General features: G+C 58.3%; 53 protein-coding genes, 4 tRNA genes and 4 pseudogenes (1 of these 61 running past the window's edge). 30 read left to right on the forward strand and 31 right to left on the reverse strand.

Annotated elements, in window-relative coordinates:
• Window positions 1–313: 313 nt before the first annotated feature.
• The 3 genes from ACN2TU_RS00005 to ACN2TU_RS00015 all read right to left on the reverse strand — a co-directional run bounded on the left by ACN2TU_RS00005 (window position 314) and on the right by ACN2TU_RS00015 (window position 1149).
• Window positions 314–502, reverse strand: a complete 189-nt coding sequence (locus ACN2TU_RS00005) for a hypothetical protein (protein ID WP_435151423.1) — start codon at window positions 500–502, stop codon at window positions 314–316.
• 393 nt (window positions 503–895) lie between these two features.
• A tRNA-Ile gene (locus tag ACN2TU_RS00010) sits at window positions 896–970 on the reverse strand.
• A gap of 106 nt (window positions 971–1076) precedes the next feature.
• A tRNA-Asn gene (locus ACN2TU_RS00015) sits at window positions 1077–1149 on the reverse strand.
• 102 nt (window positions 1150–1251) lie between these two features.
• Between ACN2TU_RS00015 and cca the strand changes: the two genes are divergently transcribed.
• On the forward strand, window positions 1252–2601 hold the full coding sequence (cca, locus tag ACN2TU_RS00020) for a CCA tRNA nucleotidyltransferase (protein WP_435152410.1): 1350 nt from the start codon (window positions 1252–1254) through the stop codon (window positions 2599–2601).
• Window positions 2602–2709: 108 nt separating this feature from the next.
• Window positions 2710–2889 carry an HVO_0416 family zinc finger protein gene (locus ACN2TU_RS00025; protein ID WP_435151426.1) on the forward strand — a complete coding sequence of 60 codons (180 nt, stop codon included), beginning with the start codon at window positions 2710–2712 and terminating at the stop codon, window positions 2887–2889.
• Window positions 2890–2916: 27 nt separating this feature from the next.
• On the opposite strand, the gene ACN2TU_RS00030 is transcribed toward ACN2TU_RS00025, so the two are convergent.
• On the reverse strand, window positions 2917–3813 hold the full coding sequence (locus ACN2TU_RS00030; protein ID WP_435151429.1) for a GRP family sugar transporter: 897 nt from the start codon (window positions 3811–3813) through the stop codon (window positions 2917–2919).
• A 125-nt stretch (window positions 3814–3938) separates the two neighbouring features.
• Between ACN2TU_RS00030 and ACN2TU_RS00035 the strand changes: the two genes are divergently transcribed.
• The 3 genes from ACN2TU_RS00035 (at window position 3939) to ACN2TU_RS00045 (ending at window position 7566) form a co-directional block, all read left to right on the forward strand.
• A complete protein-coding gene (locus tag ACN2TU_RS00035) occupies window positions 3939–4067 on the forward strand; it encodes a DUF7563 family protein (RefSeq protein WP_435151432.1) in 129 nt (42 codons plus the stop codon).
• Window positions 4068–4131: 64 nt separating this feature from the next.
• Window positions 4132–5973 carry a UvrD-helicase domain-containing protein gene (locus tag ACN2TU_RS00040; protein WP_435151435.1) on the forward strand — a complete coding sequence of 614 codons (1842 nt, stop codon included), beginning with the start codon at window positions 4132–4134 and terminating at the stop codon, window positions 5971–5973.
• Between the two features lie 81 nt (window positions 5974–6054).
• The gene (locus ACN2TU_RS00045; RefSeq protein ID WP_435151438.1) at window positions 6055–7566 is read left to right on the forward strand and encodes a carboxypeptidase M32; all 1512 of its coding nucleotides are present in this window, start codon (window positions 6055–6057) and stop codon (window positions 7564–7566) included.
• A gap of 178 nt (window positions 7567–7744) precedes the next feature.
• Here the strand turns inward: ACN2TU_RS00045 and ACN2TU_RS00050 are convergent, their stop codons facing one another.
• A complete protein-coding gene (locus ACN2TU_RS00050; RefSeq protein WP_435151440.1) occupies window positions 7745–7990 on the reverse strand; it encodes a DUF7533 family protein in 246 nt (81 codons plus the stop codon).
• Window positions 7991–8101: 111 nt separating this feature from the next.
• On the opposite strand from ACN2TU_RS00050, the gene ACN2TU_RS00055 reads away from it, so the two are divergent.
• Complete coding sequence (locus ACN2TU_RS00055; protein WP_435151443.1) at window positions 8102–8689, forward strand: riboflavin synthase; 588 nt, start codon at window positions 8102–8104, stop codon at window positions 8687–8689.
• On the opposite strand, the gene ACN2TU_RS00060 is transcribed toward ACN2TU_RS00055, so the two are convergent.
• Window positions 8690–9901, reverse strand: a complete 1212-nt coding sequence (locus tag ACN2TU_RS00060) for a PrsW family intramembrane metalloprotease (protein ID WP_435151447.1) — start codon at window positions 9899–9901, stop codon at window positions 8690–8692.
• Between the two features lie 162 nt (window positions 9902–10063).
• Between ACN2TU_RS00060 and ACN2TU_RS00065 the strand changes: the two genes are divergently transcribed.
• Together ACN2TU_RS00065 and ACN2TU_RS00070 are read left to right on the forward strand one after the other, a co-directional pair.
• Window positions 10064–10222 carry a hypothetical protein gene (locus tag ACN2TU_RS00065; RefSeq protein ID WP_435151450.1) on the forward strand — a complete coding sequence of 53 codons (159 nt, stop codon included), beginning with the start codon at window positions 10064–10066 and terminating at the stop codon, window positions 10220–10222.
• A gap of 164 nt (window positions 10223–10386) precedes the next feature.
• Window positions 10387–11814: a ribonuclease FAU-1 family protein gene (locus tag ACN2TU_RS00070; protein WP_435152412.1), complete on the forward strand. Its 1428-nt coding sequence runs from the start codon at window positions 10387–10389 to the stop codon at window positions 11812–11814.
• On the opposite strand, the gene ACN2TU_RS00075 is transcribed toward ACN2TU_RS00070, so the two are convergent.
• The 4 genes from ACN2TU_RS00075 to ACN2TU_RS00090 all read right to left on the reverse strand — a co-directional run bounded on the left by ACN2TU_RS00075 (window position 11815) and on the right by ACN2TU_RS00090 (window position 15709).
• Window positions 11815–12024: a hypothetical protein gene (locus ACN2TU_RS00075; RefSeq protein WP_435151453.1), complete on the reverse strand. Its 210-nt coding sequence runs from the start codon at window positions 12022–12024 to the stop codon at window positions 11815–11817. It abuts the gene before it with no gap.
• Window positions 12025–12416: 392 nt separating this feature from the next.
• Window positions 12417–12797 carry a NifU family protein gene (locus ACN2TU_RS00080; protein WP_435151456.1) on the reverse strand — a complete coding sequence of 127 codons (381 nt, stop codon included), beginning with the start codon at window positions 12795–12797 and terminating at the stop codon, window positions 12417–12419.
• A gap of 370 nt (window positions 12798–13167) precedes the next feature.
• A complete protein-coding gene (locus tag ACN2TU_RS00085) occupies window positions 13168–14649 on the reverse strand; it encodes an LVIVD repeat-containing protein (RefSeq protein ID WP_435151459.1) in 1482 nt (493 codons plus the stop codon).
• Between the two features lie 82 nt (window positions 14650–14731).
• Window positions 14732–15709 (reverse strand): ROK family protein, encoded by a 978-nt coding sequence (locus ACN2TU_RS00090; protein ID WP_435151463.1) that lies wholly within the window; start codon window positions 15707–15709, stop codon window positions 14732–14734.
• A gap of 107 nt (window positions 15710–15816) precedes the next feature.
• On the opposite strand from ACN2TU_RS00090, the gene ACN2TU_RS00095 reads away from it, so the two are divergent.
• Window positions 15817–16209: a hypothetical protein gene (locus ACN2TU_RS00095; RefSeq protein ID WP_435151466.1), complete on the forward strand. Its 393-nt coding sequence runs from the start codon at window positions 15817–15819 to the stop codon at window positions 16207–16209.
• A gap of 2 nt (window positions 16210–16211) precedes the next feature.
• Here ACN2TU_RS00095 and ACN2TU_RS00100 read toward each other — a convergent pair whose 3' ends face one another.
• The gene (locus tag ACN2TU_RS00100; protein WP_435151469.1) at window positions 16212–16661 is read right to left on the reverse strand and encodes a universal stress protein; all 450 of its coding nucleotides are present in this window, start codon (window positions 16659–16661) and stop codon (window positions 16212–16214) included.
• Window positions 16662–16763: 102 nt separating this feature from the next.
• Here ACN2TU_RS00100 and ACN2TU_RS00105 point away from each other — a divergent pair, with 102 nt between their 5' ends.
• Entirely contained in the window at window positions 16764–17501 is a 738-nt protein-coding gene (locus ACN2TU_RS00105) for an SDR family NAD(P)-dependent oxidoreductase (protein ID WP_435151471.1), read from the forward strand.
• Window positions 17502–17513: 12 nt separating this feature from the next.
• Here the strand turns inward: ACN2TU_RS00105 and ACN2TU_RS00110 are convergent, their stop codons facing one another.
• The 3 genes from ACN2TU_RS00110 to ACN2TU_RS00120 all read right to left on the reverse strand — a co-directional run bounded on the left by ACN2TU_RS00110 (window position 17514) and on the right by ACN2TU_RS00120 (window position 20709).
• Entirely contained in the window at window positions 17514–18095 is a 582-nt protein-coding gene (locus ACN2TU_RS00110; RefSeq protein WP_435151474.1) for an LURP-one-related/scramblase family protein, read from the reverse strand.
• A 63-nt stretch (window positions 18096–18158) separates the two neighbouring features.
• Window positions 18159–20057 carry an ABC transporter ATP-binding protein gene (locus ACN2TU_RS00115; protein WP_435152415.1) on the reverse strand — a complete coding sequence of 633 codons (1899 nt, stop codon included), beginning with the start codon at window positions 20055–20057 and terminating at the stop codon, window positions 18159–18161.
• 265 nt (window positions 20058–20322) lie between these two features.
• Window positions 20323–20709, reverse strand: coding sequence for a nuclear transport factor 2 family protein (locus ACN2TU_RS00120; RefSeq protein WP_435151476.1), 387 nt, complete (start codon window positions 20707–20709; stop codon window positions 20323–20325).
• Between the two features lie 192 nt (window positions 20710–20901).
• Between ACN2TU_RS00120 and uvrA the strand changes: the two genes are divergently transcribed.
• The 4 genes and pseudogenes from uvrA to ACN2TU_RS00140 form a co-directional block, all read left to right on the forward strand.
• Window positions 20902–23844 (forward strand): excinuclease ABC subunit UvrA, encoded by a 2943-nt coding sequence (gene uvrA, locus ACN2TU_RS00125; protein ID WP_435151478.1) that lies wholly within the window; start codon window positions 20902–20904, stop codon window positions 23842–23844.
• 205 nt (window positions 23845–24049) lie between these two features.
• Window positions 24050–24595 carry a DUF7344 domain-containing protein gene (locus tag ACN2TU_RS00130; RefSeq protein WP_435151480.1) on the forward strand — a complete coding sequence of 182 codons (546 nt, stop codon included), beginning with the start codon at window positions 24050–24052 and terminating at the stop codon, window positions 24593–24595.
• Window positions 24596–24683: 88 nt separating this feature from the next.
• Window positions 24684–25769 (forward strand): geranylgeranyl reductase family protein, encoded by a 1086-nt coding sequence (locus ACN2TU_RS00135; protein ID WP_435151483.1) that lies wholly within the window; start codon window positions 24684–24686, stop codon window positions 25767–25769.
• 159 nt (window positions 25770–25928) lie between these two features.
• Window positions 25929–26125: pseudogene (locus ACN2TU_RS00140) on the forward strand (hypothetical protein); the annotation flags it as partial.
• A 742-nt stretch (window positions 26126–26867) separates the two neighbouring features.
• On the opposite strand, the gene ACN2TU_RS00145 reads toward ACN2TU_RS00140, so the two are convergent.
• The 5 genes from ACN2TU_RS00145 to ACN2TU_RS00165 form a co-directional block, all read right to left on the reverse strand.
• A complete protein-coding gene (locus ACN2TU_RS00145) occupies window positions 26868–28379 on the reverse strand; it encodes a carboxypeptidase M32 (RefSeq protein ID WP_435151485.1) in 1512 nt (503 codons plus the stop codon).
• Between the two features lie 54 nt (window positions 28380–28433).
• The gene (locus ACN2TU_RS00150) at window positions 28434–29501 is read right to left on the reverse strand and encodes a M20 family metallopeptidase (protein ID WP_435151488.1); all 1068 of its coding nucleotides are present in this window, start codon (window positions 29499–29501) and stop codon (window positions 28434–28436) included.
• A 23-nt stretch (window positions 29502–29524) separates the two neighbouring features.
• A complete protein-coding gene (locus tag ACN2TU_RS00155; protein ID WP_435151490.1) occupies window positions 29525–29788 on the reverse strand; it encodes a hypothetical protein in 264 nt (87 codons plus the stop codon).
• Between the two features lie 74 nt (window positions 29789–29862).
• Window positions 29863–30165, reverse strand: coding sequence for a DUF7344 domain-containing protein (locus ACN2TU_RS00160; RefSeq protein WP_435151493.1), 303 nt, complete (start codon window positions 30163–30165; stop codon window positions 29863–29865).
• Window positions 30166–30222: 57 nt separating this feature from the next.
• Window positions 30223–30384: a hypothetical protein gene (locus tag ACN2TU_RS00165; RefSeq protein WP_435151495.1), complete on the reverse strand. Its 162-nt coding sequence runs from the start codon at window positions 30382–30384 to the stop codon at window positions 30223–30225.
• 82 nt (window positions 30385–30466) lie between these two features.
• Between ACN2TU_RS00165 and ACN2TU_RS00170 the strand changes: the two genes are divergently transcribed.
• Window positions 30467–32305 carry a PINc/VapC family ATPase gene (locus ACN2TU_RS00170; protein WP_435151498.1) on the forward strand — a complete coding sequence of 613 codons (1839 nt, stop codon included), beginning with the start codon at window positions 30467–30469 and terminating at the stop codon, window positions 32303–32305.
• 45 nt (window positions 32306–32350) lie between these two features.
• Here ACN2TU_RS00170 and ACN2TU_RS00175 read toward each other — a convergent pair whose 3' ends face one another.
• Complete coding sequence (locus tag ACN2TU_RS00175) at window positions 32351–32629, reverse strand: winged helix-turn-helix transcriptional regulator (RefSeq protein WP_435152418.1); 279 nt, start codon at window positions 32627–32629, stop codon at window positions 32351–32353.
• A gap of 393 nt (window positions 32630–33022) precedes the next feature.
• Between ACN2TU_RS00175 and ACN2TU_RS00180 the strand changes: the two genes are divergently transcribed.
• Window positions 33023–33889, forward strand: coding sequence for an ATP-grasp domain-containing protein (locus ACN2TU_RS00180; RefSeq protein WP_435151501.1), 867 nt, complete (start codon window positions 33023–33025; stop codon window positions 33887–33889).
• A 12-nt stretch (window positions 33890–33901) separates the two neighbouring features.
• Here the strand turns inward: ACN2TU_RS00180 and ACN2TU_RS00185 are convergent, their stop codons facing one another.
• The 5 genes from ACN2TU_RS00185 to ACN2TU_RS00205 form a co-directional block, all read right to left on the reverse strand.
• Window positions 33902–34291, reverse strand: coding sequence for an Hsp20/alpha crystallin family protein (locus tag ACN2TU_RS00185; RefSeq protein WP_435151504.1), 390 nt, complete (start codon window positions 34289–34291; stop codon window positions 33902–33904).
• Between the two features lie 200 nt (window positions 34292–34491).
• Complete coding sequence (locus ACN2TU_RS00190; RefSeq protein WP_435151507.1) at window positions 34492–34851, reverse strand: toxin transporter; 360 nt, start codon at window positions 34849–34851, stop codon at window positions 34492–34494.
• 1157 nt (window positions 34852–36008) lie between these two features.
• Window positions 36009–36383, reverse strand: a complete 375-nt coding sequence (locus ACN2TU_RS00195; RefSeq protein WP_435151510.1) for a toxin transporter — start codon at window positions 36381–36383, stop codon at window positions 36009–36011.
• 527 nt (window positions 36384–36910) lie between these two features.
• On the reverse strand, window positions 36911–37285 hold the full coding sequence (locus tag ACN2TU_RS00200) for a toxin transporter (RefSeq protein ID WP_435151513.1): 375 nt from the start codon (window positions 37283–37285) through the stop codon (window positions 36911–36913).
• 426 nt (window positions 37286–37711) lie between these two features.
• Entirely contained in the window at window positions 37712–38725 is a 1014-nt protein-coding gene (locus ACN2TU_RS00205) for a type II glyceraldehyde-3-phosphate dehydrogenase (protein WP_435151515.1), read from the reverse strand.
• A 124-nt stretch (window positions 38726–38849) separates the two neighbouring features.
• On the opposite strand from ACN2TU_RS00205, the gene ACN2TU_RS00210 reads away from it, so the two are divergent.
• The 5 genes from ACN2TU_RS00210 to ACN2TU_RS00230 all read left to right on the forward strand — a co-directional run bounded on the left by ACN2TU_RS00210 (window position 38850) and on the right by ACN2TU_RS00230 (window position 42655).
• Window positions 38850–39794: an aminopeptidase gene (locus tag ACN2TU_RS00210; protein ID WP_435151518.1), complete on the forward strand. Its 945-nt coding sequence runs from the start codon at window positions 38850–38852 to the stop codon at window positions 39792–39794.
• 14 nt (window positions 39795–39808) lie between these two features.
• Window positions 39809–40141 (forward strand): CHY zinc finger protein, encoded by a 333-nt coding sequence (locus tag ACN2TU_RS00215; protein ID WP_435151521.1) that lies wholly within the window; start codon window positions 39809–39811, stop codon window positions 40139–40141.
• Between the two features lie 44 nt (window positions 40142–40185).
• The gene (locus tag ACN2TU_RS00220; RefSeq protein WP_435151524.1) at window positions 40186–40836 is read left to right on the forward strand and encodes an HVO_0476 family zinc finger protein; all 651 of its coding nucleotides are present in this window, start codon (window positions 40186–40188) and stop codon (window positions 40834–40836) included.
• A gap of 120 nt (window positions 40837–40956) precedes the next feature.
• Window positions 40957–41868, forward strand: coding sequence for a class I SAM-dependent methyltransferase (locus ACN2TU_RS00225; RefSeq protein WP_435151527.1), 912 nt, complete (start codon window positions 40957–40959; stop codon window positions 41866–41868).
• A gap of 25 nt (window positions 41869–41893) precedes the next feature.
• Window positions 41894–42655 (forward strand): protein-L-isoaspartate O-methyltransferase family protein, encoded by a 762-nt coding sequence (locus tag ACN2TU_RS00230; protein ID WP_435151530.1) that lies wholly within the window; start codon window positions 41894–41896, stop codon window positions 42653–42655.
• 28 nt (window positions 42656–42683) lie between these two features.
• Here the strand turns inward: ACN2TU_RS00230 and ACN2TU_RS00235 are convergent.
• Window positions 42684–43137 (reverse strand): annotated as a pseudogene (locus tag ACN2TU_RS00235) (DUF7382 domain-containing protein).
• A 76-nt stretch (window positions 43138–43213) separates the two neighbouring features.
• Between ACN2TU_RS00235 and ACN2TU_RS00240 the strand changes: the two are divergent.
• The 3 genes and pseudogenes from ACN2TU_RS00240 to crcB (ACN2TU_RS00250) all read left to right on the forward strand — a co-directional run bounded on the left by ACN2TU_RS00240 (window position 43214) and on the right by crcB (ACN2TU_RS00250) (window position 45124).
• Window positions 43214–44260: pseudogene (locus ACN2TU_RS00240) on the forward strand (ATP-binding protein).
• 124 nt (window positions 44261–44384) lie between these two features.
• Entirely contained in the window at window positions 44385–44774 is a 390-nt protein-coding gene (gene crcB, locus ACN2TU_RS00245; RefSeq protein ID WP_435151532.1) for a fluoride efflux transporter CrcB, read from the forward strand.
• The gene (crcB, locus tag ACN2TU_RS00250) at window positions 44771–45124 is read left to right on the forward strand and encodes a fluoride efflux transporter CrcB (RefSeq protein WP_435151535.1); all 354 of its coding nucleotides are present in this window, start codon (window positions 44771–44773) and stop codon (window positions 45122–45124) included. The genes crcB (ACN2TU_RS00245) and crcB (ACN2TU_RS00250) overlap by 4 nt, the downstream gene beginning before the upstream one ends.
• Here the strand turns inward: crcB (ACN2TU_RS00250) and ACN2TU_RS00255 are convergent.
• Window positions 45116–47587 carry an efflux RND transporter permease subunit gene (locus ACN2TU_RS00255; protein WP_435151538.1) on the reverse strand — a complete coding sequence of 824 codons (2472 nt, stop codon included), beginning with the start codon at window positions 47585–47587 and terminating at the stop codon, window positions 45116–45118. The two genes, crcB (ACN2TU_RS00250) and ACN2TU_RS00255, sit on opposite strands and share 9 nt — an antisense overlap.
• Window positions 47580–49184 (reverse strand): COG1361 S-layer family protein, encoded by a 1605-nt coding sequence (locus tag ACN2TU_RS00260; protein ID WP_435151541.1) that lies wholly within the window; start codon window positions 49182–49184, stop codon window positions 47580–47582. Before ACN2TU_RS00260 ends, ACN2TU_RS00255 begins: the two co-directional genes overlap by 8 nt.
• 239 nt (window positions 49185–49423) lie before the next feature.
• Here ACN2TU_RS00260 and ACN2TU_RS00265 point away from each other — a divergent pair, with 239 nt between their 5' ends.
• The 3 genes from ACN2TU_RS00265 to ACN2TU_RS00275 are packed head-to-tail and all read left to right on the forward strand — an operon-like array spanning window position 49424 to window position 51123.
• Window positions 49424–50107, forward strand: a complete 684-nt coding sequence (locus tag ACN2TU_RS00265) for a DUF4166 domain-containing protein (RefSeq protein WP_435151544.1) — start codon at window positions 49424–49426, stop codon at window positions 50105–50107.
• On the forward strand, window positions 50104–50493 hold the full coding sequence (locus tag ACN2TU_RS00270) for a hypothetical protein (RefSeq protein WP_435151546.1): 390 nt from the start codon (window positions 50104–50106) through the stop codon (window positions 50491–50493). The genes ACN2TU_RS00265 and ACN2TU_RS00270 overlap by 4 nt, the downstream gene beginning before the upstream one ends.
• 3 nt (window positions 50494–50496) lie before the next feature.
• Window positions 50497–51123 carry a YndJ family transporter gene (locus ACN2TU_RS00275; protein WP_435152421.1) on the forward strand — a complete coding sequence of 209 codons (627 nt, stop codon included), beginning with the start codon at window positions 50497–50499 and terminating at the stop codon, window positions 51121–51123.
• A 250-nt stretch (window positions 51124–51373) separates the two neighbouring features.
• On the opposite strand, the gene ACN2TU_RS00280 is transcribed toward ACN2TU_RS00275, so the two are convergent.
• The 3 genes and pseudogenes from ACN2TU_RS00280 to ACN2TU_RS00290 all read right to left on the reverse strand — a co-directional run bounded on the left by ACN2TU_RS00280 (window position 51374) and on the right by ACN2TU_RS00290 (window position 52234).
• Window positions 51374–51446 (reverse strand) — tRNA-Asp (locus tag ACN2TU_RS00280).
• Window positions 51447–51549: 103 nt separating this feature from the next.
• Window positions 51550–51956 (reverse strand): annotated as a pseudogene (locus ACN2TU_RS00285) (group I intron-associated PD-(D/E)XK endonuclease).
• A 205-nt stretch (window positions 51957–52161) separates the two neighbouring features.
• A tRNA-Asp gene (locus tag ACN2TU_RS00290) sits at window positions 52162–52234 on the reverse strand.
• A 283-nt stretch (window positions 52235–52517) separates the two neighbouring features.
• Between ACN2TU_RS00290 and ACN2TU_RS00295 the strand changes: the two genes are divergently transcribed.
• The 3 genes in view from ACN2TU_RS00295 to rpoB are tightly spaced (at most 3 nt apart) and all read left to right on the forward strand, a layout consistent with a single transcriptional unit that may run on beyond the window.
• A complete protein-coding gene (locus ACN2TU_RS00295; RefSeq protein ID WP_435151549.1) occupies window positions 52518–52745 on the forward strand; it encodes a DNA-directed RNA polymerase subunit H in 228 nt (75 codons plus the stop codon).
• Window positions 52745–54301 carry a DNA-directed RNA polymerase subunit B'' gene (locus tag ACN2TU_RS00300; RefSeq protein ID WP_435151552.1) on the forward strand — a complete coding sequence of 519 codons (1557 nt, stop codon included), beginning with the start codon at window positions 52745–52747 and terminating at the stop codon, window positions 54299–54301. The genes ACN2TU_RS00295 and ACN2TU_RS00300 overlap by 1 nt, the downstream gene beginning before the upstream one ends.
• 3 nt (window positions 54302–54304) lie before the next feature.
• On the forward strand, window positions 54305–55694 hold the 5' portion of the coding sequence (gene rpoB / locus ACN2TU_RS00305; RefSeq protein WP_435151554.1) for a DNA-directed RNA polymerase subunit B. Its footprint extends 437 nt past the window's final position; only the first 1390 of its 1827 coding nucleotides appear in the window; its start codon is at window positions 54305–54307; its stop codon lies off the right edge, out of view.

Genomic DNA, 55694 nt, shown 5'->3' on the forward strand with positions numbered 1-55694 from the left:
GTTGACGAGACGCTTCGCGTCTCGTTCGCACACAAGAGCGAAGCTCTTGTGAACGCTGTATCCCCGCCGTAAACGACGGGGTTTTAGCGCCTGTATTCAAGATAATTGGCATAAAGTACACGACTTCATAGATTGCCAATTTGTATTCACGAGCTATCAGACTGATTCGTGCTAAGCGGAAGTAGACTGTCTCCAGTTCACTCTTAATCTATGCGCAATTCGTGGTGCGTACTTACCGAGTATTCTGTCGGTGGTTCAATTTCGGACGATTAGCGCGTACAGTGGTACCGACAGTTCCGCTGTTTCGCACCGTTCAGTCCGAAGCCTGTTCGACACTCATTTTCAAAAACTGTGGAACGAGTACGGCTTCAACGACTGCAAATCCTAACACGAGCCACTGCATCATTCCTTCGAGAAAGAAGAATGCGACGAGCACGAGAATCGTAGCACTACTGAGACCCATTCCATAGCGAATGGTCGGGTTTTCAAGTGGAGAGCCCATATTTCAGATTAGTATGAATCTAAGTTATAATAATTGTCATCTCGACCCACCGCCGACACACCCACGCTCTGTCGTCAATAACCGCATTTTCTGCTTCTGTTTTTCATTCGATAGTACGACGACAGCGACCCCCGTCTAGCAGTTGGCTACGAGCACGCCGACTGCACCGTTCAAACACCGATACGTGAAATTGACCGATACAGCTGCTCATAAACGAGAAACCGTTGACTCAGAATCAACCAAAATATGGATGGGTTCCTATCGGATTCGAACCACGCGAAGACGTTCTTGCTCGTCTCGCTGCCGTTCTGCTGCGCGGGCATGCGACTTTTCTAATTCGAATCCTTGGGCAGCATCTTGCTGCTGCTCACGACCGTCGTTCGCAACAGCAAATGGGCCCTATCGGATTCGAACCAATGACCACCCGGTTATGAGCCGAGCGCTCTAACCAGACTGAGCTAAGGGCCCTGTCGGCTATCGGTAATCTGTGACACCTCTTTAACGTACCGGGTTTTTCGCGACTGCGAGACGGACGACTACCGCAGCATTCGCCGAGTAAATAAATCGAGAGAAACGCCGCCGCCAGGGCTCGAACCTGGGACAACCTGGGTAACAACCAGGTGCTCTACCAACTGAGCTACGGCGGCTTCCGACTGCATATTTGTATAGACGGAGTTGTTTGATAGGGCTTTCGCTTTCGTCCGATGGCATCGATACGCTTTCACGCGTTCGTGGAAAACCATCCCGTGATGGAACGCTTCGAGGATGTCGTCGCGGGAGTCCGCGAACAGGTCGAACCGGACAGCGACGAGCGCGAGCGTCTTCAAAAAGTCGTCCGTGCGCTCGCTTCGCGAACCGAGAAGGCGGTCGCGGATCTGCCGGTCGAGGCCGACGTGATACAGGTCGGGAGCACCGCCCGTAGAACGTGGACGAGCGGAGACCGGGACATCGATCTTTTCGTTCGGTTTCCGCCGGATTTCGACCGCGAGACCCTGGAATCCTACGGGCTGAAGGTCGGCCACACGGTTCTTCCGGACGGACACGAGGAGTTCGCGGAACATCCGTACGTCAAAGGCGAATTTGAGGGATTCGACGTTGACCTCGTCCCCTGCTACCACGTCGAATCGGCGACGAAAATTCAGTCGGCGGTCGACCGCACGCCGTTCCACACCCAGTACCTCGAAGCACGATTGGACGACGACCTCGCCACCGAAGTCCTCCTGTTCAAGCAGTTTTTGAAAGGTATCGGCGCGTACGGGAGCGACCTCCGAACGGAGGGCTTTTCGGGCTATCTCGCGGAACTGCTCGTCCTCGAATACGGCGGCTTTCGTGACCTACTCGAAGCGGTGTCGGAGTGGAGTCCACCGGTTCGCTTCGACCCGGAAGACCACGGAACCGAGACCTTCCACGACCTGTTGGTGGTAATCGACCCGACAGATCCGGAACGAAACGTCGCTGCCGTCCTCTCACCCGAGAATTTCGCTCGGCTCCAGCACTACGCTCGTGACCTGCTCGCCAACCCGCGTGAATCACTCTTTTTCCCTGCTTCACCCGACCCACTTTCGTCCGGCGAGATTCGAGAGTTCGTCGCCGACCGCGGCACGACGCCCGTCGCGATTCGCTTCGACGCACCCGACGTGGTCGAAGATCAACTCTACCCGCAACTCCAAAAATCGCTTTCCGGGGTGGCTGATGCGCTCTCCCGTCGAGGGTTCGAAGTCCTCCGAGCGGAACTGTTCGCCGACGACAGTGCCGTGCTGTTTTTCGAACTCGCGGTGGCCGAGCGTCCGGCAATCGAGCGCCACGACGGCCCACCCGTTCACGTCCGCGAACACGCGACCGGGTTCTACGAGAAGTACGAAGAAGACGATTCGTACGGCCCGTTTATCGACGGCGACCGGTACGTGGTCGAACGACAACGTGAGTTCACGTCCGCGATAGCGTTCCTCCGGAGCGATTCGGTCTTCGACGCCGCACTCGGTGTCCACGTCGAGAAAACAATGCGAGCAGGGTACGAGGTGTTGTCGGGTACCCAAATCGACGGGCTGGCCGAGGAGTTCGGAAGCGAACTCGCTCACTACTTCGACCCGAAACCGTAATTGTACGGAACTGAGCGGGAAATTTTCTACGATTTTCGCAGTTGTGGTCAGATTGATGTCTGTTTGACCATCAGGATTATATGGGTGGTGTGCATTAGCATATCATGTATGGCTTCCGCACCGACCGGCAACGATGAGTCCGTGTTCGACCAGTTTCTCACCGACCGTGGTCACGAGACAGAACGAGTAGACTGGGAGCAGGAGTATAACAAAAAGCAGTGCCCGGAGTGCGGCGGACTCCACGAAATGGCCGCGACTGAATGTACGGTCTGTGGGTGGAACCCGTAACTAGCAATCGACGTTCCGAATCCGCGTTCACAGCGCGGTGATGATTCCAGCACCGACGACGACCAACAACGCACCCGCAACGATTCCGCGGGTCACTCGTTCTACATCCCGTAGCAGGAAGTATGCAAAGAAAGTCGTGAACAGCGGTGCAGTTCCCGTCAGTGGGTCAACGATAGCGACCCGTCCTTCGGGGAGCGCTAACGCCGAAAACAGCGACAGCAGTGCAATCGCGGTGAGCAGACCGCTCACCGCGAACAGTCCGTACGTTTTCTTCGGTGCGGAGAGCACGTCACGACGATTCCGAGCGAGAGCGTAGCCCACGAGTGCGACCAGTGCCGCCGTTTCGTTCAGTGCGACCGCTTCGAGTGCGGTCGCCTGTGTCGTCTCCAATCCGAACCGACGAATCACGTTTCCGACCGCGAACGCGGCAGCGGCGACCAACGGAAACGACAACTCGTAGGGTTCCCAACCTGAAAGGTCGCCACCTTTCGCCAGCGCGAGGACGGCGAGTCCGGCGACGAGGACGAGAACTCCAACCGCAGTCACGAGCGAGAGCGGTTCGTCGAGCGCGAACACCGCCAACGTCGCCGAAAAGAGCGGTCGCGCGCTGACCCCGGCGTTGTTGACGCTCGCGCCGACGCGCCGGACGCCGCCGAACGCGGCCAGTCGGCCGACCGCGGTTCCGACGAATCCCGCGAAGAGAAAAATACCGATGGTCGGCTGTGGGAGGTCGGCGAGTGGATTTCCACCTTCTAGCGCGACGAGTGCAACCCAGAAGACGACAGTATCCACGATGACGACGACCAGTGACGCCTGGAGGGAGTCGCCACCTTCTGCCATCGCTCGCTTGGAAACGATGGGTTCGAATCCCCAGAGGAGGGCTGGGATAAGCGAAAGAAGATACACCTCGGCGGGAACAACCATTGCAGAAGCGTTTTCAGCCGTCGGCTTAACTCTCGCGCCCAACCAGATGTCGCCAGAAATATAGTATCATATACAATACTACTAATGGAGGAAAAATGCCATAGTATCAGAACCTCGACCATTTCGTGACAGCAGCCTACGCACAGGTGTTCACGCCAAAGGGGGTCGAAAATTCCCGTGTCTGTCCGAACTGCGAAGACAAGATTCGAGACGGCTCCGAGGTACGCGACGCCCGCTCACCACGGAACACCTGAGGCGTTAGAATTCGTCAGTTCGATTCACGTCGTTTTATACGTCCCCGTCACTTGTGGTGGTGTAATGACCATGCCAACGGCAGAGGCGGATGCGAAAGTAACCCGGTTGTTCGGTGGACCGGGAAGCGGTAAAACCACCGAACTGCTAGACCGGGTCGAAGCTATTCTCGATAAGGACGATGTTACAGTAAACGACCTTCTCGTCGTTTCGTACACCCGTGCGGCCGCAAACGAGGTTCGAGAACGACTCGCCGAGCGACTCGATGTCGACCCACGTTCGCTTCAAGGGAACGTCTGTACGATGCACGCGAAAGCGTACGAACTCCTCAATCTCTCGCGTGGTGATGTTGTCAACGAGAAACACAAAAAAGAATTTTGTGAAGATTTCGGACTGGAGTACGAGGACGAATACAGCGGTAAAGGCAGACGAACCGCACGCTCAACGACGCTCGGAAACAAAATCATCGCTACCTCGCAGTGGTTGCAGCGGACCCGTCGAGACGTTGCTGACTGGTACGACGTTCCGTTCCAGTGGGATGTCGAGACGGTTCGGCTGCCACCGGAAATCGACCCCAACTCACAGGAGGGGAACAAATACACCCCGACGTGGCCGAGCAGCGACGACCGATTCGACGTTCCCGAGGCCATTCGAGGCTGGCGGAAATACAAGGGCGACGAGGGACTCGTCGGCTTCGCCGACATGCTCGAACGCGTGAAACAGCGTTCGCTCTTGCCGAGCGTCGATTATCTCGTTATCGACGAGTTTCAGGACATCACCCGACTCCAGTTCGATATTTACGAGGAGTGGAAACCCCACATGGAGAACGTCCTTATCGCGGGTGACGACGACCAGGTCGTCTATGCCTGGCAGGGTGCAGACCCGAAACTCCTGCTCCAAGAGGGCGGCGAAGACGTTATTCTCGACACCTCTTACCGTCTTCCCTCCCGTGTTCTCAAAATCGTCCAGCAGGAAGTCGACCACATCGAGGAGCGCCAAGAAAAGAACCTCAAGCCACGGAAAGAGGGCGGCGTCGTCGAGGCAGTCGAGAGTCCATCGATGCTCGATCTCGTCCGAAACGTTCGGTACACGATAAGCGAATTCGACGGTACCGCGATGGTGCTGTTCCGCGCCCGCTATCAGATGTTCCGGTTTATCGATGAGTTCATCGACGAGGGGATGCCGTTCCGCACGCTCACCGACCAACGAATGTGGACCGACAGGCTGAACCAGTACGTCGATGCGGTCGAACAGATCGACAACGACGAACCCATCGACGGCTTGCAAGCCCGCAGACTTGCTGACATGCTCGCGGACTCGACGTTCGGTTCGAACGAGCGCGACGAGATGTTCGATGCCATCGATGAGCGCAAGGAAGAAGCAGGTGTGGATGACCTCACCGAACTGGAGTTCGACGGGGATTTCGTGCGGAACTTCGCCCCGTTCATGCCGGGACCGAAATCGGCGGCCGACATGGTTCGGAAGGTGACGAGCTATCAGAAACGCTCCATGGACGCCTACTTCGGCGGAAAGTATCAGGAGATGGAGCGAGACCGCATTCGCATCGGTACCATCCACAGCGCGAAAGGTCGTGAAGCAGACCACGTGTTCGTGGCGACCGACCTGACCGAAAAGGTCGTCGAGCAGATGGCGGCAACCGTGGAAAACGAAGGCATCGACGTCCCCAGTGTGGACGAGTTCACGGCAGGCACCGACCCCGTGCCCGTTCTCACCGACAACGAGCGTCGTGTCTTCTACGTCGGCATGAGTCGTGCCCGCGAGCGCCTCGTTCTCATGGAGAACCTCGTCAGCGGTGCGCCGACGCTCGAACTCGACGTGCTGTTGTTCAACGAACCGAATGGCCGGTCGGTCGAAGATATCCTCGACCAGGAAATCGAAGCGCAGTAATCGAGCCGACGGATTTCCGTTTTCTCTCTCTCTTTTCCGATACCCGTGCATTGATACCGTCCCACGGTGGAATTGTTTCGCATGGCAAATTTCGAACAAGAAACGGTATCCACGTACGACGAACTCGAAACCCGAATCAAGCGAATCGCCAACATCGGAAACGCGACGGGGATTCTCTATTGGGACCAACAGACCAAGATGCCGGAAGGAGGCACACCGGCACGGGCAAAACAGCTTTCGGCCCTACAGTCGATTCAGCACGAACTGTTGACCGAAGATCGAACCGGCGAACTGCTTTCCGAACTCGAAGATGAGAACTTGGACGTAGAGCAGTCAGCAGTCGTCCGTGAAATCCGGCGGCAGTACGACCGAGCTATCGACGTTCCGGGCGAGCTTGTCACGGAAATCGCGGAGACGAGTAGCGAGGCACAACCGGCGTGGCAGGAGGCGAAAGCCGAAGACGAGTTCGAAACGTTCGAACCGTATCTCGACCGACTGCGTGAACTCCAAATAGAGCGGGCGGAGCATATCGCTCCCGACAAAGACCCCTACGAAGTCATGTTCGAGGACGGCGAACCGTATCTTCCACTGGACACCGTCGAACGGATTTTCGACGAACTCCGTGAGGGACTGATTCCGCTCATCGAGGATATCCAGGAGAAAGGTGCTGACATCGCGGACGACGCCTTCGCCGGAACCTACGATGCGGACGTGCAGGAAGCGGTTGCGCGGGACGCACTCGACGTACTCGACTACGATTGGAACCGTGGCCGCCTCGACACCGCACCGCACCCATTCATGTCCGGAACGCAGTTCGACGCCCGTGTGACGACACGATACAACGAAAACGACCCCATCGGGTCGCTGACTGCGACGATTCACGAGTTCGGACACGCGAGTTACCAACTCGGCCTCCGTGACGACGCCTACGGAACGCCCCTCGGCGACTCGCGGAGTTCGGGCATCCACGAATCGCAATCCAGGTTCTGGGAGAACCACGTCGGTCGGACGAAGACGTTCTGGGAACTGTTCTTGCCGACGTTCAAACAACGATTCCCGCAAGCGGACGACGTGACGGTTGATGAAGCCTACGAGGCCGTCAATCAGGTGTTCACAGATAACTTGATTCGCGTCGAAGCCGACGAACTCACCTACCACATGCACATCATCCTCCGGTCTGAAATCGAACAGGAGTTCGTCGCCGGTGAGTTGGACGTGGCAGAGATTCCCGCCCGCTGGAACGAACTCATGGACGACTACCTCGGCGTCGTCCCCGAGACGGATTCCGAAGGCTGTTTGCAGGACATCCACTGGACGAGCCGGTTCGGTGGCTTCCAAAACTACACCGTCGGAAGCGTCTTCGCCGCCCAACTATGGGCGACCATCGAGGAAGAAATCGACGAGCCGATGGAACTCATTCGCGAAGGGAATTTCGACCCCATCCGCGAGTGGTTGACCGAGAACATCCACCAGCAGGGCCAGAAATACACCACCGACGAACTCATCGAGGAGGCGACCGGCGAACCGCTCACCGCCGAGTACTTCCTGGACTACGTCACCGAGAAATATAGCGATATTTACGACTTGGACTAGCAATTATTTCTTCGGAGTAGATTTTTAGAGCAGGTGTTGGATGATTTCTCTAGCGTGTTTGTAGAGCGGTGATTGAGACTGTTTGTTGGGTAGTGGTGACTGCAAATTACGCCACTCCTGGATTGGTCGTCACCAACTCACTACGAAAAAATCCGCAGAACAGCACTGTTTGGCCACGTCACTCCTTTTCGTCGTCGTCGGTTTTGGCGACCCGTCCGACGACTTTCTTCGCGGCGCTCGCGGGAACGTCTTCCGGGGTCGTCAGCCATTCGCGGAGGAAAATCATCAAAATCCCGATGGCCAGGAACGCACCACCGATGAGCGTCTCCCCCGCGATGAGGCGTTCGATACCGAGAAGTCCGATGGGGAGCGCGAAAACCAGCGTCGCCGCCAGACTCACGGTGTCGAGAATACCGAGTTTCATACTCGTCCTATCCAGCGACCGAGTAAAAATGCGACGCACGGTGTCGAAAGGGGATTCAGACAGCACCACGTTCCGGAACGGTTTTCAACCATTCGGCGTCACAGTTTTGTTATGTTTACCGGAATTGTTGCGGAGGCTGGCGAGGTTCGTCGCGTGGAAGACTCCGACGGCGGTCGCCGACTGACGATTGCGGCGGATAAAGCTCTCTCCGACGTGGAACACGGCGCGAGCATCAGCGTGAACGGAGCGTGTCTCACTGTCGAGCGATTCGACAACCGGACGTTCGAGGTGTTTCTGGCCGAGGAAACGCTGGCGAAGACGTACCTCGACGAGGTAGTTGAGGGTGACACCGTCAATCTGGAACGCGCACTGCGGGCCGACGCCAGACTCGACGGCCACTTCGTGCAGGGGCACGTCGATACGACGACCGAAGTGGTAGACGTACGGCAGGTCGGAGAGGACTGGGAGTACGAGTTCGCGATTCCGGAGGGCTACGGACAGTACATCGTGAACAAAGGGTCGGTCGCGCTGGACGGTATCAGTCTCACAGTCGCCGAAAAGGGCGAGGACACTTTCACGGTCGCCATCATTCCGACGACACGCGACGTGACGAACCTTTCGGAAAAAGAACCCGGCGACCTCATCCACCTCGAAGTGGACGTGCTGGCGAAGTACGCGGAACAACTGCTGGCCGAGTAACTACTCCGAGTCGAATCCGAAGGGGTTGTCGTCCCAGAGTTGGTCGCGGTCGTCTTCCGATTCTTCGACCGTACTTTCGTCGCTGCCGACTTCGTCGCGGTCATCGAATCCACCGTCCTCGTTGATCTCTCTGTCGCCATGGATTCGTCCACTTTTGTCGATTTGTCCACTTTTGCTGATTTCTCCGCTTCCATCGAACCCTCTCCCCTCGCCGACCTGACTTCCGTGACCGACGCCGAACGTCTCGGGTTCGCGATGATCTACCTGCTCGTACAGGTCGCGGTACCGAGCAATTTTTCGGTAGAGGAGATAGCCGAAAAATCCGTCGTAGATGAACACGAAGATGATGTAGGCTATCGCGGGCGTGATGGAGGGATACACCAGTGAGGCCAATCCGGGGACGAACCCGACCAGCGTGTTGTACGTGGCGTGGATGGCTGCCGCGATGAGCAACCCTTTGACGATGATTGGCCCGGCGTTTTCGCGGTTAAACTTTGCCAACCCAAGGTAGTAGCCCGCGAACGCCGAATAAATGACGTGACCCGGTCCGGCGAACAGTCGAAACACGGCGGTCTGTCCGGCCTGGAGCAGCGGTTCTGTGCTGGACGTGTTGAGCACCCCTTGGCTGATGTAGATGGCGTTTTCGATGGTTGCAAAGCCGAGTCCGGCCATCGCGCCGTAGACGGCACCGTCAATGACTGCGTCGAATCGACTACTTCGGAAGGCGTACAGGCGCACTGCAAGCAGCTTCACCGTCTCCTCGACCGGTGCGACGATGATGTAGAAAAACAGCACCGTTCCGACGAGCGGAATCTCGTTGAAAAGTGGTTGCGTGTAGGTGTTTAGAATCGCCGCGAATCCGGCGAACAACACGCCGAGCAGAAAGGTTCCGACGAGGAGCGGAAGCGGTTCCGACATCGTCACGTCGGCGTACCAGATGTAGGCCGCGAGCGCGAACGCCGGAACGACCGAAAGTAGGGCGAACAGTCCAATCCACGGGTTCGCGAGCGCAGCTAGTCCCCCAAGTGCGAACTGTAAGAGCAGGATTGCCACTGCGAGCAAAATGATGAACGTCCGTGCCGAAACGACGATTGTTCCGTAGAGCTTCGTCGCAAACCAGTCGAGACGCGACCGCTCTTCCCACGTCGCAATGTCGTACAAATCGACCGAGCCGTCCATCCCCCGTGTAACTGGATCCCGATTCTCGTCCATGCCCCTGTTTTCGAACGGACTGGGAGTAAATCGTTCGGGACTTTCGTCCTTTAACACCTTATATGGAATTATATAACATAAACAAATGTAGGGTCGCGCTTATTAGTCAGGACTCTCGATTCGTGACACACGATGACGCCCACGAGTCACAGTCGAGGAATCATGTACTCGGCACCGCCGAACGCATCCACACGAAAAGAGGACGAACGAGAAGAGAATACAGCCACGGTTGAAGCCGAAACGGAGACTGAATCGGCGGACGAGCAAATTACCCCCGGAACTGACACGAACTGGACGGGTGCCGTCCCTGCGGACGACTGAGACGGCACCGTCCCGACGACCGACCTCGTCACGCTGAAAACCCCTCCGCACCAATCGGGAGGTATGACCAGCCAGTGCGAAACGTTCGCCTCTCGTGGGACGATTGGTTCCTGCGTGACGACTCCCCGTCTACTGACCGACCGTTGCTTTTTCGCGCGTCAACGATGAGTTCCGAGAGCAGAGTTCGTATTCGAGGTATCTACACCACCGCACTCACGCAACTGCTCACCGACGAATTCGGCGTTGTACAGGCGTCACCACCCATCCAGCTCCGGTTCGACAGTGAGTTCGAAACCGGCGAGTACGACGCCACGGTCGAGACCACCGACGACCGACAGGGAGTCGGTGTCTTCGGCGAGCGGAGCGTCGTCGAAACGGTGGGTGAACGACTGGCAGAAATCGGCATCGATACGTTTCACTGGCACGACCCGGCCCCCCGCGGCGCGCTGTTCGATGGCGTCGTCACCGAAACACTCGGAAGCGGTGCCGTCGTCACTCTCGGCGAGCGCGACGGGTTTCTCCCCTTCCGAAACATCGACCGACGAATCGACGAAGGAGACCACGTCCGCGTGCAGGTTCACAACCCGGCACCGCCGTGGTCGCGCGACCGACCCCTGCTCGGAACAGACGTGCAGGTGTTCGGCGGCGTTGCCAGCCTTTCGAAAGGTGTGAATCGCGTCGTCGCCAGCGCACCGGACGATGCCAGCAGGCGCGAACTCGCCCGAACGACCGAGATGCTCCCAACCGACGTTCCCGACGAGTGGGGCGTTCGCTGGGAGTACGGCGCGAATGAGGCCGAAATCGGCGAGATGGACGCCGCACTTTCCGGGGCGGTCGAGCGCGCGGAAACCATCGAGAACGCGCTCGGCGATTCAGCGGAAACGGCACGCGGCGCTGACGCGCCACAAGTCATCGCGAAACCAGATGCCACAGCGTGGCTTTGGTTCGGTCGGGAGTCCCGATTCGAACTGGACAACGCCCGACGAGAAGTCACGACGACCCTTCCCGGTCACCACCGAATCAAAGCCGCGGACGACTCCGCCAGCGCGGCGGTCGATTTCGCGGAAGACCTGCACGAACCCGGCGACGAGGTGCCGATTGGGGCTACTCTCAGGCAGTTCGGCCCGGAGAAAGACGGCGAGGTGTTCATCGACCACGGCAAACCCGACGGGCGGTGTTTCTCGCTCGGCAAGGGTGACGTGGCGCAGCATGACCCCGAATCGGGCAAGTACACGATTCGCCGGAAGATGCAGGGGTCGGGCACCTACGACGCCATCGGCACCGAACGCGAGGCTGGCGACGTGGCAATCACGAAGTTCCGTGAAGGACGCTGGTGGTACCCCACGGCCTACCGGAGCGCAGACGGCGAATCGAAGGGAACCTACGTCAACATCTGCACGCCAGTCGAACTGTTCCCGCGTTCCGTGCGCTACGTCGATTTACACGTCGATGTGGTGAAGCGACCCGACGGAACCGTGGAGCGAGTTGACGACGACGAACTCGATTCGGCCGTCGAAGCGGGCCACATCTCCGAGGAACTGGCCGAAAAAGCGCGGAGTGTGGCGGCCAGCGTGGAGAAGGTGCTTCGGTAGTCAGTTCGACGTTTCGAGTTCGTCATCCGAAGCAGTTCGCAACTGGTCGGAGTTCAACATACTGTCACCAAGTTCGAAACCGGCGCGTTCGAACGCTTTCTTTCCGACTTCGAGTTCACCGACGATGTTCCCGAACGAACCCATCGAGACGGGACGAACATTGATTTCGCCCCCCGTTTCGAAGTAGATGAGAAATCTCGGTTTCCCCATTCTCCACCGTCCACGTAGACGACTTTCTTGACTGCCGACACGGGGATTTCCGATACCTGAGAAAGTCGAGTTAGACGGTACTGTAGCTGAATGAAGAACAGTATGGCTATGAGAATCCCAATCGGGAGAAAACCGACTGTGAGTGGATTCAGAAAGGAAATGGAAGCAAGCAACCAAAGAAGTGCGAAGCCTATCGCAACAGTCCCAAGTACCGAGAGAAATTGTCCTGGGCGATGTTTGAACAGTTGGCGGAACGCGCCTATCGTCCCGCCCTGAATCCGAATCGTCCCATCCTCGATTCGACACCGACCCTTCGCCGTTTCGAACTCGGACATACTAAAGGGGACACAAATCTACGATAAATCTCCGACGGCCAACACAAACGGTTGGCGCTAGAAGTGCTCGTCGTCGGATGGCGTATTGAGTTTCCCACCTCGGCCACCCTCGCTTCGGTCGATTCCCATGACGCTCTCGGCTTGGTCGGTTTCCCACTGGCTGGTTCCGTCCTCGGCGATGCGAACCGTCACATCGTCCACTTCCTCGAACTCCTTGAGGAGTTCCACCTCGATGTTCTGGGATGTGATTGGCGTGATGGAGCAACCGCTACAGGTTCCGCCGAGTTCGATGACGACCTCGCCATCGTCCGGGTCTGCCTTGCGAACCGCGCTCGTTCCGCCGTGCATCTGGATGATCGGCATCTGGGCGGTCAGCCAGCGTTCGACCCGTGATTTGAGGTCGTCTCCCGTGGCTTCCGTCTCGCTGGACTTGCTCATTGAATATCCGTAGGTGCTGGAGGTATGGGAATGTTGGGGTTCGCGTTCGTGAGCTGGTGTCAATCCGTAATACTTGCCGATGTTGTAAGAGGATGTCTCCGCTCCCGCCGACGTTACCTCCCATAGACGTTGCTTGCTTTATTGGCGAGTCGTAAGGTAGTTCGGTAGTTCCGACTCCAATCATTCCGCAACCGCACCGCAACCGTCCACATACCACCCCAACCGATTCCTTCGTTCGCCCCGCTCACTCAGTCATCCCTCGCGCGGAAACAAGCAACCCCTCGGACGACTACGCGCGGTTTCTCTGAAACCGCGCTGTTCTCAGGGTTGTTGTCGCACGCGCCAGATCGTCTGGGAAAATTCGAGAACGCTAGTCTCGTTTCCGAAGCCGATTCAAAATACCCACTCCGAGCACCGACAAGCCCGCTACGCCGAAACCGAATCCCGGTTGCTTCGAGGTCGTCGTTGACTCGTCCTTCGGGGCGGAGATGGCACCCTGCGTTCCGTTCCCACCGGGGGTAAGTTTCGGCGGGTTCGCCTGCTTTCCGGCGCGGTTCGGGAAGGTGTAGAGGCCGCCTTTCCCGTCATCGTGCCGTCCCATACTCGATGCGACGAAGAAATCGTCCGAGACGTGTTGGCTGGTCCAGAACGCGGTTTTCTGTGGCTTGCGCCACCAGGCGAGTTCCTTCGGTTTCGTCGGGTCGCTGATGTCGAACAGTTTTACGCCACCCTGGTACCACGAAGTGTAGAGGCGGTCGCCGACGATGTCGAAATTGTGCGACGTAGTCCACTGGCCGTCGGTTCCACCTCCGCCAGTGCAGTCGTGACATTTTCCGTGCGCCGAGGCCACCCCAATCGGAAGGAGGGACGGAAGTTGCAGGTCGTAGGTCGGGTCGGCCGACTGTGGTGCGTATATCTCGGACAGTCGCTTCGGATTGTCGGGATTCGACAGATCCCACAGCTCCATCCCGCCGGGACCGTTGCCGCCAGCACTGTCAGTGTCCCATGCCTCCTTGTTGACGACGACCAACGACCCGTCCTCGTTCGCCCTGACGTAGTGGTCGTTTCCCGGCAGGCCGAGCACCGCATCCTGTTCTCCGTCGTCCGGAATCGAAGCCAGTTTGTCCAGCGGTTGCCCGCCGAAATGCGCGACATGGGAGGGCTGTTTCGGGTTCGAAACGTCCACGAGCCACGTTCCGGCGTCCCACATCGCGAGGTACGCCGTGCCGTCCTGCACCCACACGTCGTGGAGCGACCGAACCCACGAATCGACTTCCGACCACGCCGAGTCGTACTGGGTAATCGACCACCGTCCGACCTCTTTCGGTTTGTCGTTCGACGTATCGACCATCACGAGTGGATTTCCTTCCCCGTCGTTCCCCGTGAGATACGCGATTCCGTCCACGAACATCGCGTTGTGAATCGGATACTCCGTCTCGTGGAAAGCCATTCGTTTCGGCTTCGACGGGTCGCTTACGTCGTAGAGTAAGAATCCGTGAACCACCTCGCCGGAGACGGGATTCGCAGGCCCGGCAACGAGCAGGCGGTCGCCATCCTGTTTCACGTCCCAGATCTGTGTCATCGGACCGTCGTCGCGGTTGGCGAGCAAATCGCGCCGCTCCGCCAACACGGTCGGATTCGCTGGGTTGCTGATATCGACCGTTGCAAAGCCGTTGGTGGCGGCGACGAATACGGTCTTCCCGTCGTCTCCAACTACGGCTTCTTTCGCGTTTTCGATAGCCACGTCACCGAGCGGCTGATACGGTTCTTGTGCAGTAACGCCCCCGGACGCGAGCAGAGTCGCGGACCCACCTCCCACCGCGGCGGCACGGAGGAACTGTCGCCGTCGCATATCGGATTAGTCGGGTGCGAGAAGAATAAAAGCGAGGGTGGGGGAATCGAACCGCGACCGGATGCAGTTCGGTGCGTGTCGATCAGTTCGGCGCTCGCGTTTTGTCGCCGGTTCCCTCGGTTAGCGCGCTCGCAACCGCGCCCTTTAACACGATTTCGTCGCCGAGCGTGGTCAACTGCACGTCCGGCACGTTGTTGAGCAGGCCACCATCGATTCGTTCCCGAATCGGTTTGAGTACCAGTTCCTCGTTGTTGAGTGCGACTGCGCCGCCGAGATAGACCACGATAGGAGCGTACGCCTGCACGACGTTCGTCACGCCGACCGTATTCCAGTGAGCGACCTGTTCGATGACGTGATCCGCGAAGGCGTCGAGTCCGGCGTTCTCGAACACGTCTTTGGCGGAAAAGTCCGGATCATCCAGCGGGAGGGCAGTTTCGACGCCGCCATCCTCTTCGGCCAGCATCCGGGCGAATTCGGGAATGTTGTTCCCCGAGCAGTACGCTTCCCAGTGGCCGTCGTGGCCACAGCCACAGGTTCGTCTCCCCTGCGGGTCGACGACCATATGGCCGACTTCGCCAGCGTTGCCGTCCCATCCGGTGAGGACGTTGCCATCGACGGTGACTCCGGCACCGATACCGCTCGAAATCGTGATGTACACCATGTCATCGGGGTTGCGGTCGCTGTAAAATCGCTGCCCGATAGCGCCCGCGTTGGTGTCGTTGTGGAGGTGCACCCGGTCGCTGTGGATGAGGTTGCCGACCGGCCCGGTCAGGGGGATTCGGTCGATGGTGTCCGGTAGGTTCGCCGGATTCTCGACCGCCCCTTCCGCGAGGTCAAGCGGGCCGATACTGCCGATGCCTGCCGAGCGAATTTCGGCCGGGTCGATGCCCGCCTCGGAGCACGCCCCTCGCAAACATTCGAGCACTGCTTCGGTAACCGCGATGCCAGTCGGACCCTGTGGCGTGTCGCGGTCGTACGCGCTGACGACGTTGCCGTCCCCGTCGGCGACCGCCGCTCTGACGTTGGTCGCCCCCAGGTCTACACCCGCGTAGTAGGCCATTCAGATGAACAAACGTCGCCCGACCCATTTAACTACAGGCATTTACTCGCGGGTGAGTTTCATCCTACCGACTAAAGCTAACCCCGTTGAGGTCGTCATGTGATAGCATGACTGACGACCTACCCCAACTCAGCGACGACGAAGAAGTCGCATTGCACGAACTCGAACTCGGAATCGAAGGGCTGCGAAAAGCACACGGATACCTCGTTCACTTCCATCACGCCACGGGTCACGCGATGAGCCATCTCCGAGTCGCCGAGTCGAACCTCCGTGAGGCCGGACACGACGAGTTTGCCGACCACATTCGAGACGAAATTCTCCCGTGTGGCCTCCTCGGCGACGAACGGTGGACTTACGACCTGCTCGAAAAATTCGAAGAGGAGTTCTTCAACGACGTGCTCGCGTTCGAACGGGACGTTCGTGAGGACGTCGCATCGGGCGAACGGCACGTCAAAGAGCGCCGCCAGCAGCGCCGGTGGCGCGAACGCGCGAAGGAGTAAATTCAGTCCTCTCGGACGAACGTCACCGGACACGGTGCAGAGAGCATGACTTCCTGTGCGGTGCTCCCGAACACTGCTTTTCCGGTCGGCGAGCGTTTCCGACCTCCAACGAAGATGCCGTCCGCGTTTACGTCCTCCGCGAGTTTGACGATGGTTTCGCCGTGCTCGCCGATAGCACCGCGAACCGAATAGCCGATATTGTCCTCGTCCAGCGCGTTCGAGAGCGAACGAATCGTGGCGTGACGCGCCGCCACTTCGTCGGAGTTCGGTTGTCCGGACGGGTCGTAGTCGAGTCGGTCGATCACGTCGTCGAACTCCTCGTCCGTGAACACGTGTGCGAGGACGACTGTTGCACCAGTCGGCCCCGCTACGTCCGCCACGGCGGATGCGAGTTTGTCTGTACGGTCTGCATCACCGGGTCCCACGGCGAGTAGAATCGTCTCGATTGCCATGGTATTAGCTCTTCGTGCAGAATCTTAAAACTGCGGGGGTTAACTCAGAATCGAAGAAACGAAGACGCCAACTTAGTATATACTGCCCCGCGAACGAGGAGTATGATTACGCCGGAGTTGGATGGACGAGTCGCACTGGTCACTGGCAGTTCGAAAGGCGTCGGAAGCGAACTCCTATTGTCGTTGGCCGACTGCGGGGGCGACGTGGCGGTTCACTACCGGTCGAGCGAGGAAGACGCACGGGAAGTCGCGGAACAGGCACGAAATCGCGGTGTCACCGCGATTTCGGTGCAGGGCGACGTTACCGACCCGGATAGTGTGGACGACTTCTTTTCGACCATCGAGGGCGAACTCGGCACGGTGGACGTGCTGATAAACAACGTCGGCCCGTTCGCACCCGACCATTGGGAAGATATCTCGTTCGAGACGTGGAACACGGTATTTCACGGGAACGTCAATGGAACCTACCTCTGCTCGAAACGGGCGCTCCCCGGCATGCGAGAGACGGAGTTCGGACGAATCGTCAACGTCGGCTACGCCAGTTCGGAGAAGGGTCTCATCAACCCCAAGAACGCGCCATATTTCATGGCCAAGGCTGCCGTCCTGATGTTTACCCGAATGCTCGCGGCCGACACGCAGGACGACGGCATCACCGTCAACGCGGTGTCACCCTACGTGGTGGAGAACTCTGACGTGTTTCCCGACGACCTGCCTCGCGGGCGGGCCGCCACGTTCGAGGATATGGCACAGGCAGTGCGGTTCTTTCTGGACGAGGATAGCGACTACTTGAGTGGCGTGAACGTCGAAGTTGACGGTGGCTGGTTGCCCGAGACGGTTTAATTCTGAATCCGTCTAATTGCCTTCCAGTGCGTCGATGGCGACTGCCCCGACGACGAGAGCAGTTTTCGGCACCGACCCCGAATCGCTGATGCGAATGTCGTACTTGTCGCGGAGCGAAAAGCGACCCGCGATTTCGCCAATCGTGTCGCCCTCGGGAGTCGTAATCGAGTACTTGTGTGGGAGAAGCGAGAAGATGTTCGAAATCGAGCGCAGAGCTTCGATGAACGCACTGCGCGAGGCGACCTCCGCGAGTTTGGTTCCATCGGGGCTCTTAATCGTCCAGCGATGGTGGTAGAAGGTGAAATTCTTCGTGAGCACCAAAATTGGCTCGTCAGACCCCTCCTCGGTCAGGACGTAATCGCCCGATACGTCCAGAATGTTTTTCGCCTTCACGCGAAAGACGACGTTCCCGTCCACGTCGAAGAATGGGAACTCCTCTTTCATCTTGAACATCTTCTGTTTGGACTTCAGGACGAGGTTTCCGGCGGTGTCATACACCTTGTACTTGTTCCGGAAGTAGCTCTGTTCGACCGTGTACTCGTCGTCATCGAGGACGATACCACCGATGCTCCGCTGCCGAATTGGATCTTCCATGGAACATCCCTTGTCGCGGTTTGGTATTTAAAGCTGAGGTCGTGGTTGGTTTTACTTCGATACTCACTCGCCACCGTCCGCCTGCGCGTCGATTCCTTCGTCCGTCCCGTCACCCTCCACCCCTTCGACTTCCGCACGCCGTCGAATCGCGCGCTCGATGAAATCCTGTGGAAGCGATTCGATTTCCCCGGCTTGTACCCGCCAGAGGTTCGCGTAGAGTCCGTCGAGCGCGAGTAGGTCGTCGTGGGTTCCGCGTTCGACCACCCGACCGTCGTCGAGCACTGCGATTTCGTCGGCATCCTTGATGGTCGAAAGCCGGTGGGCGATGGCGAACGTCGTCTTCTCGCGAACGAGGCGAGCGAGACTGCGCTGGATGAGCGCTTCCGTTTCGGTATCGACGTGGCTCGTCGCTTCATCGAGGACGAGGATGGCGGGATTCTTGAGAATCGTCCGCGCGATGGAGAGTCGCTGGCGCTGTCCACCCGAGAGTTTCATCCCGCGTTCACCCACCATTGTGTCGTAGCCATCCGGCAGATTGACGATGAACTCGTGGGCTTCCGCGGCTTTCGCAGCGGCCACGATTTCTTCCTCGCTCGCATTGAAGGTGCCGTAGGCGACGTTCTCCTTCACCGAGCCGTAGAACAGAAACGGCTCTTGGCTGACGTAACCGATTTCCCGGCGGAGACTCCGAAGGTTCACGTCGCGGATGTCGGTGCCGTCGATTCGAATCGCACCCTCGTTCACGTCGTACATCCGAAGCAGGAGTTTGAGTACCGTGGATTTCCCGGCTCCGGTCGGCCCGACGAGTGCGATAGTCTCGCCGCGTTCGGCACGCAAGTCGATGTTAGAGATGACGACTTCGTCGTCGTACCCGAAACTCACGCCGTCGTATTCGACGCGACCCTCGCTGACGACCAAATCGGGTGCGTCGGCGCTCTCGTCCAGTGTTCCGCGCTCGTTCATCAGGTCGAAGACGCGGACGCTGGACGCCTTCGCGCGCTGGTACATGTTGATAATCTGCCCGAACTGGGCCATCGGCCAGATGAACTGCTGGCTGAGCACGATGAAGGTGACGAATTCGCCCGGTTCGAGCGTCCCCGAAAACGGGCTGGGCGGCCCCGAAAGAAGCCAGAAGCCGCCGACTGCGAACGTGATTGCGAAGCCGATTCCGGTGAGGACGCTCAGGCCGGGAAAGAACGTGATTCGCGTCGTGATGGCGTCCCAGTTGGCGTCGTAGTAGTCCTGGGACGCGTCCTCGACGCGCTCGGATTCGTACGCTTCCGCCGTCTCGGTTTTGATGACGCGAACGCCGCCGAGGTTGTTCTCCAGTCGGGAGTTGAGCGCGCCGACGCTGGCCCGCATCGCGGCGTATTTCGGCTGGATGATTCTCACGAACAGGGCGGTAAACAGCGCGAGCAGTGGCACCGGTACGAGCGCGACCAACGCGAGTGCCGGATTCAGCCAGAACAACAGACCGCCGATGCCCAGGACCATCACGATGAGTCGGAGCGCCGAACTCAACCCGTCGTTGAGGAACGTCTCCAACTGGTTTACGTCGTTGTTCAGAATCGACATCAGTTCGCCCGTCTGCTTGTCATCGAAAAAGCCCATATCGAGCAACTGCATCCTGTCGTAGGTATCGACCCGGAGCGTGTGCTGAACGCCTTGCGAGAACCGATTCCAGCCCCACCCCGAGAGCCACGAGAAGACCGCCCCGACGAGAAAGGAGAGCGCGATGATGGCAATGGAGAGCCACAACTGACCGGTCTTGGTCGCGGGAATCCATTCCGCGGGAAACAGCGGAAGGTGGAACTCCTCTTGGTTTAGGAATATCGTGTCGATGGCGAGGCCGAGGATGAACGGCGGCAGCAGTCCCGACAGACGACCGAGCATCGTGGCCGCGATTCCCAGCGTGAGCTCGCTAGCGTGGCCCTTTCCGTATTCGGCGTACAGTCGCCACATGGCGTTACCGGTCGGTTTTGTGGTGTCAGTGAGTGTGTTGCGGAGGCTGAATGGTATCACCTGAGTCGAGGTGTCTAGGCGTTCAGTGGGTTTGTGTGTTTCAGTAGTTGGAACCACGGCTTGCTGTTAGGGTACGACGACGGTCTCGAAGGATAGACCAGTATCGGGCGATAGGGGTGGTCGTCGTCCCGGAAACCGATACGATAGTTCGGAGACGGGAATGGGAGTTTGCCACGCCCATCTCCGTATTCAGAACGTCAACGGCTTACTGCCACAGTGCGGTATCCGTGTAGTTCTCGAAACGAATGACTCTGCCGTCACGGAGGTCGTTGACGTGTGCGAACGGACTTTCCATTGTGTCACCTGCTTCGTTCGTGGCATGGAACGTGCCCACGGTGACGACCGTGTCGCCACCGTCGATAAACCGGTCGGGTTCGACCCGAAACGTCTCGAACTCTTCTTTGGCCGGCATGAAGACGTTCTCCAGCACTTCATCTGGACTGTGGTACGTACCACCGAAGACGAAGCCCTCCGGTTCGATCCACTCGACATCGTCAGCCATCGTGGCCAGGGCAGATTCGATGTCCCCTTCGTTGAACGATTCGTATATCGTCTGCACTATCTCGACGTTACTCTGTCGTGTTGTTGCCATTGTTTCCCCCCAGTTTGTAGTGTAGAACTCGCGGAAGCATATAGCTCTCCGTTGTTGCTCGGGTGGGAAAATATCCATTCCAATTTTGAATGGAAATAGCGGTTCTCCTCCCAACCCCTCTACTTTCACTTTCACTCTGCTTTCATCTGCAACCGACAGGCATACCCTCATTCAGTCGCTGTCTGTGGATAGATGAGTAAGGACTACATCGAAGTGCGGGGGGCCGAGGAGCACAACCTCAAGGACCTCGACGTGAAGATTCCGCGTGAGGAGTTCAACGTCGTGACCGGCCTGTCGGGGTCGGGTAAGTCCTCGCTCGCCTTCGAGACGGTGTACGCTGAGGGACAGCGACGGTACATCGAGAGCCTGTCTGCCTACGCCCGAAACTTCCTCGGGCAGATGGACAAACCGCAGGTCGAGAACGTCGAAGGCTTGTCGCCCGCCATCTCAATCGACCAGAAGAACGCGGCGAACAACCCGCGTTCGACGGTCGGGACGGTGACCGAACTGCACGACTACCTGCGTCTGCTTTACGCACGCGTGGGGACGCCCCACTGCCCGCAGTGTGGCCAGGAAGTCGGCGAGCAGAGCGCCCAGAACATGGTTCGTCGGGTGCTGGATTTGCCGGAAGGAACGAAAGCGAAAATCGCCGCGCCGGTCGTCCGCGACCAGAAAGGCGCGTTCGCGGATTTGTTCGACGACCTCGTCTCGGACGGCTACGCCCGCGTCGAAGTCGATGGCGAAGAGTTCGATTTGACCCTCGACCGCCCGGAACTCGACAAGAACTACGACCACACTATCGACGTTATCGTGGACAGGGTGAAGGTCAGCGAGGAAGCGCGTTCGCGCATCACCGACAGCGTGGAAACCGCGCTGGAGGAGGCCGAAGGGATGATGAAACTCATCGTGCCGAACCCGCCAGAGGACGTGGATTTGGGCGCCGAAACGCGTTCGACTGGCGACTTGGCTGGCGAGGGTGACTCCCGACTCGCCGTCGAGTTTTCCGAAGACCTTGCCTGCACGCACTGTGGCATCGACTTCCGCGAAATCGAGACGCGCAGTTTCTCGTTCAACAGTCCACACGGCGCGTGTCCGGAGTGTGAGGGAATCGGCGAAACGAAGGAGGTTGACGAAGACCTCGTCGTCCAAGACCCGAGCAAACAGCTAAAACACGTCTTCGAACCGTGGGGCTACCAGCGAACGTACTACCGCCGACAGCTCGATTCCGTGGCCCGGCATTTCGATGTGGACTTGACGACGCCGTTCGAGGAACTCGACGAAGCGGTTCAGGACGCGTTCCTCTACGGCACCGACGAAGAGGTGTTATTCAAATGGGACACGAAGAACGGCGTTCGCCGGAAGGAAGAACCGTTTGAGGGCGTGATGAACAACCTCGAACGTCGCTACGTCGAAACCGACAGCGACCGGGCGCGAAAGCACATCGAGGATTACATGGCGGTGACCGAATGTCCCGCCTGTGACGGCTCCCGACTGCGACCGCAAAGTCGCTCGGTGTACGTCGATGGCACGTCGATTTCGCAGGTCAACCGAATGTCCATTGGGGATGCACTGGTTCATTTCGAAAGCCTCGAAGCGAACCTGACCAACCGTCAGAACCGCATCGCCGAGGAGATTTTGAAGGAGATTCGTGCCCGACTCGGCTTCATGGAAGAGGTCGGGCTTCAGTATCTCACGCTCGACCGTGAGGCTTCGACGCTCTCGGGTGGAGAAAGCCAGCGGATTCGACTTGCTACCCAAATCGGCTCCGGGCTGGTCGGCGTGCTGTACGTGCTGGACGAACCCTCGATTGGGCTGCATCAGCGCGACAACGACCGCCTGTTGAACACGCTGTGTGAACTGCGGGATTTGGGCAACACCCTCCTCGTGGTCGAACACGACGAGGAGACGATGCGGCGTGCGGACAACGTCATCGACATGGGTCCCGGCCCCGGCAGGCGCGGCGGCGAAGTCGTCGTGCAGGGTGACGTAGACGATGTGATGGCCCACGAGGGAAGCATCACGGGCGATTATCTCGCCGGACGAAAGGAAATCCCCGTTCCTGACGAGCGTCGGGAGAGCGACGTTCATCTCACGGTTCAGGGTGCCCGCCAGCACAATTTGAAAAATCTCGACGTAGACATTCCGGTCGGGAAGTTCACGGCCATCACGGGCGTCTCGGGGTCGGGTAAATCCACCCTGATGCACGACATCCTGTACAAAGGCTTGGCCCGCGAGATGAACAACAACACGTCGGTTGACCCCGGCGAACACGACGCCATAGACGGCATGGACGAAATCGAAAAGGTGCGACTCATCGACCAGTCGCCAATCGGTCGAACGCCGCGGTCGAACCCGGCGACGTATACGGGCGTCTTCGACTACGTCCGCGAGGCATTCGCGGAGACGAAACTCGCCAAACAGCGCGGCTACGAGAAAGGTCGCTTCTCGTTCAACGTGAAAGGCGGGCGCTGTGAGGAGTGTGGCGGACAGGGAACCGTCAAAATCGAGATGAACTTCCTTTCGGACGTGTACGTCCCGTGTGAAGAGTGCGAAGGCGCACGCTACAACGACGAGACGCTCGACGTGACCTACCGCGGGAAGACGATCGCCGAAGTGCTCGATATGTCCGTCGAGGACGCGCACGACTTCTTTGAACACGATTCCCGGGTTCGACGTAGGCTAAAGCTATTGAAGGACGTGGGTCTCGACTACATGAAACTCGGTCAACCGTCCACGACGCTGTCGGGCGGGGAAGCCCAGCGTATCAAACTCGCCGAAGAACTCGGCAAGAAATCGACGGGCGACACGCTCTACCTGCTGGACGAACCGACGACCGGACTTCACCACGAGGACGAGCGCAAACTCATCTCGGTGCTCCAGCGACTCACCGAAAAAGGCAACAGCATCGTCGTCATCGAACACGAACTCGACCTCGTGAAGAACGCGGATCACGTCATCGACCTCGGGCCGGAAGGTGGCGAGAAAGGTGGAAAAATCGTCGCGACTGGGACGCCAGAGCAGATAGCGCGGAACGAAGATTCGTACACCGGGCAGTATCTTCGTGATAAACTCCCCACTGTCGAGCTCGATGGTCCGCGTGCCGACAGGCCTGCACCTGCCGCGATGGACGATTGAGAACCGTCAGAGAGCTACTCTTTCCTGCGGAATGGCGGGCTTACCTCGAAGAATCGCACGCTTAAATCCGTTTATCCTAATTAATTTGAAAATTACTATCAGCTAAGCACTGGATAACAAAGTGTTGTCCGCGGTAATTTCGCACTCGTGTTACGTCCGGGTGGCAATGGCATAGCGAAACAACGGATTGCGGGTCACTGGTGGTATGAGTTCGACTGATGGAACCCCACAGGAACTGTCCGAAGATTTAATCTTCGACGTTCTTAAAAATCGACGACGACGGTACACACTCCACTACCTCAAACAGCAGGGCCGACCTGTGGAACTGAGCGAGTTAGCGGAGCAGGTGGCGGCCTGGGAGAACGACACGACCGTCGAGGGGTTGTCCGCGAACGAGCGGAAATCAGTGTACACCTCGCTCTACCAGACCCATCTGCCGAAGCTCGCGGACGCGGGAATCGTGGAGTATAACCAGAGCAGAGGCGTCGTCGAACTGTCCGCCAACGCCGCGCAGTTGGAGGGATATCTGCGCCCGCAAGACGAGTTCCCGTGGATTCGGTACTACCTCGGCCTCGCCATCGTCAGTGCAGTTCTCGTGCTCGCCGACTTCCTCGGTATTCCACCGTTTACCGCCATTCCGGACGAAATCTGGGGTGTCATCATCGTCGCCGCGTTCGCCCTCTCGGCGCTGGTTCATTACATGCGGCGTCGCCAACTCGGGACAGGGGAACGACCCCCGTCTGCGCGGTAAAAACGCTACCCTGCTTTCGGTTCACTCTGACTTCACTTCCTGCAACGAGAAAGAAGGTATTTGACTCGGCGGCCAGTAAGCGAGGATAATGTACGATTTCGTGGTGGTCGGCGCAGGCCCTGCCGGGTCGCGGTTCGCTCGACGGGCCGCGGATGCGGGGTACGATGTCCTCGTTCTCGAACGCGGGGAGGTTGGAACCCCACTCGCCTGTTCCGGCCACGTGAGCACCGATATCTGGGAGTTCACCCCCGACGGTGCGCGTGACCATCTCCTCCAGAACGAAATCTATGGTGCGCGTTTCCACGTCGGCGGATCCCGTTCTTCGGAGCATCCGTTCTATAAAGACGAAGTTATCTCGAACGTCATCGACCGGGTGGGTCTCGACAAAACACTCGCCCACGCCGCACGCGACGCGGGTGCCGACCTGCGAGAGGAACACAGCGTTACCGAGGTGGACGAGCACGGAAAGTACGTGGACGTAACGGCGAACACACCCGACGGCACCGAAACCTTCCGTGGAAAGATGGTCGTCGGCTGTGATGGTCCCGTTTCCCGCGTCCGTCGAGAACTCGGGCTGCCGGAACCGAAAGAAAAGCTACAGGGCGTTCTCGGCTTCGCGCCGAAAGCCCACGGTGGGAACTTCGTGGACGTACATCTCACCGCCCCGAAGTTCTTCGCGTGGCGAATCCCCCGCGGTGACGCTGGCGTGGAGTACGGACTCGCCGCACCACCGGGAAGGAGCGCCCGTTCCCTCTTCGATGAGTTCACCGCCGACTACGACGTGGAGACGAACGAGTTCTGCGCCGGGATGATACCCATCGGTCCAGCATCCAGCGTCACGGCGCACCGGGGATTCCTCCTCGGCGACGCCGCCGCACAGACGAAACCGTTCACCGGCGGTGGCATCCTCTACGGCATGACCTCGGCAGACCATGCGGTTCGAACCATCAACCCCGACGACCCCGGCACGCTGGCCAACTACGAGCGTGCGTGGCGGAAGGACTTAAAAAACGAGATTCGACTTGGCCATTGGGTTCGGCGGGCGTATTCCCTTCCCAAACCAGTACAGACCGCTGGACTCAGAACGATGTCGGGCGAAATCGGCGTTCACATGGACAGGCCGACCTCGCTTTTCTCGACGGAGCACCTTCGAACGCTTCTGCGACGAACGTAGCGAGTTCAGTGTCGGGAGTTGGTGTTACGCGTCGCTTCCTTTGTAGCGACTAATGGGACTGTTATTGGTTACAACGAATAGGCTTCGGGCACGTCTGGATGCGATGAGACTAGTCGTTGTGAGATGACGACTATTGCTGCCAGGCAGAAGCCACGCCCGAGAACAAACCTCGCGATACAGCAGTTGAAGACGACGCTATTGGTCGATACTGCGACTAACGCAGTTCTCGATATTCACGTGACGACAATGCGGCGATCAAACAGAAATTCGGTGCGTTCGTCCACTCACGCGTCTGGTGGAAGCAGTTCCGCGAATTCGTCATCAAGTGTATCGTTTACGATGTCGAACGAGGTCTCGCGATTTCATACGAGAGATGTGTCTGTATGTTATTTGGGGAGAACGGGATGCTGAATACAGAGGGTGTATTCACCACGACGAATTCGTTTATTTCGCCCACTATCTGCTGAACCAGGCGTTAGAAAGGGAGTGCGTATCTCACAAATGAATCCGCTCTGATTGGTGCAGTTGGGGGCGGCAGTACGGATTGCTCAGGGTCCGAATCCAAGTAGACCGAGGATGATGAGGGTGATACCGCCCAGTATCATAGAGAAAGCCACCCTAGCAGCGTATGCACGTTGTTCCTGTTTTGCAGCTTCAGGGTCGGACTCCCATTGGTTTGCACTTGGGTAGTTGCGGATAGACAGCGGACGAGCATGTGCGTAACCGCCGCCTAGTATTAACAAAACACCTGTCGCCTCAGTCAATACCATACTCCGTCCATGTGATTGTGACCAGAGAGGGCGTACATAAGCTTTCTGCCGCTTCTTTTCGGGCATCCACTCGATACGCACGCGTCTCAAGCGGTTGATTAGGTAGTGAAGAGCTGAAAGAATTGAAGTTGCTATGCTGATAATAACCTCCGTACGTAACGCTAAATCCAAGCTAGTTCCATGACCGACTTCCGCGCTGTATTCACACGGCCACTGAAACTTATCACCGGCAGAGTATTTGAACAAGGCCACAGAAACGAATTACCCTTTACGAACGTCCCAAAAATCGATACGGAAAACGAGAAAAACCCGAACGGAACGCTACTCTTTATTCTAAGTTGTACAGTTCGGGGTATTTCTCGTTCACGTAGTCGAGGAAGTAGTCGGCAGTGAACGCCTCGCCGGTCGCGACTTCGATGAGTTCGTCCGTGGTGTACAGACAGCCGTGTTGGTGGACGTTGGTGGTCAGCCAGTCGTGGAAGTCGTCGAACTCTCCCGCACGAATCTGGTCTTCCAAGTCCGGGATGTCCTCCTCGGCTTTCGAGTAGAGTTGCGCCGCGAGAACGCTGCCGAGGGAGTAAGTCGGGAAGTAGCCGAAGCTTCCGTGGCTCCAGTGTATGTCCTGCAGACAGCCCTCCGAATCGGTGTCGGGGCGGATGCCGAGATACTCCTCGTATTTGTCGTTCCAGAGTTCCGGCACGTCCTCGACTTCGATTTCGCCGCGGATGAGCGACTTCTCGATTTCGAACCGAACCACGATATGCATGTGGTAGGTGAGTTCGTCAGCTTCGACGCGAATCAGGTTGTCCTCGTAGACGCGATTTGCGGCCTCGTACATATCTTCGACGGAGGCGTCTTCCACGTCGGGGAATCGCTCTTTGAGGGCAGGAAGGAACCGCTCCCAGAAGGCGCGCGACCGACCGACGTGGTTCTCCCAGATTCGGGATTGGGATTCGTGTGCGGTCAGGTCGCGGGATTGACCGAGCGGTGTCCCGTACTGTTCGTCCGGAAGTCCCTGCGTGTAGGTCGCGTGCCCGAACTCGTGGATGGTGCTCATCATCGCGCCGAGCGGGTCGCTTTCGTCGAAGCGCGTCGTGACGCGAGCGTCGAACTGCGTCCCGCTGGAGAACGGGTGCGGGGCGGTGTCGAGACGCCCGCGCTCCCAATCGTAGCCGAGCGTGTCGAGGATATCCCGCGACAGTTGTTCCTGCGTGTCCGTGTCGTAGGTGTCGTCGAACGGCGTGGCGAGTTCGACGTCGCTCTCCCGAATCGAGTCGATGAGGGGGACGAGTTCGTCGCGGAGTCGTTCCAGCATCTCTTCGGCGGTTTCGATACCGAGGTAGGGTTCGTAATCAGCAAAGAGCACCTCGTAGGGGTCTTTGTCGGGGTCGATATGCTCCGCGTACTCGCGTTTCAGTTCGACCAGTTTTTCCAGCGTCGGGGCGAAAATCGAGAAGTCGTCCTCTGCCTTCGCTTCTTTCCACTGTGGGAGAGCTTCGGACGTGGTGCGGGAGATTTCTTCGACCAGTTCCCCGGGGACGCGAGTCGCTCGTTCGTACTCGCGTCGCACTTCGCGCACGACGGCGGCCTGTTCGTCGTCCAGTTCCTGCGATTCGAGTTCGTCCAACAGGTCGCCCATCTCGTCTTCGGTGAGCAGTTCGTGGGCAATCGCTGACAGGGCGGAACGCTGTTGTGACCGGGCGGGCGTCCCACCTTCGGGCATCACGACTTCCTGGTCCCAGCCGAGAATTCCTGCGGCGTTCTTCACGTTCGAAATCCGCTTGACCTTGCCGAGAAACTCCTCGTACGTGGCGTTCTCTGTGGCGGCTTCGGTTGCCATCACAGGGTGTTTGCTGTCACCGATTATCAATGACTGGGTTTCGGAACGAAACTCTCAGAGTCCCTCCGCCGCGCTCCGATAAATCCGATAACAGCGTTCCAACACGTCGATTCCCACGCTCTCGGTTTTCGTGTGCGCCTCGCCGGGTTCGGATGCTCCGCAGACGACACAGGTCGTTCCGGCCTGCGAAAGCCATCCGGCGTCGGTCGCGTGAGGTTTCGTGACGTGTTCGGGGTCGCCGTCCTGTGCATCGGTCGCCGCGGCCAACACTGTGTCGGCGAATTCGGCGTCATCACACTCCATCGGCGGCAAATCCTGTTCGACGGACCACGTGACGCCGTCGATTTCTTCGACCGCTTCGAGGTCAGCGCGCTCGCCGGGAACGGTTCGCTCGTCTATCGTTATCGTACACTCGGCGGGAATGACGTTCCACGCGCTTCCACCGTCAATTTCGGTGGCGACGACGCTACCGGAAACTTCGTGGCCGAGGACGGAGACGGTCGGCACCGAACAATCGCGGACGATATCCACCGCGTCACAGGCCCGGTAGATGGCGTTCTCGCCCGCCTCCGGTTCGCTGGCGTGGGCCGCGGAGCCACGCGCGGTGACGATGCTCGCACGTCGGCCCCGATGAGCGATGACCACGTCGGTGACGTCGTCTTTCGAGTAGTTCGTGGAGCCTTCGGCGACGATGGCGTACTCCGGGGAAAAGCCGTTTTCGATGGCGTGGCGCGCGCCGTCGCCTCCCACCTCTTCGCCGACGAAACTGGCGAACACGAGTTCGTAGGTCGGCTCCGCGTCGCGGAACGCGAGCATCGAAGCGACCACGGAGCCCTTCATATCCGCCGTTCCGCGTCCGTAGAGTCTGCCGTCGTGTTCTTCGACGACGTACTTCCCGTCCTCGACCTGCGATTCGTCCGGCGGTACGACATCGTGGTGCCCGACGAGTGCCAGTGACGGGCCTGCTCCCCGGCGAGCAATGACGTTACCCGCCTCGTCTCGCGTCACGTCGGCGTCGGTTTCCGCGCGAAGCCACGCTTCGATGAAGTCGCCTGCTTCCGTTTCATCTTCGTGGCTCGAAATGGAAACGAGGTCATGGGTCAGTTCGACCAGTTCGTCCATACCTTCCCATTTCGGCCAGTGGTTTAGTACCCTATGTCCTCGGCAACCAGTTGGAGGTTTTGTTGAATCGTGTGCAGTTGCTCCGCTCGCTCCTCGTCAACTTCGTGTTCGAGTTCCGAGAGTCTATCCTCCGTCTCGCGAATCTGCGTTTGTCTCGTTACGTCGTTTTCCGGAAGGTTGGTCAGGCCCCTCTTCAGCGACCGCAGTTCGGAAGCAACGGGTTCCGGCACGTCGTCGGCCACGGCATCGAGTTCGGTTCGGATTTCGTCGAGGTCTGCTCGCGGCATACAACCACGAACCACGCCTATCGGCAAATCGATGCTGGCTCGACTACCGACGATTCCTTCTGGAAATCGATCCATCATCGTGCCTGGTCGTGTTCGAGACAGCAATCGAGCACCCGTTCGAGAAACGGACTGCCACGATAGCGAACCGTTTCGCTTCGCTCGTCGTATTCGACCACTTTCGTTGCACTGAGGCGTGGAAGATGGATGTGACGAAGGCGGACTTTACTTTGGGTCGGGTCGTCTCCGAGGGCGGCGAGCTCTTCGACCGTCGCAGTGCCGTCCGTGGCTTCGGTGAGGTACTGAACCATACGACGGCGCTCCCCGTTCGAGAGAGCGTCGAATACCGTATCGAGTCGCTGTGACTCGAATCGTTCCATTGACCCTTGCTTTCTTCGTTATCCTTCTAATGGTGGCGCTTGCGATGGCAAGTGTACTCAAATCGCACAATCGTCGACGTACTCGTACTCTTCGTATCGGTCGAGTTTTCGCTCGATTGCGTCCAACAGCCACTCATTGATGGTTTCGTCGGTGCAGTCGGATTTGATTCGCTCGTGCGTTTCGGCGTCGATGGTGAGGACGAGATGGGCGTGTCGCATCGACTGTGGTACGTGATGGAATAGCAAAAGCGTGACTCCAGACGCTGAAACCCTTATGAGTCCCCCACACGAATTTGGAGACATGAAAGTAGTGCCGGACACGAGCGCCGTCATCGATGGTCGAATCTCACAGAAGATCGATGACGGCGAGTTTGCCGGGGCGACGATACTCATTCCCGAGGCCGTCGTCAGCGAACTGGAATCGCAGGCAAACAATGGCGAAGAGAGCGGTTGGAACGGACTGTCCGAACTCCAACGACTCGCGGATCTCGCGGATTCGGACGCTATCAAACTCGATTACGTCGGTGTGCGACCGGAACCGGAACAGCAGGGGTACGCTCACCGTGGCGAAATCGATGCCCTCATCCGAGAACTCGCGGATGAGAACAACGCTACGTTCGTCACCAGCGACCTCGTCCAGAGCGAGGTGGCGAAAGCGAAAGGGCTGGAGGTGGAGTACATCTCGCCGAAAACCCGCGACGTGGGTCGGCTCGGTATCGAGGATTACTTCGACGAGCAGACGATGAGCGTCCACCTCCGGGCGGATGTTGCACCGATGGCCAAACGCGGCGAAATCGGCGAAATGCATTACCAACAGATCCGCGACGACATTTCGACCGAACAAGAACTCAAAGAGTTCACGCAGGAAATCGTCGAAAGCGCCAAACAGAGTACTGAGGGGTTCATCGAAATCGACGAACCCGGCATGACCATCGTCCAGTTCCGCGACTACCGAATCGCCATCGCGGAACCGCCGTTCGCCGATGCGTGGGAAATCACGGCGGTTCGACCCATCGTCAAGACCTCGATGGAGGATTACGAACACGCCGACGAACTCAAGGGACGACTGCTGGAACGCCAGCGTGGTGTCCTCATCTCCGGTGCACCCGGGGCCGGGAAATCGACCTTCGCACAGGCCGTCGCGGAGTTCCTCGCGGACAACGATTTCGCCGTGAAGACGATGGAGAAACCCCGCGACTTGCAGGTTGGGCCGCACATCACGCAGTATACCGAACTCGCCGGGCAGATGGAGAAGACGGCCGATTCCCTGCTGATGGTTCGTCCCGACTACACCATCTACGACGAGGTACGGAAGACGAACGACTTCGAGGTGTTCGCGGACATGCGCCTCGCAGGCGTCGGTATGGTCGGTGTCGTTCACGCCACGCGACCCATCGACGCGCTCCAACGACTCATCGGTCGCGTCGAACTCGGCATGATTCCGCAAATCGTGGACACCGTCGTCTACATCGAGAACGGACAAATCGAGAAGGTGTACGACGTGACGACGAAGGTCAAAGTTCCGGAGGGAATGATGGAAGAGGACCTCGCCCGTCCGGTTATCATGGTCGAGGAGTTCGAAACCGGGACGCCGGAGTACGAGATTTACACCTTCAACCGACAGGTCGTCACCGTCCCACTACAGGAAAACGACCGCGACGAAGGTGGCGTTTCGCGCCTCGCCAAACAGGAAATCGAGCGCGAAATCCAATCCGTCACGCGCGGCCGAGTTGACGTGGAAATCCAAGGCCAGAACAACGCCGTCGTCTACGTGGAGGAGAACGACATCTCCTACGTCATCGGCAAGGGCGGCGGTCGTATCGACGATATCGAGAACCGACTCGGGATGAGCATCGACGTACGCACGCACGAGGAAAAACCGTCGTCGGTCGGAGGCGGTTCGGCACAGGCCGAACCACGCGGCGATGTCGTCGTTCCGGAAATCACCTCGCGGCACATCGTCATTCCGCTGGACGGCCACGCCGGGGAGACGGTCGAAGTGCAGGCCGACGGCGAATACCTGTTTACCGCGACGGTCGGTCGCGGCGGCGACATTCAAGTCTCGCGGGGAAGCGCGATTGCGGAAGAATTGGAGTACGCGATCGACAGGGAACGCCAGATTACGGTGGTAACTGCGTAAGTCGGCAATAGAGAGATTATAAAGCGCGAAAGCAGCGAGATTCAGCTATTCAGCACACTGGGCATCCGCGGACTGCTCCGGTTCGACCTCGGTCGGGAGGTCGATCTCGTAGAGATTCTGTCGGGCGTCAGCGAAGTAGATATCTTCCGTAACGACGCCGATATCTTCGAGTCGTTCGAGTGCATAGCGAACCGTCCGCGCGGACAGCATCGACTCGTCCACGATCTGTTTCTGTGTGAGCGACCCCTGATATTCGAGGACCTTGAACACGAGCTTCGCACTCGGTGGCAAGTCGTCGATTTCCTCCCGTTCTGACTGGCTCATCATCGTTACGAATCGAAACACCCCATCGGCATAAAACTATTGAGACACGGTGACATGGGATATGGGTAGTCATCACTTCCCAAACGAGATTCCGTGAGCCGTTCGTCCCGGAACGAATCCGGCGTCCGAATCGTTGGCTGTGCTCGCAGTCGTGGTACTCCGAGGTTCATCAAAAATCATCCACCGTCTCTGTTCGGGTGTTCAGTTGTCTGATGCCGGGTTGTTGTAACTGACAGTAGTGTAGAGTGGGTGTCGGCACTATCTAGCGGTAGACTTCGTTTTCTCACTGCCACTGAATGCGCCGAAAGCGAGTTTGGAGCCACCAATTGCTAGCAAGGCGACTCGAAGGACGAACACATCTTTTTATCGACTCCCCCGAAACACTTCGACCGAATGCTGCATCTGGCGGTTGCGTACCGAAAACAGACGTTCGAGCGAATGTGCGACCCACTTGCCGAACGGGGCATCCACGCACACCACGTCCCGAACGAAGCGCGGACGTTCGACCTCTCGAATCCACCGTGGGAACCGGACGAGTTCGACGTTGGATTCGTCTATCCTTCCCGAATGATGGAGGGCGGTGTGGTCGATGCCCTACTCTCGGTTCCGTGGGTAAACGACCGCGAGGCGGTACTCACCTCGCGGAACAAGGCCGGTGTCATCGCTCGACTCGGGAAGGCCGGGTTTCCGGTTCCGGAAACGGCGATGGTTTCGAACCCCGTCGAAGAAAACGACCTCCGCGACGTATTCGAGCGGTTCGACCCACCGGTCGTTGTCAAGCCCAACTCGACCACGCGCGGGACGGGCATTGCAAAAGTCGGAGATTTCGATTCGTTTCTCGGCGTCGTGGACTATCTGAATCTCGTTCACGACTATCGCGCCACGGGGGACAAATCGTTTCTCGTCCAGGAGTATCTCCCGGCGGCGGTCGATTACCGAGCGATGGTCGTCGATGGCGAGTACGTCGGCGCGGTCGAGCGGCGACTACCGGACGATGCGCTCGCGTCGGGTCGCTGGAAACACAACGTTCATCGCGGGGCGAACGCCCGCGGTGTTTGCCTTCCCGAGGAACACAGAGAAACCGCGGAGCGAGCGGCGGACGTGCTCGATATTCCGTTCTGCGGCGTCGATTTACTGGACACGGGCGATAAGATCGTCGTGAGCGAGACGAACGCTCGTCCGACTATCGACACAGAGACGAAGTATGAAGACGGGTTTTACGACCGCCTCGCCGGACTAGTTCGGGCAACCGGTCGCTGACACGTTGTCGAACTATTCGACGCTGATGTTCGCCGATTCGTCGGTCTTTTCGAGGGTGACCTCCAGGACGCCGTTGTTGTAGGTCGCCTTCGCGGAGCGTTCGTCGACGCGTGCCGGGAGCGTGATGCGCTCGTCGTACTCGCGGTGGTCGCTGACGGCGCTGATAGTCATCATTTCGCCGTCACATTTAATGTTGATATCTTGCTTTTCGACGCCGGGGAGGTCGGCGATGACGCGAACGTGCTCGTTATCCTCGTGGATATCGACGTGCGTGTCCGCACCGAAACCCGGCCCCCCAGTATCGACCTGCATATCGACGTTTCCGCCCATCATGTCGTTCATCATACGCTCGATTTCACGAAAGAGGTCGTCGAAGGGGTCGTCGCGGTCGTCTCGTCGCATACCCGAAGGTAAGCCCCTCCCAAGCAAAAGGTTTTGGACACCTGCCGAATTCGTCGGTTCCGCGGCGACTGAACAGGTGGAGGGTTCGATAGCTGAATCCGTACCCTCCGTGCTCAGTCGGTTCCGCTGTAAGCATTCAAAAACTGCCTTCGATGTTCGATCTCTAAAAAAATACCTCGTCGTTCGCTTAGCGTAATTCGTTAGTTTTCGATTTCGTTCTCCTGCTCGTTGTCGTTTGCTTCCTGCTCTTGCTCAAGCTCGTTCTCGGCTTCCGCTTCGCCAACCTGCGCGTTGAAGTTCGACTGCTCGGACTCCTGCTCGGCCTCAGCATCGCCGTAGACCGCTATCGCACCGAACTGCTTCTGGTTGTTCCAGTTCGCCTGGTAGTTCCACTGTTCCTGCTTGACCTCAGCGTTGGCTGACTGCCACGCATCCTGGTCTTGCTCGATTTCGTTCTCTTGTTCGTTATCGTCCTGTGCTGCGACTGCGCCGCTGAAGCCAGCGGTGACGACCGTTGCGAGGACGGCCATCGCGATCATAACGCGAAGTGCTTTTTTCATTGTATCTCTCCGGGCGGGAGAGACGCATTGTCGAACGAACACGGCGACACTGTCTCCGGTGACACCGTGCTGTTCGCCCCACCCGTCTCAGGCCATCGGTGGAGGTGTAAATGAACGGAGGGTATCGTTTGAGTCAGTTTACCTTTTCATGAATGGTGAAGCAGAACGTAACAGCGAGTAACGTAGAACGTGGATGCAGTGGCAATTTATGTTCGGATTAGACGACCAATTACCCTCAATCATCCCCTTTTTCGAACGGTCGAACTGAATGGCCGCAGTCAGTAATCACGGATGTCCTTGTTGATTGTTATCTTATACCTTTCTCAGAAACGTCGAATACTGCATGCATTCGGTACCGATATCGTTGTTACACCACACCGTAGGCGAAGCGAAACGGTACTCTCATGGACGAATCGATTCGGAAACCATGTCACCCCGAGTTAGCCTTTTGCCTTTTTCGAGGCTCGCCGTCACCGTAGAATTTCTCGGAGAACCGTCTGCCGTAATCGACGGCTCGACTACTCGTACGTCCCAATGATGCAGACCACCATCGTGTTCGCGGTCGTGCCGTCCATCGAATCTAACCGTATACAACGAGTGTCGGACCCGTCGAGCGATGACCCCTTTTGTGGTAGGTTCGTGGGTGCGCCAACCGAGTCCGAGCGTCCACCGCTTTCGCGCTGTCGAGAATCACACTGTGCGTGACCCCACTTGCACCGCCATCAGGCCCGTTTTTCGTGCCGAATGAGATACGCTGTTCCGACCCCTCGTCATCGTCCCTGCCGAACCGTCTTCGTCTGTCACTCTCGCTTGCCCGTTCTTCTGGCGTCGATTCCCGCTCGAATCTTTGCCGCTGATTTCGACGACTCCACTCACCCGGGCTCTCACCTGTGTTTGCGTGAGTGATTCCCCGGTATTATGAGGACGATGCGCGCTTGAGACGAGTCTCGTCAGCGAACGACTCGGCTATGACGACCCGACTGCTTCGAGGTCACAATAACAGATTGATGCGGACGTCAAACAGGCACCGGGATGCGTTTTCAACCCGAACGAAACTAGCGGTCTGTCAGACTGTAATCGCGACAGAACAGTTTCCGTACTCCGTCGTTTGCTGCTCGACCGGTGAAAAACAATGACTCTCTGTATGCGCTACGTGTTTAGAGGAACAGGCTGTCGTCTTCGATTTCGTTCTCCTGCTCGTTGTCGTTTGCTTCCTGCTCTTGCTCAAGCTCGTTCTCGGCTTCCGCTTCGCCGTACTGCACGTTGATGTTCGACTGCTCGGACTCCTGCTCGGCCTCAGCATCGCCGAAGACCGCTATCGCACCGAACTGCTTCTGGTTGTTGTAGTTCGCCTGGTAGTTCCACTGTTCCTGCTTGACCTCAGCGTTGGCCCACTGCCACGCATCCTGGTCTTGCTCGATTTCGTTCTCTTGTTCGTTATCGTCCTGTGCTGCGACTGCGCCGCTGAAGCCAGCGGTGACGACCGTTGCGAGAACGGCCATCGCGATCATAACGCGAAGTGCTTTTTTCATGGTTTATTTCTCCGGGCGGGAGAGACGCTGCTGGTGCTGGACACATAGCAACGTGTGCTGCTGGACATACAACAGCGTGTACGTCCTCCTCACCCAGTTGACTGCATCGAGGGGGGTGTAAATGAACTGGTAGTATCGTTTGAATCCGTTCACTCATTCTGTGAATCGTGTCCTCTAGACCTACTGGAGAGTAACCGAAAACGTGGGTGTAGACCGCCAATTGCGTCCGAACGTGGCGACGCCATTTTCTCCATTACCCTCCTTTCGACCGGCCTGACTGAGTGCCCGTAGCTAGTAACAGGTTATTTTTTGTGCTGACTGCTACCACTTAACAAGCTTTAATACGTCGAATACAGATTCGCTCGCCACCGTTATCGTTATCACACGAAGTGAGGGCGACAACCGCAACGATGTATCGGTATTGCTACTCTGTTCGGAGAACGTATCCTCGTTTGAAAACTACTCGTACTGTGTTTCGTACTCGATTGATGGCAAAAGATTGTAACTCACTGCGTACACGTTCCGGTTTAGAGGAACAGGCTGTCGTCTTCGATTTCGTTCTCCTGCTCGTTGTCGTTCGCTTCCTGGTCTTGCTCAAGCTCGTTCTCGGCTTCCGCTTCGCCGTACTGCACGTTGATGTTCGACTGCTCGGACTCCTGCTCGGCCTCAGCCTCGCCGCCGAACGCAATCGCACCGAACTGCTGCTGGTTGTTCCAGTTCGCCTGCTTGTTCACCTGGAACTGCTTGACCTCAGCGTTGGCCCACTGAGAAGCATCCTGGTCTTGCTCGATTTCGTTCTCTTGTTCGTTATCGTCCTGTGCTGCGACTGCGCCGCTGAAGCCAGCGGTGACGACCGTTGCGAGAACGGCCATCGCGATCATAACGCGAAGTGCTCTTTTCATTGGTTGTATCTCTCCAGGCAGGAAGCTGCCGGACATACAGCGACGTGTACGTTCGCCCCACCCGGATCAGCACTGTCGGGTGAGGTCTAAATGAATGGTCGGCACCGTTGAGTCCGTTCGCTCGATTTACGAACGATCGAATTTCTCCCTAACCGGTAGTAACGAATGAAATACCCGAAACGCACCGGCCTCTGCAACATGCGACGACGTTGGCGGCTCCATTATCACTTCATTCGGTTATCACCGCTTTCGAACGGTTGAACTGACCGCTACATAGCCGTAATGGAAAATGCGAATGTGGTGTGTCACCATCACTCACTACCGAAACCGACGAATACCGACACCGACTGCGAATCTATCGTTGATACTCGACCAGCTCATGGACGACGTGGAGCTTCCGAACCAGCCTAAAAAAGTGACTCCGAATTAGAAGCCGATGTCGAGCGCGTCGTTGGTCATTTCGATGCTTTCTTTCGCGTCCGCGCTGTTCGTCACTGCGCGAATCGCATCGACGTTTTCGGGAACCACGTCGCTCTCCTGGTGGATGGCTTGGAAGAGATAGAGGTCGTTGCCTTCCATCGAAACCGACTCGCCCCAGAGGCAGTTCTCCCAAACGTCGGCACGTGGTCGACCTCTGTCCATCGCGTACTCCTTGAGTTTGCCAGCGCCGTCGATGTCCATTCGTTCCGGAACGACGAAGATGCGCGACTGGCTTTCGAGCAGGTCACGAACCTCCTCGGCGTCGGGTTCGGATTCGAGAGAGACGTTGACGCTGTGCATGTGCATCAGCGTGGCCGGAACCTTTAGCCCAAGCGTATCGATAGCGAGGTCCGGGAAGATTGTTTTCACGTCCGGTCCGTGGTGCGACGGCAGTTTCACCGGGTTCGGCACAATGTCGTTGATGGGGCCGCGACCGGTCTGGGCCGGGTCGCCGCCACGGCGGACGAGCGTTGCACGAACCTTCTCGACGCCGTACTCTTCGCGAAGCGGCGCGATGAGACGCGACAGTCCGGTCGTATTGCACGAAACGACGCGAACGTGCTGTGCGTCCACGGCTTTCTCGAAGTTCGCACGTGCGTTGAAGCTCACGTCGGCCACGTTCGCGTCCTCGCCACCCTGGTACAGTGCGGGCGTGTCGTACTCCTCGTACAGCGATTTGTTGTCCGCGCCGATTCCCGAGGGACAAGCGTCCACGATGACATCTGCTTTTTCGACGAGTTCCTCGACCATTCCTGCGAGTTCGATTTCTGCGTCATCGAACTGCTCCGCGCGTTCTTCGATAGCAGCGTAGAGCGGATATCCCTTCTCGACTGCTCCCTCGGCTTCGAAATTGGGTCGGGTTTTTGCGACACCCACGACCTCCATGTCCGGTTGCGCCCGAACAGCGTCAGCGACTCGTTTCCCGATAGTCCCGTACCCATTGATGCCGACCTGTAGCATGTACATCCCCAAATCCAACACCCGCCACTAAAACCGTTTCGAGCCGTCTCGCCCCGGAACTAACTCGCCCCCGAGTAAGGCTGAAAGGGAACACCTAACCACTCCCGAAAGCTACGCCAAACACATGAGTCTGGACGACGCGGCGAAAACCGCCGTCGAGCAGTGTATGGCTCTTCGGTCGGACGAAAGCTGTGCGGTCATCACCGACGACAAACGTTGGGACATCGGAAAGGCGTTGTACGACGCGGCCCGCGAAATCACGGACGACGTCGTTATCGGACGCTATCCAGTCGGCAATCAGCACGGCGAGGAACCGCCGGAACCCATCGCCGCTGCGATGGCTGGCGCGGATGTCGTTCTCGCCCCGACGACCAAAAGTTTGAGTCACACTCGCGCACGCGGCAAGGCCAACGACGCCGGCACGCGAGCGGCCACCCTCCCCGGAATCACGAAAGAAGTGATGGTCACCGGTCTCTCCGCCAACTACGAAACTATCGACCAACATTGTCAGGACGTGCTCGCGCAGGTCGAAGGCGCACAGGAAGTCCGCGTCACGACCGAGAAAGGCACCGACATCACGTTCGAACCCGGTGACCGCGAGTGGTACGACGACACCGGCCTCTGTCACGAACCCGGCGATTTTACCAACCTCCCCGCTGGCGAGGTGTTCGTCAGCCCGGAAAACGTGAACGGACGCTACGTCGTGGACGGCACGATGCGCCCCCACGGCCTTCTCGAAGACGGACAAACCCTTGAATTCGAAGTCGAGGACGGCTACGTCACCGAAATCAGCGACGACGAAATCTGTTCCCAGGTCGAAACCGCCGCCGAGGAAGTCGGCCAGGACGCCTACAACCTCGCAGAACTTGGCATCGGCACGAACGTCGCCGTCACCGAACTCGTCGGTTCCGTCCTGCTTGACGAGAAAGCGGGCGGCACGGTTCACATTGCAATCGGCGACGACGCGGGAATCGGCGGCGACACGGATGCCCCCCTTCACTTGGACGGCATCATCCGCGACCCGACTGTGTGCGCAGACGGGGAGGAAGTCGAACTGCCACGTCCGTAAATTCGAATTCCCGAATGCCAACCATCCACGGAACCGAAGTCCACGGCGTGGACGTAGACCCGGAGACGCGATGTGCTCACTACGACACCGAGCGAGACGTGATCGCGATTCGGTTCCCGTGCTGTGACGAATTCTATCCCTGTTTTCAGTGTCACGACGAAGTAGCCGACCATCCGCGAAAAACGTGGCCCGAAAATCAGCGTGATGCTGAGGCGGTGCTGTGCGGAATGTGCGGTTCCGAACTGACGATTGCGGAGTATCTGGGTCGTGAATCGCAGTGTCCCGACTGTGACTCAGAATTTAATCCGGGCTGTGCGAACCATTATCATCTGTACTTCGAAGGCTGATTCGTCTCCACGCACTTTTACGCCCCGAGTCCATATCCTCCGATATGAGCGATACTGCGGAACGTGTGGCAGTCGTTTGCCCATCCTGTTCTCCCGACGTGGAGACCGTCCACGAGGTGCTGAAACCGGGTGGACAAGCGACGGTGCGCTGTACCGAGTGCAGTCACGTCCACAAGACGAAAATCGAGACAGTACAGACCGAGGAAATCGACGTCATCGTCTCCCAAGATGGCGAATCGTTTTCCTCGAAAGCAGATGTCCCGGTCGAGGAGACGCTGGCAGTCGGCGAGGAGTTCGTCCTCGAAACCGACGAGGCCATCTTCGTCGTCCGAATCACGAGCCTCGAACAGGATCACGACCGACGCGTCGAAGAGTCCGCCGCCGCGGATGTCGAAACCATCTGGACGCGCGCCGTGGACAACGTCTCGGTCAACGTCACGATTCATCCAAACGACGGACGCCGGGACAACTCTCGTGGCGTCAAAGTGAGCATTCCGGGCGACTACGAGTTCGTCGTTGGCGAAACCGAGGAACTCGCCAACGAGGAGTTCACCATCGACGGCATCCTCGTCACCGACGACGCGACTGGCTACAACCACGACCGACTCGACTTCGACGGCGACACCGTGATAGCAAAGGACGTAAAGCGCATCTACGCCGAGGACGAGAGTTCGACGGCGTGGTCGGCCTGGTAGCGCAGTAAAGCGCGCCCGAATCCGACTCGAGACGACTCCGAACGAGCTTTTTGATTCCACTTCACGATTTCGACCGATGCGGGGGCGTAGCTTTTTTCGAATACCACCCAACCAGTCGGTATGGACTCCCGTGAACTCTGTCTGCTGTGGGCCGCCCGCGAGACGGGCATCATCGAGACGGTCATGTTCGATGCAGGAACGGTCGAGGAAATCGCGGAACAAACCGGCGTCACCGAGCGCGCCGCCCGAATCACGCTCGAAGCGATGGTCGAGATGGGATTTCTCGAACGATTGGGTGACGAGTACGAGGCGACCAACCGCGCTCTCGGTTTGTTCGCGAAAACCGATGTTCGATCGATTGGAAGCGTTCCGCATCGGATGGATTGCCTCGCGCGATGGTTCGAACTGCCGGAAACGATGCGAACCGGTTCACCACCCGAAACGCCCGACGATTGGACGACGAATTTCATGGGTGCGATGGCGACGGTAGATGAAACCTCGGTGCGGTCGTGCGTTACTGAGGCGGTACACGAACACCCGAACGCAGAGCGCGTTCTCGACGTTGGTGGCGGCCCCGGCGTCTTCGCCAAGGAGTTCGCCAGGAGAGGATTCGAGGTGACGCTGGTTGACCAACCCGAGGTTATCGATATCGACCGCCGATTCCTCGAACACGAACCCATCGAACTGCTTTCCGGGGACGTGACCGACGCCCTCCCGACCGGATTCGACATCGCGTTCTGTTCGCGGGTCGCCCACTCGCTCGGCCCGGACGAGAATCGAAAACTCCTCGAAAACGTCTTCGGTGCGCTGGAATCCGGCGGTGTCGCCGTTTTTACAGACCAAATCCGAGGTCGATCGGAGGGGGCCGCACTCATGGGTGCCCACATGCTCGCCCAAACCGAAAACGGTGACACGTACAGCGCGAACCAGTTCGAAGACTGGTTCACGGACGCTGGATTCGTGGATTTCGAAACCCGCGATATTCCGGGCACGAATCAGCAAGCAATCGTCGGCCGCAGGCCGCGCAATTGAAGAACGTCCGAACCCAACGCGGGGTATGGAACCGGCGGTACTGCGCGACGATATGGTCGCCAGTTTGGAGCACGAAATGAAGGGTCTGGTTCGGAGTGACCACGTCGGTCTCGCGCTTCGAACCGTGCCCCGACACGAGTTCGTGCCGATAGACGCCGACGCAGGGGCGTACTCCGACCAGTCGTTCGACCATCGTGGGACGCGAATCCTCGCCCCGAGCACCGTCGCCCGACTACTCGAAGCGCTCGACGTGCGCGAAGACGATTCCATCCTCGTCGTCGGAGCCGGTGTCGGCTACACCGCGGCAGTACTGGCCGAAATCGTCGGCGAACACAACGTCCACGCCCTCGACATCACGCGAACCATCGTATACGAAGCCCGGCAAAACCTCGATTCAGCGGGATACGGCGGCGTACTCGTCGATTGTCGTGACGGAGCCGACGGTCTACCGGAGTACGCGCCGTTCGACCGAATTCTCGTGGAGGCTGCGGCAATCGAACCGCCGAGAACGCTCGTCTCGCAACTCACTGCCGACGGCCGACTCGTTCTCCCACTCGGCAGTGGCACCCAGCGACTCGTCGCCGTCGAACCGTCGGACTCCGGAGCACCCGAACCCGTCGAGGAGTTCGGAACCACTGCCTTCGCACCGCTCCTCGTCGAGGGCGAACAGTCCGATACCGTCGAACGTAACCGAACCAACCGGGAAGACCGGGAGTTCGCCGAGCAACACGCCCAAACACGACGTGGCTGGGAACACGACTGGATAGATTGGGACGGCTACAGCTAATCGAATCGACAACCTATCGAACTGGTCTCTATCGGTCGCTGACCACCAGTATTCGGGTGTTCTCCCGTTTGTCCGCGAACTCGCTTCCGGCAAGTGGTTTGATATCGATTTCGAGCGTTCCGTCGTCCTGATTCGCCCCGAGCCCAGGCTCTATCGAGATCGTTGCTCGTCCATCGCTTTCCGTCGTGGCGGTTTCGATGCTCTCCAGCCTCGCCGACCCGCTTTTTACGACGACGGTCGCGTCCGCAACGGGGCTCCCGTCAGCGTCGATGACAAGGATTTCGACCGTCTGCTGACCCGCTCCGATGACCTTCGCGTTCGGGTTTCGCATCGAGTTCGCCCACGGCCAATCCGTTGAGTCCTGTCAGCATGTTCATCATGACGCTCAGACTTGCGACACCGACGACGAGCGCGATGACCAGTCGAATCGGGAGGCCTTCGATAGCACGGTCGTCCGACCGAAACCGCTGGTGAATGGACATGGGGAGGACTGGTTCCGGTTTCGAATATAAACCTTCATCCGAAACTTTATCGGGAAAGTCGGAACCACTCCCCGCCATGACGCAGGTTTTGGGCCGAACTGGCGACCGCGGAATCTCGGGCCATCTCGGCAACTACCGCGCCAGAGACGGAAGTGTAGGTGCATCCGTTCGAATCGACATCAATAGCCCACACGTTGGGCTGGTGGTCGGAAAGCGAGGATACGGAAAATCGTACACCCTCGGCGTACTGGTCGAAGAACTCGCAAATGCGGAGGGGGTAACATCGGTCGTCGCCGACCCGATGAGTGCGTTCACGACGTTCGCCGAGGTTTCGGGCTTCGAAGTCGTTTCCAATCCGCGTGTCTCCGCCGACGCACTCTCCCCGCGGGCGTGGTGTGATTTGCTCGGCCTCGACCATGAAGGTTCGACTGGGTCGCTGCTCTGGGGGGCCGCCACCGAATCGAATACCCTCGCGGACATGGACGACTTCATTTCCGATGCGGACGCAAACCGGGCGACTCGCCGCTCCGCGCGAAACCACCTCGCGCTCGCCGAGTCCTGGGATGTCTTTTCGCCGGACGCACTCACCGCAAAGCGGTGTGTCGAACCGGAATCAGGCATCGTTCTCGACTGATCCGGCTACGACAGCGCGCCGATGAACGCCGTGATTCGGGCGGTCGCGGACGATTTGTATCGCGCCCGGATTTCCGAGTCGGTCGGTAAACTACCGTGGTTGGTAGTGGACGAAGCCCACGCCTTTTTCGGCGACATCGCCGACCCAGCACTCCGGACGGTAATCACCAGAGGACGGCGTCCCGGTGTTAGTTTGGTCGTGGCGACTCAGCGACCTGCCGCGTTGCCTGAGGTTGCGATTTCACAGTCCGACCTGCTCGTCACCCATCGGTTGACCGCACGCCAAGACCGGGATGCCCTCGCACACGCTCGCCCGGCCTACATGCAAGGGTCGTTCGCCGACCGAATGCCCGAAACACCCGGCTCCGCCGTCGTCGTGGACGATGCGACCGAAAGCGTTCATTCGGTTCGAATTCGAACACGGCGGGTCGAACACGGTGGGGGAAGCCCGAGCGCGAGCGATGTCGGGACTGGATTCGACCGCGAGTGAACTCCGAAAAGGATAGGTTACGCTGTCGATTGCAATCGGGCACGAACGATGGGCCGCGATTTCCGGCGATACGTCGGAAATCGCTCGGGAATCACTCACCGAGTAACGGTTCCACGATGATACGATGTCGGTACAACAATCACACGCGCTGAAGCGCCTCGAACCGGTTCTCCTCATCGCAGTCGGCGGTTTCGTCGGCGCGGTTCTGCGCTCCGTGGTGAGCGATGCGCTTCCGAGCGTATTTCCGTGGGGGACGCTCGCGGTCAACGTCGCCGGAAGTTTCGCGCTCGGTGTCGTTCTGTACGAAGCGCGCCTGGCCGACATGCTTGCACCGGAAACCAGACTGGTCGTCGGCACCGGCTTTCTCTCTTCGTTTACGACCTACAGCACCTTCGCGGTACAGACCGCGAGTCTATCGCCGATGTTCGCTGTACTCAACGTGGGTGCCAACTACGTCTTTGGATTTCTGGCCGTGATTCTCGGTCGCCGAGTCGTCGGAGGTGTTGTCTCGTGAACCCTGCTGTCCTCGTCGGTATCGGCGGTATGCTCGGCGCGCTGAGTCGCCACTTCGTCGGACAGCGACTGTCAGGTGACGGGCAAGCAACCCTCGCGGTGAACGTCCTCGGCAGTTTCGTGCTCGGCACCCTGACCACTGGCCTGACGACTGACCCCGAACTACTCACGTTGTTCGGAACCGGGTTTTGTGGCGCGTTCACGACGTTTTCGAGTTTCGCGTTCGAGACGGTTCGGCTGTACGAACGAGGCAAGCGCAGGGAAGCCATCAGCAACGCGACGGTCAACCTTGTCGGCGCACTCGCGGCAGTGGCGTTGGGTGGAGTTGCGGCCAGCACGATTTCATTCTGAGTAGCGACTCCACAGAACGATGGCGGATGGGGTCAGGAATATCGCAGTAACGTAGGAGTAGAAGATACTCAAGGCAGTCACGAGACCGAACTGCCCTAGAACGGGCGTAATCGCGAGAACGAGTATCCCAGTTCCAGAAATCGTCGTGAGCATGCTTCCCGTCAGCGCACCGCCGGTTCCGCGGACGGTTCGGGTGAGTGCAGCGAACACGTCTCCTTTCGATTGGTCGTCACCGATTCCCTCGTATTCGTCGGTAAACCGATGGACGACGTGGGCCGAGTAATCCACACCAAGGCCGAGTGCGATCGCGAGAACGGTCGCAGTCAGCGCATTAAAGGGTATTCCCAGCAGTCGCATCGTCCCCGCGAGCAAGGAAACCGCGACGACGATTGGAAAGAGGTTGATGACGCCGAACGCGGCGCGTCCCACGAGGATGCGATAGAGAATCACGAGGAAAATCGCGGTGGCGACGAGTGCAGTGGCCAGACTTCGGATGGCGGACGAAAAGATGGTCGCCGCGATGGACTGGAAAACGATTATCTCGCCGGTCGCAACCGCGTCGAAGCGATATCGGTCGGCGACGAGTCGCGCATCCCGAGTAACTACGTCCTGTGATGCATCGCTCTTCGTCGAGTAGATGACTTGCGTGCTCCGCCGGTCTTCCGAGATGAATTCGAGCGCCTGCTCTCGGGCAGGCGAGGAGAGCAGTCGGACGTAAATCAGTTCCAAATCACTGTCGGGCACGCCGTTGTCGTTGATGTCGTTTCGATCGACCAGTCGGCGGAATTCCGCCGACTGGTCGCTATAGCCACGGATGACGCTGATGATACTTTCCGCGTCGGCTTCCCGGTCGGACGCGAGAAACGAATCCGGTGGGTTTCGATTGGCGTGTTGAATCGATTCGAGGGCGTACCCCTCCCGCAGTGGCCCTTCGACGTAAATCGTCACGGTGTCGTCCTCGGCGGAAGCGAACTTCTCCTCCAGAAAGTTCGTCAGTTCCGTAACGGTGTACGTCTCGGGTGCGAACGGTTCGGGAAGGACTTCGAGATACGCGGGTGTCTCCTCCGGCGGGAGGAAATCCTCGTTCGAAAACGTCGTGTCGATTCCAGTGGCGTAGTAGCCCGAAACGACCGTCAGGACGACCGCAACCGCGACGACGACGGTGGCACCATTGCGTGCGAGCACGACGCTACTCGCCAAGGTTCGGCCCAAAAGCGAACCCTCTTCGCCTAACGGTCGCTCACCGAACGTCGGGAGGTCGAACCGAACGCGAAGGTCATCGGTCGTGACCTTCGCCGAAGGAAGGAAGATACCGAAGATGAGGAACGTGAAGACGATACCGATGGCCGCGACCACCCCGAACTCCTGAATCGGTTGGAGTCGGCTCGTGATATTCGACCCGAATCCGAGAACTGTCGTTCCGGTGACGATGAAAAACGCAACAAGCAACTGGTCGGTCGCGCGGCGCATCGACGGTTTCACGCCCGCACCCGTGACGCGTTCTTCGCGGTAGCGGTTGATGGCGTGGATTCCGTAGTCGATACCCACGGCGAGCAGGAGCGGCGGCACGGCGACCAGCAGCTGCGTGAACGGAATTCCGATGATACCCATAAACCCCAGCGTCCAAACGATGGCCATCACCAGCGACACCACCCCCAGAACGAGGTCTACTGGGTCGCGGTAGGCGAACAACAAAAAGATAAAAATCAGTATCGCGGCGGCGGGGATGACGATGATGAGCGAATCGAACGTGACGCTCGATAACTCGTCCGAGAGGATGCCGCTTCCGAACAGTCTGATGTCGCTATCGACGGAACTGACGATGGACTGTGACTGTATCTGAATCCCTGCGAGCGGGTCGGTTTCCGGCGACGCTTCCTCGCCCGCGTCCTGTGAGACGCCGCGTGGAATGGCGTGTTCGACGATGCCGATAGTTGCCGAGGCGGAAGCGGATTCGTGGTTGAAATCCCTGCTTAGGAGCGTCCGAAATGCGGGATTCGATGCGGACTGTCGAACGGCAGTTTCGATTTCCGTCGGTGTCGCTCGGTTCAGGACGCGAATCTGATCCTCCAGCGTCGTCGCGTTCGGGTCGAGTGTCTGTGCGACGATTCCCGCGGCGCTCACCGTGGATGCGACACGTAGTTCTTCCCGCCGTTCGAGTCGATATTGCGCCGTCAGCATCGCCACCAGTTCCGGTTTCGAAAGCACGTTGCGACCACTTTGGATAAGCTGTGTGCTCCCGTTTTCCGCCTCGAACGGCTGGGTGAATTCGCGGTTTACGTTTTCGAACGCTTCCAGTTCCGGGCTATCCTCCGTGAACTCGCTCGTCCCGGCCTCGGTCGAAACGCGAGTGAGTCCGGCGCCGAACACCGCAGTCAGGACGAGAAACGCCAGCAGGACGGTTTTCGAGCGCCCGACGATCCACTCGTCGGCCCAGTCGATGAGTGCTTGATAGTCAACCACCTTGCCACCTCCGGAAGACGACGAAGCCACCGACTCCGAGGAGGACGACTCCGAGAACGAAAATCAACGGAAAGCCGATTCCACCGCTCAGGAACGAAAGCAAATCGTTCCCTTCCGGTTCGGATAACCGAACCGGTACCTCGTAGGTGTCGGACAGTCGGCTCTCGCCGTCGGGCGTCTCGTACTGGAAATCGACCGACATCGGATACGTTCCGGCCAGCGTTCCGCTGTCCGCACTTAAACTGAACGAGATAGTTGCCGACTCGTTCGGTTCCAGTCTCGGGACGAACGCTTGGTCTTCTTCGAGGGTGAGCGGGCTATCGACGAATGCCCGCGCGTCGATATTGCGAAGAACTCTATCGTCGTTGTTCGTAATCACGAGCGAAATGGTCGAACTCGACCCCGCTTCGACCGACGCCGATTGTGATCTGATGACGAACTCATCCCTTTGGGGTGAGACGCGCACCGCGGTTTCGAGCGGTTTGCTCTGTCGTGGGTCGCCGTCCTGATTCTGATAGCGTACGACGAACGAGAACTGTCGAGGCCCGCGGTCTGCGCTGTCGCTAACGTCGATTCGATAGCGAACGGGAAGTGTCTCGCCGGAGTCGAGGGTTCCGAGGGCGTACTCCGTCTCTCGCGGAAAGACGTTTTCCCCCTGCGATTGCAGGACGAGTACCGCGTTTGGGGCGGTCTGAGGTCCTTCGTTCGTCACCCGCCCGGAGACGACACCCTCGTCTCCGACGCGGAGGGTGCTGTTCACATCGGAAAGCGAAAACGACTGCTCGGGCGCCGGGATGATGCCGATGAGCTGTGACTCGGTTCGATTCCGCGACCCGTCCTCCCGATACGATACCGAGATACTGAAGGGATAGCTGCCACCGACGGTGTCGTTGCTCGCTGTCACTTGATATTCGACCTGTACGTCCTCGTCGGTCACCCATTCGTTGACGAACTGGCTGGCGTTCCGCGACTCCCCGAGTCGGAGTTGGTTGTTTTGCGATTGCAGGGAGATGATGGCATCGCTCACGTCCCGTCCCGTGTTTTCGAGCGTGAGAGAGATGGTTCCCGTATCGCCCGACTGCACGTTCGAGGAGATGTCAGTCACTTCGAATCGCTCCAACCGAATCCGCTCAGTGGGTCGAACATCGAACGTGTACGGCCCGGCCCGCTCACGGGAACCGTTCGCCGTCGTGTACGAAATGAACGCCTGAAACGGATAATTTCGAATTTCCGCGAACTCCTCTGCGAGCAGTCTGTACGTGACGGTTCGTCGTTCGTCACTTGACCAGTTGCCGACCGACCGACTGGCGTTCCGCGATTGGCCGAACCGGACACTCTCGTTCGGTGACTGCACGGCGATACGTGCGTTCGTGATGTCCTCTCCGGTGTTCTCGAACGTCAGCGAGAGGTTGCCGGTTCCATCGACCGGAACGTTCGACGCGACCGAGACGAGTTCGAAATCGGGGGTCGCTCCCGCATCGGGTGTTTGTGTTTGCTGTTCGATGCTTCCGCTGGGCTGGTACCCACCGACGACAATCGACCCCTGTGCGATGAGGAGAACCACGATGAAAATCGATACGAGCGACTCACGGTTCATTTTCGCCGCGCCACCCATCGCTCGCTGTTCGACGTGAGTACGAAGCGTTTCGATACCCTTCGCCCCACGGTTGGCGTCATTTATCCCCTCCTCCCTCTTTTACCTGTCACGTCACGACGCTTCCTATAGGTTTGCCTCCCGCTCACTATCTTCCCGACCGTTCGTATCGGTAGGATGACTATTCGCGCTCGAGAACCGTCCCACATGATCGGTTCCGAGCGCCGTGTTTTCGTGGTGGGATGGCCGTGACGAGTTTGTTCGAGCGCGCACTCGGCGATGACTGGGAACGCCTGCATCCCGAAATCCCCGAGCGATACGGTCTCGTGAGCGATGACAATCGGATGGCCATCGGTCGGGGACGAATGACCCGACTCTCTCGCGGCGCAATCGCGCTTCCCGCCCTTTGGCTCGGGACGACCCAAAACTTCCTCTTTCCGGAGGGTGGAACCGACGTTCCGTTCGAAATCCGGTCGAACGCGTTTACCGACCCGCAGGGGTACGAAGCCTTGTGGCTTCGACGGCAGTTCGAAACGAACTCAGTTCGGCGGTTCGACGATACGATGCGCTGGAACCCCGAGCGTACCTGTATCACTGATTTCTACGGAACCGATGGCCGAATCGTCGCTGACATTCATCTTTCGGTCGAGGACGGTGGCCTCGTCATCCGACTCGGCGACCAGTGGATTCGGGTCGGCGAACGCTACGTCTCGCTCCCGGAACCACTCACTGCCGACGCAACGCTCCAAGATTGGTATGACGAGTATGCTGGTCGGTTCCGTGTCACTGCCGCCGTTACGAACCCGCTCGCGGGCCATATCTTCGGGTATCAGGGTGTGTTCGACAACGAGTTGCGGAACGCGGATGGAAACCGCGCCACTGACACAACCATTCGCCGCGTTCGACTGCCGGGTGAGAGTCGATGACCACTACTGATGGTCGAACGAACGCCGATAGCCCAGTCACCATCGACCCCCATCCCCGCATCGACGGCGTTCGTGTAACCGACGCAAACGCGGTCGTTGGTCTCGTCTGTTGGTCGGTGCTGGTTGCGATGGAGATTCTATCGACGGTCGAACTGTTAGTTTCACTCGCAGTGCTCGTCATCCTCCCACTCGGACTTGGCGTTGTGATGACAACACACCGCACGAGCCGGACATCGCTCGTCTATCGATTTGCAGTGTTCGGCCACCTTCCGGCGGCGATTGCGGCCGTCGCGTCGTTCACTTTCCCCACCGGTTCCTTCGGTGCAGTCGGACTGGCGCTTCCGTGGGTTGGGGTGACGGCCTGCGTCGCGTTCTTTGGCCTGTGACGGCTGCTTTCGCGTGGTCTCACGCCGTTTCCGGAACTCGCGATCGACGCGGCCCTGCTGTACGTTCCGGTGGGTGCGGTCGCGCTCGTTCTCTCCCGCGCCGGCATCTCGTTTCACTTCAGGCCGATTATCGTCCTGCTCACGGTCGTCCACTACCATTATGCTGGTTTCGCCCTCCCACTCGTCACAGGGATGGCCGGTCGAATCGTCACCGACGATGGGGGACGTTTCGGATCGGGAATCGTGGGTCGTGCGATGGCGGCGACGACGCTCGTTATCGTGGTGAATCTCGCGCTCATCGCCGTCGGCATCACCTTCTCACCGTTGGTCGAGGTCGTCGCAGTCGCGTTTTTCACCGTTGCAGTCGTCGTCTTTGCGCTCTCCATTTTGGGCGCCGTCGTTCCACGTGTCGACAGGATTCGAGGAGCACTCCTCTCGGTTGCCGCCATCGCAGTCGTCTGGACGATGGCACTTGCCCTCGCGTACGGCTACTCCGCTTATCCCGGAACGCCACAACTCGTCACCATCGACGAGATGATTCTCCGGCATGGGAGCGTCAACGCGTTTGGGTTTGCGCTTCCAGCACTGTTGGCATTTCGACTGAAAACGCCGGAATCGACCGCTGAGTGACGGAGGATATCGCGTCTGAAAATCAGCGTCGGTATCGAGATGGCGAATAGACGCTGGGCAGTGCTCGTCGGAATCGTTCGCGAAAGAATACGTCCGAGGTGGGATTTGAACCAGAGCAGGACATCCCTGCTCACTACGCTTCGCTCGTTGCGTGGCCTGTGACCTTGCAGGGTTCAAATTACTTTTGGGGAATTTGGGGGATTTTAGAGCCGTAGACCTATTGCTGTTCGATTGTTGTTTTGTCAGAAAGCGCCCGAGGCGGGATTTGAACCCGCGTCACAACCGTGACAGGGTTGTATGATGGGCCACTACACCACCCGGGCTTTCGAACGCATCTATTCCTTCTGCCTGCCCTTATTAAGGGGTGTCGATTTAATCGTCCTTTGCCAGTCTATGGCACAAAAATAACACGAATTATCGCCCTTGTCATATCTCTCCATCAAACTCGTATTCCTCCGCCCAATTGATTGATGGATGATTAATTTTGGCGTTGAATCGAAGTTCCATTTTCTGTTCGGTTGCTTCTTCAATCTTTATCCAATAGAGTTTCTCATTTTCAGGGTACCGAACGAGGAAGGCATCTACCTCGCCATGATATGTATTTTCGTGGTATTCGCCCTCTTTTGTCGTCTGTGAATGCGTATTGAATCGCATTGTCCCTTCTTTGTTTGTCCACCCTGTTTTGCACTGAACTCGATAGAGGCACCCATCATCATCCACTACAATATCGTATTTATCGTTATCTCCAACGGAATTGAAACACTATATCCGCGAGAAATCAACGTATGAATTATCTTTGCTTCCGTTTCGTCTCCTTTGTTTTTCGTGTTCAATCCTCTCACTTTCCTTCGTGCTACTAATTATTAGCTTCGTGACTATAAATGTAGTCTTTATAGTCAAAATAGTCTCTAATACCATAAGAAGAATTCCTCCTAAGCTAGACTTATCTTAGACTATCTGTTCCTTAATAAACTATCTGCAATAGCAATCCAGTGTTCACCAGAGAGGTGACTATTTAATCGATACTCTTGAGTAAAACGCCCGAGGCGGGATTTGAACCCGCGTCACAACCGTGACAGGGTTGTATGATGGGCCACTACACCACCCGGGCTTTCGAACGCATTTCATCCTTTCTGGCTTGTATGCTTAAGGCTTTCCAAACTGGAATTGCGTGTCGGGCCGTAATGGACCATGGTAACACATCTCCCATGCCCAAATAATTTATACCAGAACGGAGTACATGCTGGTGTTAGAGAACTGCCCGCATGGTGATGTGGGGTGCGATAGCCGGGCGTGTGCGCGCTACTTAGCAAGTCTTAAATGAGTCCTACGTGTAATACCCTGTAGTATCTCGTGATAGCCATTTCTCCCGCTGGCCAGAAAATCGCGCACACATGGTAGACGTAAGCCAACACAAGATGGTTCCGGAGCACTCCGTCGTCGATGAGGACGAACTCGACGAAGTGCTCGAGGAATACGAAATCAAGAGTACAGACTTGCCAAAAATCAAACGGACGGACCCAGCGTTGCCTGACGACGCGGAAGTCGGCGACGTAATCAAAATCGTCCGGGACTCTCGAACGACGGATCGAGCAGTCGTATATCGACTCGTGGTGGAATAATGCAACGGGAAGACAGACGCGCACTATCGAGACAGTATTTCTCGAAAGAACGACTTGCAGAGCATCATTACCGCTCGTTTAACTCCTTCCTGACCCGCGGCATGCAGGAAGTTGTGACCGAGAAGGGCACTATCGACACGGACATCGGCGACAAAGAGGGCGAAGAGCCAGTGTTCGTGGAACTCGGCGACGTTCGCGTCGTCACTCCGCGCGTGCGTGAGGCGGACGGGAGTGAAGAACTCCTCTATCCGCAGGAGGCTCGCCTCCGAAACATCACGTACTCCGCTCCGGTGTTCATGGAGATGACCATCGTCAAGGGCGAAGGCGACGACAAACGAGTCGTCGACACGACCGAGACGAAGGTCGGTCGGATGCCGATCATGGTCGGCTCCGAGAAATGTAACATCGCCAATTTCGATAAGGAAGACTTGGTCGAAATCGGTGAAGACCCCGCCGACCCCGGTGGCTACTTCATCGTCAACGGTTCCGAGCGAGTGCTGATGACCTCGGAAGACCTCGCACCGAACAAGATTCTCGCCGAATACGATACGAAGTACGGCGACGAAATTCAGGTAGCAAAGACGTTCAGCCAGCGCCGTGGCTACCGCGCGCTGGTGCTGGTCGAACGAACCCGCGACGGCTTGCTCGAAGTGTCGTTCCCATCGGTGTCGGGAAGCGTCAACTTCGTCACGCTCGTTCGCGCGCTGGGGCTTGAGTCGGACGAGGAAATCGTCCACCGTGTCTCCGACGACCCGGAAATCGTGAAGTTCATGCTCGAAAATCTGGAGGCCGCGGAAGTCCAGACCCAAGAGGAGGCAATCGAATCCCTCGGGAAACGGGTCGCCTCCGGGCAGGGCAAGAACTACCAGCTGAAACGAGCGAACTACGTCATCGACCGCTACCTCCTGCCGCACCTCCACGAGGACGGCGTCGAGGAGGAGGAAGTGCGCATCAACAAGGCGTACTACCTCGCGCGGATGGCCGAGGCGTGTTTCGAACTCGCGCTGGGTCGACGCGATTCGGACGACAAAGACCACTACGCCAACAAGCGCCTGAAGGTGTCCGGCGACCTGATGAAAGACTTGTTCCGTACGGCTCTGAACAAACTGGCACGCGACGTGAAGTATCAGCTCGAACGTGCGAACATGCGTAACCGGCAACTGTCGGTGAACACCGTCGTTCGTTCCGACGTGCTGACCGAGCGACTCGAACACCCGATTGCGACCGGTAACTGGGTCGGTGGCCGTTCCGGCGTGTCGCAGTTGGTTGACCGCACCGACTTCATGGGTGTGCTCTCACACCTTCGCCGTCTGCGTAGCCCGCTGTCGCGGAGCCAACCTCACTTCGAGGCGCGTGACCTGCACGCGACCCAGTGGGGTCGTATCTGTCCCTCCGAGACGCCGGAAGGACCGAACTGTGGGCTGGTGAAGAACTTCGCGCAGGCGATGGAGTTGAGCCAGAATATCGAGGACGAACAGGAACTCAAACAGGAACTCTCGTCGATGGGTGTCGAGGGCATCCCCGGAATCGAGAGCATCGAAGGGAGCGCGGACTAAATCATGAGCCAGGGACGAGAAGCGAAAGTATACGTCAACGGGAGTTTGGTCGGGACACACCCCGACCCGGAACAGCTTGCAGACCAAGTACGGGAGGCACGCCGACGCGGCGATGTCAGCGAAATGGTGAACGTCTCGGTCAAAGACCGAACTCGCGAAGTCATCATCAACGCCGACGCGGGACGTGCCCGTCGACCACTCCTCGTCATCGAAGACGGGGAACCGCTTATCGAGGAAGACGAAGTCGAGGCCGTCAAACAGGGCGACCTCACGTTCGACCAACTGGTCGAGCGTGGAAAAATCGAGTTTATCGACGCCGAGGAGGAAGAGGACATCTACGTCGCCGTTGACGAAGAAGACCTCAACAAAGACCACACGCACCTCGAAATCGACCCACAGCTCATCTTCGGTATCGGTGCGGGAATGATTCCGTACCCCGAACACAATGCCAGTCCGCGTATTACGATGGGGTCGGGGATGATGAAGCAGTCCCTCGGCCTGCCCGCGGCGAACTATCGGATTCGACCGGACACGCGCCAGCACCTCTTCCACTATCCGCAGTTGTCGATGGTGAAGACGCAGACGACGGAGCAAATTGGCTTCGATGACCGCCCAGCGGCACAGAACTTCACCGTTGCGGTCATGAGCTACGAAGGGTTCAACATCGAGGACGCGCTCGTGCTCAACAGCGGGTCGGTTGACCGCGCCCTCGCACGCTCGCACTTTTTCCGCACGTACGAAGGTGAGGAACGTCGCTACCCCGGTGGTCAGGAAGACCGATTCGAGATTCCGAGCGACGACGTGCGCGGTGCCCGCGGTGAAGATGCATACACGCATCTGGACGAGGACGGCCTTGTCAACCCCGAGACGCGCGTTGACGAAAACAGTGTCCTGCTCGGCAAGACGAGTCCGCCGCGATTCCTCGAAGAGCCGGACGACATGGGCGGTCTGTCGCCCCAAAAACGCCGCGAAACGAGCGTCACGATGCGCTCGGGCGAATCCGGCGTCGTTGACACGGTTACGCTGATGGAGGGTGAGGACGGTTCGAAGCTCTCCAAGGTATCCGTCCGTGACGAGCGAATCCCAGAACTCGGTGACAAGTTCGCATCACGACACGGCCAGAAAGGTGTCGTCGGTCACATCGCACCGCAGGAGGACATGCCATTTACTCAGGAAGGCGTCGTCCCTGACCTTATCGTCAACCCACACGCGCTCCCGTCGCGCATGACGGTCGGGCACGTTTTGGAGATGATCGGCGGCAAAGTCGGCGCGCTGGAAGGACGGCGCGTCGACGGAACCGCGTTCACTGGCGAAGACAAGGAAGAACTCCGCTCGGCGCTCGAAGCCCGCGGGTACAAATCCTCCGGCAAGGAGATCATGTACTCCGGCGTGA

This window comes from Haladaptatus marinus, from assembly GCF_051194195.1.

What these genes read in the sequence shown, in the direction of transcription:
- ACN2TU_RS00005 (WP_435151423.1), bottom strand. Translation starts at nt 502, where the DNA reads ATGGGCTCTCCACTTGAAAACCCGACCATTCGCTATGGAATGGGTCTC.
- cca (WP_435152410.1), top strand. Translation starts at nt 1,252, where the DNA reads ATGGAACGCTTCGAGGATGTCGTCGCGGGAGTCCGCGAACAGGTCGAA.
- ACN2TU_RS00025 (WP_435151426.1), top strand. Translation starts at nt 2,710, where the DNA reads ATGGCTTCCGCACCGACCGGCAACGATGAGTCCGTGTTCGACCAGTTT.
- ACN2TU_RS00030 (WP_435151429.1), bottom strand. Translation starts at nt 3,813, where the DNA reads ATGGTTGTTCCCGCCGAGGTGTATCTTCTTTCGCTTATCCCAGCCCTC.
- ACN2TU_RS00040 (WP_435151435.1), top strand. Translation starts at nt 4,132, where the DNA reads ATGACCATGCCAACGGCAGAGGCGGATGCGAAAGTAACCCGGTTGTTC.
- ACN2TU_RS00045 (WP_435151438.1), top strand. Translation starts at nt 6,055, where the DNA reads ATGGCAAATTTCGAACAAGAAACGGTATCCACGTACGACGAACTCGAA.
- ACN2TU_RS00050 (WP_435151440.1), bottom strand. Translation starts at nt 7,990, where the DNA reads ATGAAACTCGGTATTCTCGACACCGTGAGTCTGGCGGCGACGCTGGTT.
- ACN2TU_RS00055 (WP_435151443.1), top strand. Translation starts at nt 8,102, where the DNA reads ATGTTTACCGGAATTGTTGCGGAGGCTGGCGAGGTTCGTCGCGTGGAA.
- ACN2TU_RS00060 (WP_435151447.1), bottom strand. Translation starts at nt 9,901, where the DNA reads ATGGACGAGAATCGGGATCCAGTTACACGGGGGATGGACGGCTCGGTC.
- ACN2TU_RS00065 (WP_435151450.1), top strand. Translation starts at nt 10,064, where the DNA reads ATGTACTCGGCACCGCCGAACGCATCCACACGAAAAGAGGACGAACGA.
- ACN2TU_RS00070 (WP_435152412.1), top strand. Translation starts at nt 10,387, where the DNA reads ATGAGTTCCGAGAGCAGAGTTCGTATTCGAGGTATCTACACCACCGCA.
- ACN2TU_RS00075 (WP_435151453.1), bottom strand. Translation starts at nt 12,024, where the DNA reads ATGGGGAAACCGAGATTTCTCATCTACTTCGAAACGGGGGGCGAAATC.
- ACN2TU_RS00080 (WP_435151456.1), bottom strand. Translation starts at nt 12,797, where the DNA reads ATGAGCAAGTCCAGCGAGACGGAAGCCACGGGAGACGACCTCAAATCA.
- ACN2TU_RS00085 (WP_435151459.1), bottom strand. Translation starts at nt 14,649, where the DNA reads ATGCGACGGCGACAGTTCCTCCGTGCCGCCGCGGTGGGAGGTGGGTCC.
- ACN2TU_RS00090 (WP_435151463.1), bottom strand. Translation starts at nt 15,709, where the DNA reads ATGGCCTACTACGCGGGTGTAGACCTGGGGGCGACCAACGTCAGAGCG.
- ACN2TU_RS00095 (WP_435151466.1), top strand. Translation starts at nt 15,817, where the DNA reads ATGACTGACGACCTACCCCAACTCAGCGACGACGAAGAAGTCGCATTG.
- ACN2TU_RS00100 (WP_435151469.1), bottom strand. Translation starts at nt 16,661, where the DNA reads ATGGCAATCGAGACGATTCTACTCGCCGTGGGACCCGGTGATGCAGAC.
- ACN2TU_RS00105 (WP_435151471.1), top strand. Translation starts at nt 16,764, where the DNA reads ATGATTACGCCGGAGTTGGATGGACGAGTCGCACTGGTCACTGGCAGT.
- ACN2TU_RS00110 (WP_435151474.1), bottom strand. Translation starts at nt 18,095, where the DNA reads ATGGAAGATCCAATTCGGCAGCGGAGCATCGGTGGTATCGTCCTCGAT.
- ACN2TU_RS00115 (WP_435152415.1), bottom strand. Translation starts at nt 20,057, where the DNA reads ATGTGGCGACTGTACGCCGAATACGGAAAGGGCCACGCTAGCGAGCTC.
- ACN2TU_RS00120 (WP_435151476.1), bottom strand. Translation starts at nt 20,709, where the DNA reads ATGGCAACAACACGACAGAGTAACGTCGAGATAGTGCAGACGATATAC.
- uvrA (WP_435151478.1), top strand. Translation starts at nt 20,902, where the DNA reads ATGAGTAAGGACTACATCGAAGTGCGGGGGGCCGAGGAGCACAACCTC.
- ACN2TU_RS00130 (WP_435151480.1), top strand. Translation starts at nt 24,050, where the DNA reads ATGAGTTCGACTGATGGAACCCCACAGGAACTGTCCGAAGATTTAATC.
- ACN2TU_RS00135 (WP_435151483.1), top strand. Translation starts at nt 24,684, where the DNA reads ATGTACGATTTCGTGGTGGTCGGCGCAGGCCCTGCCGGGTCGCGGTTC.
- ACN2TU_RS00145 (WP_435151485.1), bottom strand. Translation starts at nt 28,379, where the DNA reads ATGGCAACCGAAGCCGCCACAGAGAACGCCACGTACGAGGAGTTTCTC.
- ACN2TU_RS00150 (WP_435151488.1), bottom strand. Translation starts at nt 29,501, where the DNA reads ATGGACGAACTGGTCGAACTGACCCATGACCTCGTTTCCATTTCGAGC.
- ACN2TU_RS00155 (WP_435151490.1), bottom strand. Translation starts at nt 29,788, where the DNA reads ATGCCGCGAGCAGACCTCGACGAAATCCGAACCGAACTCGATGCCGTG.
- ACN2TU_RS00160 (WP_435151493.1), bottom strand. Translation starts at nt 30,165, where the DNA reads ATGGAACGATTCGAGTCACAGCGACTCGATACGGTATTCGACGCTCTC.
- ACN2TU_RS00165 (WP_435151495.1), bottom strand. Translation starts at nt 30,384, where the DNA reads ATGCGACACGCCCATCTCGTCCTCACCATCGACGCCGAAACGCACGAG.
- ACN2TU_RS00170 (WP_435151498.1), top strand. Translation starts at nt 30,467, where the DNA reads ATGAAAGTAGTGCCGGACACGAGCGCCGTCATCGATGGTCGAATCTCA.
- ACN2TU_RS00175 (WP_435152418.1), bottom strand. Translation starts at nt 32,629, where the DNA reads ATGAGCCAGTCAGAACGGGAGGAAATCGACGACTTGCCACCGAGTGCG.
- ACN2TU_RS00180 (WP_435151501.1), top strand. Translation starts at nt 33,023, where the DNA reads ATGCTGCATCTGGCGGTTGCGTACCGAAAACAGACGTTCGAGCGAATG.
- ACN2TU_RS00185 (WP_435151504.1), bottom strand. Translation starts at nt 34,291, where the DNA reads ATGCGACGAGACGACCGCGACGACCCCTTCGACGACCTCTTTCGTGAA.
- ACN2TU_RS00190 (WP_435151507.1), bottom strand. Translation starts at nt 34,851, where the DNA reads ATGAAAAAAGCACTTCGCGTTATGATCGCGATGGCCGTCCTCGCAACG.
- ACN2TU_RS00195 (WP_435151510.1), bottom strand. Translation starts at nt 36,383, where the DNA reads ATGAAAAAAGCACTTCGCGTTATGATCGCGATGGCCGTTCTCGCAACG.
- ACN2TU_RS00200 (WP_435151513.1), bottom strand. Translation starts at nt 37,285, where the DNA reads ATGAAAAGAGCACTTCGCGTTATGATCGCGATGGCCGTTCTCGCAACG.
- ACN2TU_RS00205 (WP_435151515.1), bottom strand. Translation starts at nt 38,725, where the DNA reads ATGCTACAGGTCGGCATCAATGGGTACGGGACTATCGGGAAACGAGTC.
- ACN2TU_RS00210 (WP_435151518.1), top strand. Translation starts at nt 38,850, where the DNA reads ATGAGTCTGGACGACGCGGCGAAAACCGCCGTCGAGCAGTGTATGGCT.
- ACN2TU_RS00215 (WP_435151521.1), top strand. Translation starts at nt 39,809, where the DNA reads ATGCCAACCATCCACGGAACCGAAGTCCACGGCGTGGACGTAGACCCG.
- ACN2TU_RS00220 (WP_435151524.1), top strand. Translation starts at nt 40,186, where the DNA reads ATGAGCGATACTGCGGAACGTGTGGCAGTCGTTTGCCCATCCTGTTCT.
- ACN2TU_RS00225 (WP_435151527.1), top strand. Translation starts at nt 40,957, where the DNA reads ATGGACTCCCGTGAACTCTGTCTGCTGTGGGCCGCCCGCGAGACGGGC.
- ACN2TU_RS00230 (WP_435151530.1), top strand. Translation starts at nt 41,894, where the DNA reads ATGGAACCGGCGGTACTGCGCGACGATATGGTCGCCAGTTTGGAGCAC.
- crcB (WP_435151532.1), top strand. Translation starts at nt 44,385, where the DNA reads ATGTCGGTACAACAATCACACGCGCTGAAGCGCCTCGAACCGGTTCTC.
- ACN2TU_RS00260 (WP_435151541.1), bottom strand. Translation starts at nt 49,184, where the DNA reads ATGAACCGTGAGTCGCTCGTATCGATTTTCATCGTGGTTCTCCTCATC.
- ACN2TU_RS00265 (WP_435151544.1), top strand. Translation starts at nt 49,424, where the DNA reads ATGGCCGTGACGAGTTTGTTCGAGCGCGCACTCGGCGATGACTGGGAA.
- ACN2TU_RS00270 (WP_435151546.1), top strand. Translation starts at nt 50,104, where the DNA reads ATGACCACTACTGATGGTCGAACGAACGCCGATAGCCCAGTCACCATC.
- ACN2TU_RS00295 (WP_435151549.1), top strand. Translation starts at nt 52,518, where the DNA reads ATGGTAGACGTAAGCCAACACAAGATGGTTCCGGAGCACTCCGTCGTC.
- ACN2TU_RS00300 (WP_435151552.1), top strand. Translation starts at nt 52,745, where the DNA reads ATGCAACGGGAAGACAGACGCGCACTATCGAGACAGTATTTCTCGAAA.